The 57,671-nt window shown below is 51.6% G+C and carries 52 protein-coding genes and 3 tRNA genes (1 of these 55 running past the window's edge); 39 read left to right on the top strand and 16 right to left on the bottom strand.

The features are described from left to right. The 3 genes in view from ptrA to recD are tightly spaced (each overlapping or abutting the next) and all read left to right on the top strand, a layout consistent with a single transcriptional unit that may run on beyond the window. Window positions 1-1,223, top strand: partial view of a pitrilysin gene (gene ptrA / locus EAH77_RS13945; RefSeq protein WP_140473414.1) — the final stretch only. 1,663 nt of this gene lie to the left of the window's left edge; 1,223 of the gene's 2,886 nt are visible here — the last part of the coding sequence; its start codon lies off the left edge, out of view; its stop codon occupies window positions 1,221-1,223. Further along, a complete protein-coding gene (gene recB, locus EAH77_RS13940) occupies window positions 1,223-4,804 on the top strand; it encodes an exodeoxyribonuclease V subunit beta (RefSeq protein WP_140473413.1) in 3,582 nt (1,193 codons plus the stop codon). Before ptrA ends, recB begins: the two co-directional genes overlap by 1 nt. Further along, a complete protein-coding gene (gene recD, locus EAH77_RS13935) occupies window positions 4,801-6,696 on the top strand; it encodes an exodeoxyribonuclease V subunit alpha (protein ID WP_140473412.1) in 1,896 nt (631 codons plus the stop codon). The genes recB and recD overlap by 4 nt, the downstream gene beginning before the upstream one ends. An 82-nt stretch (window positions 6,697-6,778) precedes the next feature. On the opposite strand, the gene argA is transcribed toward recD, so the two are convergent. Further along, on the bottom strand, window positions 6,779-8,104 hold the full coding sequence (argA, locus tag EAH77_RS13930; RefSeq protein WP_140473411.1) for an amino-acid N-acetyltransferase: 1,326 nt from the start codon (window positions 8,102-8,104) through the stop codon (window positions 6,779-6,781). Window positions 8,105-8,350: 246 nt separating this feature from the next. On the opposite strand from argA, the gene amiC reads away from it, so the two are divergent. Then, complete coding sequence (amiC, locus tag EAH77_RS13925; protein WP_140473410.1) at window positions 8,351-9,601, top strand: N-acetylmuramoyl-L-alanine amidase AmiC; 1,251 nt, start codon at window positions 8,351-8,353, stop codon at window positions 9,599-9,601. 119 nt (window positions 9,602-9,720) lie between these two features. Here amiC and EAH77_RS13920 read toward each other — a convergent pair. The 3 genes from EAH77_RS13920 to EAH77_RS13910 form a co-directional block, all read right to left on the bottom strand. Next, window positions 9,721-9,797, bottom strand: a tRNA-Met gene (locus EAH77_RS13920). Window positions 9,798-9,846: 49 nt separating this feature from the next. Then, window positions 9,847-9,923 (bottom strand) — tRNA-Met (locus EAH77_RS13915). A 70-nt stretch (window positions 9,924-9,993) separates the two neighbouring features. Continuing rightward, a tRNA-Met gene (locus tag EAH77_RS13910) sits at window positions 9,994-10,070 on the bottom strand. A gap of 222 nt (window positions 10,071-10,292) precedes the next feature. On the opposite strand from EAH77_RS13910, the gene mltA reads away from it, so the two are divergent. Both mltA and tcdA read left to right on the top strand, forming a co-directional pair. Next, window positions 10,293-11,483 carry a murein transglycosylase A gene (gene mltA / locus EAH77_RS13905; protein WP_241673459.1) on the top strand — a complete coding sequence of 397 codons (1,191 nt, stop codon included), beginning with the start codon at window positions 10,293-10,295 and terminating at the stop codon, window positions 11,481-11,483. Window positions 11,484-11,591: 108 nt separating this feature from the next. Continuing rightward, window positions 11,592-12,407, top strand: coding sequence for a tRNA cyclic N6-threonylcarbamoyladenosine(37) synthase TcdA (tcdA, locus tag EAH77_RS13900; RefSeq protein WP_140473409.1), 816 nt, complete (start codon window positions 11,592-11,594; stop codon window positions 12,405-12,407). Between the two features lie 13 nt (window positions 12,408-12,420). Here tcdA and csdE read toward each other — a convergent pair whose 3' ends face one another. Both csdE and csdA read right to left on the bottom strand, forming a co-directional pair. After that, a complete protein-coding gene (gene csdE, locus EAH77_RS13895; protein ID WP_140473408.1) occupies window positions 12,421-12,855 on the bottom strand; it encodes a cysteine desulfurase sulfur acceptor subunit CsdE in 435 nt (144 codons plus the stop codon). 25 nt (window positions 12,856-12,880) lie between these two features. Further along, the gene (gene csdA / locus EAH77_RS13890; protein WP_140473407.1) at window positions 12,881-14,086 is read right to left on the bottom strand and encodes a cysteine desulfurase CsdA; all 1,206 of its coding nucleotides are present in this window, start codon (window positions 14,084-14,086) and stop codon (window positions 12,881-12,883) included. A 192-nt stretch (window positions 14,087-14,278) separates the two neighbouring features. Here csdA and EAH77_RS13885 point away from each other — a divergent pair, with 192 nt between their 5' ends. From EAH77_RS13885 to rlmM, 4 genes are all read left to right on the top strand, one after another. Then, entirely contained in the window at window positions 14,279-14,500 is a 222-nt protein-coding gene (locus EAH77_RS13885; RefSeq protein WP_140473406.1) for a YgdI/YgdR family lipoprotein, read from the top strand. 468 nt (window positions 14,501-14,968) lie between these two features. Continuing rightward, the gene (locus EAH77_RS13880; protein WP_140473405.1) at window positions 14,969-15,889 is read left to right on the top strand and encodes a transcriptional regulator GcvA; all 921 of its coding nucleotides are present in this window, start codon (window positions 14,969-14,971) and stop codon (window positions 15,887-15,889) included. Window positions 15,890-15,975: 86 nt separating this feature from the next. Beyond that, window positions 15,976-16,371 carry a DUF423 domain-containing protein gene (locus EAH77_RS13875; RefSeq protein ID WP_140473404.1) on the top strand — a complete coding sequence of 132 codons (396 nt, stop codon included), beginning with the start codon at window positions 15,976-15,978 and terminating at the stop codon, window positions 16,369-16,371. Continuing rightward, window positions 16,364-17,464 carry a 23S rRNA (cytidine(2498)-2'-O)-methyltransferase RlmM gene (gene rlmM / locus EAH77_RS13870; RefSeq protein WP_140473403.1) on the top strand — a complete coding sequence of 367 codons (1,101 nt, stop codon included), beginning with the start codon at window positions 16,364-16,366 and terminating at the stop codon, window positions 17,462-17,464. The genes EAH77_RS13875 and rlmM overlap by 8 nt, the downstream gene beginning before the upstream one ends. Before the next feature lie 88 nt (window positions 17,465-17,552). Here rlmM and xni read toward each other — a convergent pair whose 3' ends face one another. The 3 genes from xni to queF form a co-directional block, all read right to left on the bottom strand. Next, window positions 17,553-18,305, bottom strand: coding sequence for a flap endonuclease Xni (gene xni / locus EAH77_RS13865; RefSeq protein ID WP_140473402.1), 753 nt, complete (start codon window positions 18,303-18,305; stop codon window positions 17,553-17,555). An 82-nt stretch (window positions 18,306-18,387) separates the two neighbouring features. After that, on the bottom strand, window positions 18,388-19,752 hold the full coding sequence (gene ppnN, locus EAH77_RS13860; RefSeq protein ID WP_140473401.1) for a nucleotide 5'-monophosphate nucleosidase PpnN: 1,365 nt from the start codon (window positions 19,750-19,752) through the stop codon (window positions 18,388-18,390). 243 nt (window positions 19,753-19,995) lie between these two features. Beyond that, window positions 19,996-20,841: an NADPH-dependent 7-cyano-7-deazaguanine reductase QueF gene (gene queF, locus EAH77_RS13855; RefSeq protein WP_140473400.1), complete on the bottom strand. Its 846-nt coding sequence runs from the start codon at window positions 20,839-20,841 to the stop codon at window positions 19,996-19,998. A gap of 90 nt (window positions 20,842-20,931) precedes the next feature. Here queF and syd point away from each other — a divergent pair, with 90 nt between their 5' ends. Then, window positions 20,932-21,483 (top strand): SecY-interacting protein, encoded by a 552-nt coding sequence (gene syd, locus EAH77_RS13850; RefSeq protein WP_140473399.1) that lies wholly within the window; start codon window positions 20,932-20,934, stop codon window positions 21,481-21,483. 678 nt (window positions 21,484-22,161) lie between these two features. On the opposite strand, the gene EAH77_RS13845 is transcribed toward syd, so the two are convergent. After that, complete coding sequence (locus EAH77_RS13845; protein WP_140473398.1) at window positions 22,162-23,400, bottom strand: MFS transporter; 1,239 nt, start codon at window positions 23,398-23,400, stop codon at window positions 22,162-22,164. Window positions 23,401-23,606: 206 nt separating this feature from the next. On the opposite strand from EAH77_RS13845, the gene EAH77_RS13840 reads away from it, so the two are divergent. The 3 genes from EAH77_RS13840 to EAH77_RS13830 are packed head-to-tail and all read left to right on the top strand — an operon-like array spanning window position 23,607 to window position 25,187. Then, window positions 23,607-23,921 (top strand): YqcC family protein, encoded by a 315-nt coding sequence (locus tag EAH77_RS13840; RefSeq protein WP_140473397.1) that lies wholly within the window; start codon window positions 23,607-23,609, stop codon window positions 23,919-23,921. A 1-nt stretch (window position 23,922) separates the two neighbouring features. Beyond that, window positions 23,923-24,699 (top strand): tRNA pseudouridine(65) synthase TruC, encoded by a 777-nt coding sequence (truC, locus tag EAH77_RS13835; protein ID WP_140473396.1) that lies wholly within the window; start codon window positions 23,923-23,925, stop codon window positions 24,697-24,699. 38 nt (window positions 24,700-24,737) lie between these two features. After that, window positions 24,738-25,187, top strand: coding sequence for a flavodoxin (locus EAH77_RS13830; RefSeq protein WP_140473395.1), 450 nt, complete (start codon window positions 24,738-24,740; stop codon window positions 25,185-25,187). A gap of 132 nt (window positions 25,188-25,319) precedes the next feature. Here the strand turns inward: EAH77_RS13830 and EAH77_RS13825 are convergent, their stop codons facing one another. The 4 genes from EAH77_RS13825 to map form a co-directional block, all read right to left on the bottom strand. Next, window positions 25,320-25,709 (bottom strand): DUF3461 family protein, encoded by a 390-nt coding sequence (locus tag EAH77_RS13825; RefSeq protein WP_140473394.1) that lies wholly within the window; start codon window positions 25,707-25,709, stop codon window positions 25,320-25,322. A gap of 131 nt (window positions 25,710-25,840) precedes the next feature. Further along, complete coding sequence (gene dapD, locus EAH77_RS13820) at window positions 25,841-26,665, bottom strand: 2,3,4,5-tetrahydropyridine-2,6-dicarboxylate N-succinyltransferase (protein ID WP_140473393.1); 825 nt, start codon at window positions 26,663-26,665, stop codon at window positions 25,841-25,843. Window positions 26,666-26,714: 49 nt separating this feature from the next. Further along, complete coding sequence (gene glnD, locus EAH77_RS13815; RefSeq protein ID WP_161985803.1) at window positions 26,715-29,405, bottom strand: bifunctional uridylyltransferase/uridylyl-removing protein GlnD; 2,691 nt, start codon at window positions 29,403-29,405, stop codon at window positions 26,715-26,717. A gap of 90 nt (window positions 29,406-29,495) precedes the next feature. Beyond that, window positions 29,496-30,293: a type I methionyl aminopeptidase gene (map, locus tag EAH77_RS13810; RefSeq protein ID WP_140473392.1), complete on the bottom strand. Its 798-nt coding sequence runs from the start codon at window positions 30,291-30,293 to the stop codon at window positions 29,496-29,498. A 369-nt stretch (window positions 30,294-30,662) separates the two neighbouring features. Here map and rpsB point away from each other — a divergent pair, with 369 nt between their 5' ends. The 21 genes from rpsB (at window position 30,663) to EAH77_RS13705 (ending at window position 54,832) form a co-directional block, all read left to right on the top strand. Next, window positions 30,663-31,388 (top strand): 30S ribosomal protein S2, encoded by a 726-nt coding sequence (gene rpsB / locus EAH77_RS13805; RefSeq protein ID WP_140473391.1) that lies wholly within the window; start codon window positions 30,663-30,665, stop codon window positions 31,386-31,388. A 149-nt stretch (window positions 31,389-31,537) separates the two neighbouring features. Beyond that, on the top strand, window positions 31,538-32,389 hold the full coding sequence (gene tsf / locus EAH77_RS13800) for a translation elongation factor Ts (RefSeq protein WP_140473390.1): 852 nt from the start codon (window positions 31,538-31,540) through the stop codon (window positions 32,387-32,389). 159 nt (window positions 32,390-32,548) lie between these two features. After that, entirely contained in the window at window positions 32,549-33,286 is a 738-nt protein-coding gene (gene pyrH, locus EAH77_RS13795; protein WP_140473389.1) for a UMP kinase, read from the top strand. A 115-nt stretch (window positions 33,287-33,401) separates the two neighbouring features. Next, a complete protein-coding gene (gene frr / locus EAH77_RS13790) occupies window positions 33,402-33,959 on the top strand; it encodes a ribosome recycling factor (protein WP_140473388.1) in 558 nt (185 codons plus the stop codon). A gap of 159 nt (window positions 33,960-34,118) precedes the next feature. Then, window positions 34,119-35,315, top strand: a complete 1,197-nt coding sequence (gene ispC, locus EAH77_RS13785) for a 1-deoxy-D-xylulose-5-phosphate reductoisomerase (RefSeq protein WP_140473387.1) — start codon at window positions 34,119-34,121, stop codon at window positions 35,313-35,315. A 229-nt stretch (window positions 35,316-35,544) separates the two neighbouring features. Beyond that, a complete protein-coding gene (gene ispU, locus EAH77_RS13780; RefSeq protein WP_140473386.1) occupies window positions 35,545-36,303 on the top strand; it encodes a (2E,6E)-farnesyl-diphosphate-specific ditrans,polycis-undecaprenyl-diphosphate synthase in 759 nt (252 codons plus the stop codon). A 9-nt stretch (window positions 36,304-36,312) separates the two neighbouring features. Beyond that, window positions 36,313-37,161 (top strand): phosphatidate cytidylyltransferase, encoded by an 849-nt coding sequence (cdsA, locus tag EAH77_RS13775; RefSeq protein WP_140473385.1) that lies wholly within the window; start codon window positions 36,313-36,315, stop codon window positions 37,159-37,161. A gap of 40 nt (window positions 37,162-37,201) precedes the next feature. Next, window positions 37,202-38,557 (top strand): sigma E protease regulator RseP, encoded by a 1,356-nt coding sequence (gene rseP, locus EAH77_RS13770; protein WP_140473384.1) that lies wholly within the window; start codon window positions 37,202-37,204, stop codon window positions 38,555-38,557. Window positions 38,558-38,593: 36 nt separating this feature from the next. Beyond that, a complete protein-coding gene (gene bamA, locus EAH77_RS13765) occupies window positions 38,594-41,020 on the top strand; it encodes an outer membrane protein assembly factor BamA (protein WP_140473383.1) in 2,427 nt (808 codons plus the stop codon). 154 nt (window positions 41,021-41,174) lie between these two features. Then, a complete protein-coding gene (gene skp, locus EAH77_RS13760; protein ID WP_140473382.1) occupies window positions 41,175-41,672 on the top strand; it encodes a molecular chaperone Skp in 498 nt (165 codons plus the stop codon). A 1-nt stretch (window position 41,673) separates the two neighbouring features. Then, the gene (gene lpxD, locus EAH77_RS13755; RefSeq protein ID WP_140473381.1) at window positions 41,674-42,696 is read left to right on the top strand and encodes a UDP-3-O-(3-hydroxymyristoyl)glucosamine N-acyltransferase; all 1,023 of its coding nucleotides are present in this window, start codon (window positions 41,674-41,676) and stop codon (window positions 42,694-42,696) included. 145 nt (window positions 42,697-42,841) lie between these two features. Then, entirely contained in the window at window positions 42,842-43,297 is a 456-nt protein-coding gene (fabZ, locus tag EAH77_RS13750; RefSeq protein ID WP_140473380.1) for a 3-hydroxyacyl-ACP dehydratase FabZ, read from the top strand. 3 nt (window positions 43,298-43,300) lie between these two features. Then, a complete protein-coding gene (lpxA, locus tag EAH77_RS13745; RefSeq protein WP_140473379.1) occupies window positions 43,301-44,089 on the top strand; it encodes an acyl-ACP--UDP-N-acetylglucosamine O-acyltransferase in 789 nt (262 codons plus the stop codon). Window positions 44,090-44,138: 49 nt separating this feature from the next. Next, window positions 44,139-45,287 carry a lipid-A-disaccharide synthase gene (lpxB, locus tag EAH77_RS13740; RefSeq protein WP_140473378.1) on the top strand — a complete coding sequence of 383 codons (1,149 nt, stop codon included), beginning with the start codon at window positions 44,139-44,141 and terminating at the stop codon, window positions 45,285-45,287. Then, the gene (rnhB, locus tag EAH77_RS13735; RefSeq protein WP_140473377.1) at window positions 45,284-45,880 is read left to right on the top strand and encodes a ribonuclease HII; all 597 of its coding nucleotides are present in this window, start codon (window positions 45,284-45,286) and stop codon (window positions 45,878-45,880) included. The genes lpxB and rnhB overlap by 4 nt, the downstream gene beginning before the upstream one ends. A 79-nt stretch (window positions 45,881-45,959) precedes the next feature. Further along, the gene (gene dnaE / locus EAH77_RS13730) at window positions 45,960-49,442 is read left to right on the top strand and encodes a DNA polymerase III subunit alpha (RefSeq protein ID WP_140473376.1); all 3,483 of its coding nucleotides are present in this window, start codon (window positions 45,960-45,962) and stop codon (window positions 49,440-49,442) included. Window positions 49,443-49,454: 12 nt separating this feature from the next. After that, the gene (gene accA / locus EAH77_RS13725; protein WP_140473375.1) at window positions 49,455-50,414 is read left to right on the top strand and encodes an acetyl-CoA carboxylase carboxyl transferase subunit alpha; all 960 of its coding nucleotides are present in this window, start codon (window positions 49,455-49,457) and stop codon (window positions 50,412-50,414) included. Between the two features lie 72 nt (window positions 50,415-50,486). After that, complete coding sequence (locus EAH77_RS13720; RefSeq protein WP_140473374.1) at window positions 50,487-52,631, top strand: lysine decarboxylase LdcC; 2,145 nt, start codon at window positions 50,487-50,489, stop codon at window positions 52,629-52,631. A gap of 84 nt (window positions 52,632-52,715) precedes the next feature. Beyond that, window positions 52,716-53,108, top strand: a complete 393-nt coding sequence (locus EAH77_RS13715; protein WP_140473373.1) for a VOC family protein — start codon at window positions 52,716-52,718, stop codon at window positions 53,106-53,108. Between the two features lie 6 nt (window positions 53,109-53,114). After that, a complete protein-coding gene (gene tilS, locus EAH77_RS13710) occupies window positions 53,115-54,470 on the top strand; it encodes a tRNA lysidine(34) synthetase TilS (RefSeq protein WP_140473372.1) in 1,356 nt (451 codons plus the stop codon). Window positions 54,471-54,511: 41 nt separating this feature from the next. After that, window positions 54,512-54,832, top strand: coding sequence for a c-type cytochrome (locus tag EAH77_RS13705; protein WP_140473371.1), 321 nt, complete (start codon window positions 54,512-54,514; stop codon window positions 54,830-54,832). 85 nt (window positions 54,833-54,917) lie between these two features. Here the strand turns inward: EAH77_RS13705 and rof are convergent, their stop codons facing one another. Together rof and EAH77_RS13695 are read right to left on the bottom strand one after the other, a co-directional pair. After that, entirely contained in the window at window positions 54,918-55,178 is a 261-nt protein-coding gene (gene rof, locus EAH77_RS13700; protein WP_140473370.1) for a Rho-binding antiterminator, read from the bottom strand. Then, on the bottom strand, window positions 55,165-55,365 hold the full coding sequence (locus EAH77_RS13695) for a YaeP family protein (RefSeq protein ID WP_140473369.1): 201 nt from the start codon (window positions 55,363-55,365) through the stop codon (window positions 55,165-55,167). The genes rof and EAH77_RS13695 overlap by 14 nt, the downstream gene beginning before the upstream one ends. A 228-nt stretch (window positions 55,366-55,593) precedes the next feature. On the opposite strand from EAH77_RS13695, the gene EAH77_RS13690 reads away from it, so the two are divergent. The 4 genes from EAH77_RS13690 to EAH77_RS13675 form a co-directional block, all read left to right on the top strand. After that, complete coding sequence (locus EAH77_RS13690) at window positions 55,594-56,157, top strand: YaeQ family protein (RefSeq protein ID WP_140473368.1); 564 nt, start codon at window positions 55,594-55,596, stop codon at window positions 56,155-56,157. After that, entirely contained in the window at window positions 56,121-56,570 is a 450-nt protein-coding gene (arfB, locus tag EAH77_RS13685) for an alternative ribosome rescue aminoacyl-tRNA hydrolase ArfB (RefSeq protein WP_431306772.1), read from the top strand. Before EAH77_RS13690 ends, arfB begins: the two co-directional genes overlap by 37 nt. Before the next feature lie 73 nt (window positions 56,571-56,643). Further along, window positions 56,644-57,321: an envelope stress response activation lipoprotein NlpE gene (gene nlpE / locus EAH77_RS13680; protein ID WP_140473366.1), complete on the top strand. Its 678-nt coding sequence runs from the start codon at window positions 56,644-56,646 to the stop codon at window positions 57,319-57,321. A 136-nt stretch (window positions 57,322-57,457) separates the two neighbouring features. Further along, a partial coding sequence (locus tag EAH77_RS13675; RefSeq protein ID WP_194150507.1) for a transposase domain-containing protein occupies window positions 57,458-57,671 on the top strand: 214 nt, incomplete at its 3' end.

Below are 57,671 nucleotides of genomic sequence, written 5' to 3'. Positions count from 1 at the left end.
TTAGAAATGCTAAAGCGCTCGACAGCGCAAAAAATCAGGTGCTGTACGGGCTGACCGACTATCTGACCGGTGTGGCATTTGACCAACTGAGCTATCAGGCTTCAATTGGTGGGATCAGCTTCTCCACATCTCCTGATAAGGGGTTACAGTTTAGCGCTAGTGGTTTTACTGAGCGCCTGCCGGTATTGCTCAGCAAGCTGGTGGAGAGTTATCCAGACTTCAAACCAACGCAGGAGCAACTGGACCAGGCAAAATCATGGTATCTGGAACGCCTCGCTTCTGCGGATAAAGGCAAAGCCTTCGAACTCGCATTGCAGCCGGTACAGCTGGTGTCACGCTTGCCTTATACCGAAAGGGAAGAACGCGAAAAACTGGTCGCAGACATTACGCTGGATCAGGTGAATGCTTACCGTAAGAGTCTCATTCATAACGGTGCTGTAGAGATCATGGTGATCGGCAATATGTCACCGCCTCAGGTTAAAACAATGTCTGAGGCGATCGTCAATAAAGTCGGTGCGCACGGTTCCACGTGGTGGCGTGGCAGCCAGATTGAAATCAGGCATCCGCAAAAGGTTAATATACAGCGTCAGGGCAGCAGCACGGATTGTGCACTGGCTGCGGTTTACGTGCCGACTGGCTATGATGAAGTCCAAAGCATGGCTTACAGCTCACTGCTCGGTCAGATAATTCAGCCTTGGTTCTACAGCCAGCTGCGTACTCAGGAGCAGTTGGGATATGCGGTGTTTGCTTTCCCTATTCCTGTTGGTAAACAGTGGGGCATCGGTTTCCTGTTGCAAAGCAATAGCAAGCAACCTGACTATCTGTACCAGCGTTATCTGGCGTTTTATCCGCAGGCGGAGAAGCGTCTACGTGAAATGAAAAATGATGAGTTTGCCCAATACAAACAGGGGCTGATGAACGAGATGCAACAACGGCCACAAACGCTGGATGAGGAGTCCGACCGTTTCGCCAATGACTTCAGTCGTGGAGACGACCGCTTTGAAACACGCGATAAAGTCATCGCCGTTATTCAGGGACTGACGCAGGTCCAACTGGCAGATTACTTCCATAAAGGGGTGATCAAAATGCAAGGGTTGGCAATGCTGTCTCAGGTATCCGGTAATGACGGTAAAACCGCAAGCTATGCTGCGCCTGCCGGTTTTAAAACCTATACCGGCACTTCCGCGTTGCAAAAAACCTTCCCCCATCAGGTGAGTCAATAATGGCAGATATTATGCCGCAGAAACTTGAACCTCTCACGCTGCCCTTAACGGGCGCCAGATTGATTGAGGCTTCGGCGGGTACGGGGAAAACATTTACGCTGGCCGTGCTCTATTTACGTCTGTTGCTTGGCCTGGGTAAAGATGCAGCTTTCCCGCGCAGCCTGACCGTTGAAGAGATTCTGGTGGTGACCTTTACCGAGGCGGCGACCGAAGAGCTACGCGGGCGTATACGCAGCAATATTCATGAACTGCGGCTGGCCTGTGTCCGTGGGCAAAGTGATAACCCGATGATGGCTGCGCTGATGGCGCAAATTGACGACTTACCGTTTGCCGCGCAAACCTTGCTGGCTGCTGAAAGGCAGATGGATGAAGCCGCGATTTACACTATTCACGGTTTTTGTCAGCGGATGCTGACGCATAATGCTTTTGAATCTGGGATCTTGTTCGAACAAACGCTGGTTCAGGATGAACTACCGCTGCGTCGTCAGGCCTGTGCTGACTTTTGGCGTCGTCACTGCTACCCGTTGCCCTTGGGTATTGCGCGAGCTGTTTCGCAGGAATGGAGCGGGCCAGAAGCTTTGTTAAGTGACCTATCACCTTACTTGCACGGTGAAATGCCTCAATTGCGCCAACCGCCGGGCGATGATGAAACGATAGAAATCCGCCACCAGCAAATAATTAGTCGCATAGATCATATCAAGGAACAGTGGCGCGCTGCCGCAGCTGACCTTGAGACCATCATGGCTGACTCTGGTGTAGATAAACGCAGTTACAGTTCGCGCTTCTTACCGGCGTGGCTGGAAACTGTGGGCAAATGGGCGGCACAGGAGACGGAAGATTACAGTCTGCCTAAAGAGCTGGAGCGCTTCAAACAGTCTGTTCTGTTTGAGAAAACGAAAAAAGGTAATCCGCCTGAACATCCGGTCTTCGACGCAGTTGATGCGATCTACACCGAGCCGTTGACGCTGCGTGACCTGATTGTCGCTCGTGCTCTGAGTGAAATACGGTTTACTATCCAGAAAGAGAAGCGCCAGCGTGCCGAACTGGGTTTTGACGATCTACTCAGTCGCCTTGACGGCGCATTACAACAGCCAGGCGGTGAGTTGTTGGCGCAAGCTATCCGTGGTCGTTACCCGTTGGCTATGATTGATGAATTTCAGGACACTGACCCTCAGCAATACCGGATATTCCAGCGTCTGTATGTTAACCAGCCACAGTGCGGGCTGCTACTGATTGGCGACCCCAAGCAGGCGATTTATGCATTCCGTGGGGCAGATATTTTCACCTACATGCGTGCAAGGTCAGAAGTTAGCGCTCACTATACGATGGACACCAACTGGCGTTCCTCTTTCAGTATGGTACAGGGCGTTAACCATCTGTTTTCCCAGGTAGATTCACCTTTTCTTTTTTCACAAATCCCGTTTATTCAGGTTGCGCCCGCAGAAAAAAATGCCGCACTGGCCTTCGACATAGCCGGCGTGAAACAACCGGCGTTGCATTTCTGGCTGCAACAGGGTGAAGGTGTCGGAGTCACTGAGCACCAACAACTGATGGCACGGCAGTGTGCTGCGCAGATTCGTGACTGGCTGACAGCCGGCCAGCAGCAACAGGCATGGCTGGTTAATGCCAAAGGGCGTCAGCCGGTGCAGGCCTCAGATATCACGGTTCTGGTTCGTAGCCGTGCTGAAGCTGCTCTAATACGGGATGCACTAAGCGGCCTGAATATTCCTTCGGTTTATCTCTCAAATCGTGACAGCGTATTTGATACCGCAGAAGCGAAAGACATTTTATGGATCCTGCAAGCCGTACTGGCCCCTGAACATGAACGCACGCTGCGCAGTGCTATGGCAACCGGCGTAATAGGGCTGGATGCACTCACACTCGACAGGCTCAGTAAAGACGAGCATGCGTGGGATGCGTTGGTCGATGAGTTTGACGGCTATCGCCAGCGGTGGATGCGGCGCGGCGTTTTACCGATGCTCAAATCGTTAATCAGCCAGCGGCATTTAGCGGAGAATTTACTGGCGGCGAGCGGCGGCGAGCGGCGTCTGACCGATTTACTGCATCTGGGCGAATTATTGCAGGAGGCAGCGGCTCAGCTTGATAGTGAGCACGCACTGGTGCGGTGGATAGCCCAGCAGATCTCCGCCCCTGACCGGCAATCGCAGAGTCAGCAGTTGCGTCTGGAAAGTGATCGGCATCTGGTGCAGATAGTGACGATTCATAAATCGAAAGGGCTGGAATATCCGCTGGTCTGGCTACCATTTATCAGTAATTTCCGCCAACAGCAGCAAGGCTTGTATCACGATCGTGACACATTTTCAGCCATGCTCGACCTTAACAGTGATGAGCTGAGCCAAACGCTGGCAGAAGAGGAGCGCCTGGCGGAAGATTTACGTCTGTTGTACGTCGCGCTAACCCGTTCGGTTTACCACTGTAGCGTGGGGATTGGCCCGCTGATTCAGGGAACGCGGAAAAAACAGGGTAATACGGATTTGCATCTCAGTGCACTGGGTTACCTGGTGCAAAAATCACAGGCGGCTGATGCTCAGGGACTTAGCCAGTATTTATCGGCGTTAAGTAATGATGACGTGGTGTTTTCGGCCATTGACTCTCCTGAACAAACACCATGGTCACCGCCGGAAGATATCAGCAAATTGCTATCTGCGCGGGTGGTTGAGCGAAAAATTCAGGATAATTGGCGGGTTACCAGTTACTCCGGGCTGCAACAGCACGGCACGGCGCTGGCGCAGGATTTATTGCCACGTCTGGACGTAGAGGCTGCGGGTGAGCAGCAACCCGCACAAGAGCAGCAGATGAATGCGCATACTTTCCCGCGAGGCGCTTCGCCCGGCACTTTTTTGCACAGCATCTTTGAAGAGATCGCTTTTGACCAGCCGGTGGATGACGAGTGGTTGCTCATGAAATTGACCACACAAGGGCTTGAGCCGGCCTGGCTGCCAGTGCTGAAAACGTGGATCGATGTCATTTTACATACGCCGCTGGGAGAACCCTCGCTTACCCTGAGTGCCCTTGAAAGTGAGAAATTGCAGTCAGAACTTCAGTTTTACCTGCCTATTGATGGACTGTTACATGCACCTCAACTCGACGCCGTCGTGAAGCGTTACGACAGCTTGTCCGCACTCTGCCCGCCGCTCGATTTTCAGCAGGTAAAGGGCATGCTGAAAGGGTTTATCGATCTGGTCTTTTACTGGGACGGGCGCTATTACCTGCTCGATTATAAATCCAACTGGCTGGGCGAAGACAGCAGTGCCTATACGGAATCTGCTATGCAAAACGCCATGGCCGAACATCGCTATGACCTGCAATACCAGCTCTACACGCTGGCGCTGCACCGCTATTTACGCCATCGCGTGGCGGGCTATGACTACCAGCAGCATTTTGGCGGCATTATTTACCTCTTCCTGCGAGGTGTAGATATCGGGCATCCCGGCAACGGTGTTTTCCGCTGCAGGCCGTCAGAGGCGTTCGTTAGATCTCTTGACCGCTTATTCAAAGGCGAAATGGTTGCGGATGAACCGATGCTGACTGATTCACCGCCTGCGGAAGGCACTCTATGAACCGACTATATGAACAAGCGCAGAACTCAGGTGCGCTGAGATCACTGGATGTTCAATTCGCCCGCATGATTGCCGGGGGGGATGCTGCGTGGAGTGGTTCGAGCAGCGATCAGGCGGCACTGATGCTTGCTGCTGCCTGCCTGAGCGCCGAAGCTGGGAGCGGCCACGTCTGTCTTCACCTTGAGCAACTTCGGCCTGACGCGCTATTTGATGGCCGTTTCCCTGCACTGGCCAGCGCCTTCTGGCAAGCCGCCGGAGAGCCAGATAGGGAGCAGTGGCTGGCTCTTCTGAGCCAACATCCTTCCGTCAGTGATGGCTCACATCCTGCGCCGCTGGTGCTTCAGGATGATCGCCTGTATTTACAGCGCATGTGGCAGAGTGAAGGTGAGGTGGCAGCCTTCTTCAAGGCTGAAGGTGCAGTACGAAACGCACCTCTGGTTGTTGATGAAGTCAGGTTGCAGACCATTCTAAATACGTTGTTTGGCGATGCTGAACCCGACAGTGATATTGACTGGCAGAAAGTGGCGGCAGCCGTGGCCGCGACCCGGCGCATTTCGATTATATCCGGGGGGCCAGGAACCGGGAAAACGACCACTGTCGCCAGGCTGCTTGCGGCGCTGATTCAGCTTTATCCCGAACAAAAACTGCGAATCCAACTGGCGGCACCGACGGGTAAGGCCGCGGCGCGTTTAACGGACTCCCTGGGTCAGGCGATCCTGAAATTACCACTCAATGCAGCACAGCGTGACCTCTTCCCTGATGAAGCTTCGACGCTTCACCGCTTGTTGGGCGCTCAACCCGGCAGTCAGCGTATGCGTTATCACCGTGGTAACCCTTTGCATCTTGATGTGCTGGTGGTCGATGAAGCCTCAATGGTTGATTTACCCATGATGGCCCGGTTGATCGAAGCTCTGCCAGAGCAGGCGCGGGTGATTTTTCTCGGCGATCGCGATCAGCTTGCATCCGTGGAAGCCGGCGCGGTGTTGGGGGATATCTGTCGCTTTGCAGAACAAGGTTACAGCGCTGAACGGGCGAAGCAACTTAGTTATCTGACGGGTTATCTGCTCGAGCCTACGCAAACGGCTCACCCCGCCAGTGTGCGGGATAGCCTGTGTTTGCTACGGCACAGTTATCGTTTTGACTCAGGTTCTGGGATAGGACTGCTGTCCACCGCAGTCAATGCAGGGGACAGCGCCGCAGCGGTGCGCATTCTTGGCGAAGGTTTGCCCGATGTGACAGGCTATCCGCTCAATGAAAGCGAGGATTTTCAGCCCCTACTCGATGCCTGCGTCAGCGGATATAAACTCTATTTACAGGGCGTGGCGAAGGGGGATTCAGCCGACAGTATTCTGCTGGCATTTGGTCGTTTTCAGGTGCTCTGTGCTTTGCGTGAAGGGCCATTTGGCGTGAAGGGGCTCAATGAGCGTATCGAACAATTGCTCAACCGCAGAGGGTTGATTCGTCGACCGGCAGTGCTGGCGGGTAAATGGTACGCCGGACGTCCGGTGATGATCAGCCGCAACGACAGCGCGTTGGGGCTGTTCAATGGCGATATTGGTATTGCTTTGCCAGATGGGCAGGGCGAGCTGAGAGTCTGGTTCCTGCTACCCGGTGGGGAAGTGAAATCGGTACAGCCAAGCCGCTTACCTGCGCATGAAACGGCCTATGCCATGACCGTGCATAAATCTCAGGGTTCCGAGTTCGAGCACACGTTGTTGGTGTTACCTAACCACTTCCTCCCCGTGCTGACCCGCGAACTTGTTTACACCGCCATCACCCGTGCTAAGACCAAGCTCTCGCTGTATGCCAGTGAGAAAGTCTTCAGTATTGCCACCCGCACTCGAACCCAGCGGCGAAGTGGACTGGCGCACAGGCTAAGTGGCCAGCAATAATTATCTGGCATGCTGGCACAATAAAAACGGGACGCCTTGAGTTGAAATGAAGGCATCCCGTAATTGTTTAACGCAACGCGGTTCAGAGGTCGATCAGCAGGATCTTGGAGCGGCGCTGATAGTTATACATTTCCTGTTTCTGAATGGGCAGCACGTCAACGTCAGCAGGTTTAAAACCACGTTCCTGGAACCAGTGAATGCTCCGGGTGGTCAGCACAAACAGGCGATCTAAACCCATCAGTTTGGCTTGGCTGGCGACACGTGTAAGCAGCATTTCACCACGCGATGAACTGCGATAATCAGGGTGAACCGCCACGCAGGCCATTTCGCCAATGCGCTCTTCCGGGAACGGATAAAGCGCGGCGCAGGCGATGGTCAGATTATCGCGTTCAATAATCGTGAATTTATCGATTTCCATTTCCAACTGCTCGCGGGAGCGGCGAACTAAAATACCTTGTTGTTCTAGAGGGCGAATAAGCTCGAGTATGCCGCCGATATCATTGATGGTGGCGCGACGGACTTGTTCAGCGCTCTCCATCACAATTTGTGTGCCGATGCCGTCACGGGAAAACAGTTCCTGGACCAGTGCGCCATCTTCCTGATAACTGATTAAGTGGCTGCGACGCACGCCGCTGCGGCAGGCTTTTACTGCGCCGCGCAGGAAACGTACGGTGCCGGACTGATAGTCACCACGGGCTTCCATCGTGTCGATTCTCGCCTGGGCATCGTTCGGAAACAGTTCGGAGATGATTTTATCTTCTTCATCAATCACTCCCTGAGACGAACAGAAACCGATCATTTTTTCGGCTTTGAGTTTAATCGCCAGTTGCGTGGCCACCTCCTCGGAGGTGAGATTGAAACTCTCGCCGGTGACGGAAACCGCGACCGGGCCTAACAGCACGATAGCGTTGCTGTCGAGCTGACGGTGAATGGCTTCTTCATCAATACGACGGATCCGGCCCGTGTGGCAATAATCAATACCGTCATCCACACCCAGCGGCTGCGCAATGATAAAGTTGCCGCTGACCACGTTGATATGTGCGCCCTGAAGTGGCGTATTATTCAGACTCATCGACAGGCGGGCGGTGATATCGAGCTGTAATAAACCGGCAGCCTGCTTCACCAGTTCAAGGGTGCGTGCATCCGTAACGCGGGTGTTTTTATGATAAATCGGCTCATAATTATGCTCCGCAAGGTTTTCATCGATTTGCGGGCGGGCACCATAAACCACCACCAGACGGATCCCCAGACTGTGCAGCAGGCCGATATCATTGACGATATTCGTGAAGTTCTCGTGTTCAATGGCTTCACCCCCGAGCATCACCACAAAAGTTTTGCCACGGTGCGCATTGATATAGGGAACAGTGTGTCGAAATCCCTGGACCAGCTCAGTACTACGTTCCTTCACGGCAAAACCTCATTTGAATTTTTATTCGTAATTTCTGTATTTTTATTCTTTTATGCCGATGTAGCAAGTAAGAAATCTCTGTTTTTGTTCTCTTCTCCTTCACAAACCTTCAACAACCTAAAAAATCACTGGCTGGTTTAAGAATGACAGGCGGGAATTGATTGGTTAGAATTTTCAGCTTGAGCCCGCTAAGGGCTATTTTTTTATTTTTACGCTCTGGTATGAGCCTTTATTTTTTGAGACTGCATGACTGACGAAAATCACAATTTTGGCCGAAGACGGCTGTTACAAAGCGTAGCCGCTTCCTGGATGTTAAGCGTCAGCCGGGTCGGTTTTGCCGCCAGCGCTCAGGTGGTGGCTGTTCGTGTTTGGCCTGCTTCTACCTATACCCGCCTTACGTTGGAATCCAGCACACCTCTGAAATATAAACAATTCCTGCTGACGAACCCACACCGTGTGGTGATCGACATCGAGGGCGTCCACCTTAATAGTGTGCTCAAAGGGTTGGGTCAGCAGATCCAGCAGAGCGATCCTTTCATTAAACAGGCGCGGGTTGGGCAGTTTGACCAGAAAACCGTTCGTCTGGTGATGGAGCTCAAACAGCCGATTAATCCGCATGTATTCACCCTCAAACCGGTCGCTGGGATCCACAACCGGCTGGTGGTCGATCTCTATCCGGTGGAAGGGGCGGTGAGTACGGATGATGATCCGTTACTGGCATTGCTGGAAGATTACAATAAGGGCGATGTTGCGCGCACGTTGCCGCCGGAGACGGCAAAAGATGGCAAGGCTGGACGCGAAAGGCCGCTGGTGATCATGCTCGATCCTGGACATGGAGGTGAAGACCCGGGAGCTATAGGAAAATATAAAACCCGCGAAAAAGATATCGTGCTGCAAATTGCCCGTAAGTTGCAGAAGCTTATTCAGCGTCAGCCAAATATGAAAGTGTATATGACCCGCAACGAGGACGTATTTATTCCATTGAAAGTGCGGGTGGCGAAAGCGCGTAAACTGCATGCAGACCTGTTCATTTCAATTCATGCCGATGCCTTTACCAGCCGCGCTGCGCGGGGATCGTCCGTGTTTGCATTGTCGACCAAAGGGGCGACCAGCACGGCGGCGCGTTTTCTGGCACAAACTCAAAATGAGTCCGATCAAATTGGCGGCGTCGCTAAAAGTGGTGACCGCTATCTCGACCACACCTTGTTTGATTTGGTACAGACCGCCACCATCAATGACAGCCTGAAATTTGGCAAAGAAGTGCTGTCGCGCATGGGCAAGATAAATCATCTGCATAAGAACAACGTTGATCAGGCGGGGTTTGCAGTATTGAAAGCGCCAGACATTCCATCAATTCTGGTGGAAACGGCGTTTATCAGTAATGTGGAAGAGGAACGCAAATTGAAAACCAGTCACTTTCAACAGAAAGTGGCAGAGTCGATACTGGCAGGGATTAAGGCATATTTCGCCGAAGGCGGGATGTCAGCAAAGGGATGACGTGCATGAAGATCCGCCTCCGTGAGGCACAGGTGGCCGATGTATCAAATTGATCAGATGCCAGAAACAAAAAAACACCCGTTAAGGTGTCTGATGTTCTTTTACTGCTTATGTGTAGTTGGTTGCGGGGGCCGGATTTGAACCGACGACCTTCGGGTTATGAGCCCGACGAGCTACCAGGCTGCTCCACCCCGCGTCCGTCACTACAATGTATTCTAATGCTTTACTACCCATCCATACTGTATTGGTTGCGGGGGCCGGATTTGAACCGACGACCTTCGGGTTATGAGCCCGACGAGCTACCAGGCTGCTCCACCCCGCGTCCGTCACTACAGTACTGCTTTCATCGGTAAGTCTTTCATTCCAATCGCGCTTTTATATCAGCATCGAGTTGGTTGCGGGGGCCGGATTTGAACCGACGACCTTCGGGTTATGAGCCCGACGAGCTACCAGGCTGCTCCACCCCGCGTCCGATGAGGGCGAACTATACGCTGCGTGAGAATTCGTGCAACCCTTTTTTCGAAATTAATGTGATAAACCACCCGGTTACTTGCTTTTCATACAGTATGCTGTTTTTTTCGACGGCTTTGACGGAATCCATTATTTTCTTTGATGCCAATTCCTTTCTGATAGCCCGTTTGTTATCGTTTTGGCGGTAGTCCCCCCCCGAAAGCAAGAGAGCGCGGCAATAATGAAAGGACGTTGGAGTAAGTATCTGCTGAGTGGTCTGGTCATCGCAGTATTGGCGGGTTGTTCGTCAAGACCTACCGATCGCGGTCAGCAGTATAAAGATGGTCGACTGGACAATGCGCTTGAGTACGTCAATGAGCCGAACGCCACCGGCAAACCGGTGAATGCGAAAGATTACGCCAATCAGGTGATGGAGGTGCAATATGCGTCGTCGTCCCTGTATGGCAAAAACAACACCACTTTTCAGGCGGTGGAGCAGTGGATACGCTCCGGCGCTGACACCCGCACTCTGAGCCAGTACGGCATCAGTGCATACCAGATGGAAGGTGCCGACAACTTCGGCAACGTGCAATTTACCGGTTACTACACGCCGGTATTACAGGCACGTTATACCCGTCAGGGCGAATTCCAGTATCCGTTATACCGTATGCCGCCAAAACGCGGGCGTTTGCCGGATCGTGCTTCTATCTATTCCGGTGCGCTGAGCGACAACTATGTGGTGGCCTGGACCAACTCCCTGATGGATAACTTCATGATGGAAGTGCAGGGCAGCGGTTATGTGGATTATGGCGACGGCCGTCCGCTGATGTTCTTCGGCTATGCCGGTAAAAACGGTCACGCTTATCGCAGTATTGGTAAAGTGCTGATCGACCGGGGTGAAGTGGCGCGTGAAAATATGTCCATGCAGGCGATTCGCCAGTGGGCTGATACGCACAGCGCCGCCGAAGTACAGGAGTTGCTGGAACAAAATCCTTCATTTGTTTTCTTCAAACCTGTGCCTTTTGCGCCAGTTCGTGGCGCGAGTGGCGTACCGCTGATTGCTAAAGCCTCAGTGGCGTCTGACCGTTCACTTATTCCGGCGGGAACCACGCTGCTGGCGGAAGTGCCGGAACTGGATAATAAAGGTAAGTTCACCGGAAAATACCATATGCGTCTGATGGTTGCGCTGGATGTTGGTGGTGCGATTAAAGGCCAACATTTTGATATGTATCAGGGGATTGGCCCTGACGCCGGGCATGCGGCCGGTTATTACAATCACTATGGACGCGTTTGGGTGTTAAAATCAGCGCAAAATGGTAAACCGCTGTTCACTGCTTACAATGCAGCGGCCGGTACGTCTTCTGGCGCGACACCCTCTGCGCTGGCGCCCGCACCAGTAACCAGCAACAACGGATCTTTCCTGTTGAAATAGCCCGGTTGCGGTAAAATGCTTTACTCAAGGCAGCCTGTGGGCTGCTTTGTTTTTGCAAAAAGTCAGTATCACGTTGAATTTCATAGCAAGTACAGAGGTTAATCCGTCATGACAGCAGTTTACTCCGATGCCTATCAACAGCGTTTTGGCGGCACCGCGCGCCTTTATGGTCAGCAGGCGCTGACGCTGTTCTCGCAGGCACATGTCTGTGTTATCGGCATCGGTGGCGTGGGATCGTGGGCAGCCGAGGCACTGGCGCGCACCGGTATTGGCGCTATCACGCTGATAGATATGGATGATGTCTGCGTAACGAACACCAACCGTCAAATCCATGCGCTGCGTGAAAACGTCGGGCAGGCAAAAACAGAGGTCATGGCGCAGCGCATTCTGGCGATTAACCCGGAGTGCAAAGTCACTTGTATCGACGATTTTATTACCCCGGATAACGTGGCCGAAATGCTTAATCACAATTTTAGCTATGTGATTGATGCCATCGACAGCGTGCGGCCAAAAGCGGCGTTGCTGGCGTATTGCCGTCGCTACAAGATCCCGGTTGTCACTACGGGCGGTGCCGGTGGGCAGATCGACCCGACACAAATAGCGGTGGTGGATTTGGCGAAGACCATTCAGGATCCGCTGGCGGCAAAATTACGTGAGCGCCTGAAAAATGATTTCGGCGTGGTGAGGAACAGCAAAGGGAAGTTGGGGATTGATTGCGTTTTTTCCAGCGAACCGCTGATGTATCCGCAGGCCGACGGCTCAGTGTGTGCGTCACGTGCCACGGCTGAAGGGCCAAAACGCATGGACTGCGCAACGGGGTTTGGTGCGGCGACCATGGTGACTGCCACTTTCGGTTTTGTCGCGGTATCGCACGTGTTGAAAAAGATGATGGCCAAGGCACAGCGCCAGCAAGCCGCTGCCTGACATTCACACTGTACTATAGTGCACGGCGTGCCAGTTGCAGCACGCCTTCTGCCAGGGCTGTCAATCCGCTGGCACGGCTGGTACTCAGCTGTTCACGCAGGCCCAACGTATCAAACAGCGCCAGAGGGTCCTCTTCGAGTATCGCCTGCGGCGTTTTGCCTTCCACTTTCGTCAGCACTACCGCCAGCAGACCTTTTACAATACGGCCTTCGCTGTCGCCATAGAAATGCATGGCGCCATTATCTAACCGTTCGGCCCCGAGCCACACCCGATTCTCGCAGCCTGACAGCTCGGTTTGCGGTGTTTTTAAACTGTCATCCAGCGCGGGTACGTTCTTTGCCAGCAGGATCAACTGACGGTAGCGGTCTTCCCATTGGCGTAAGCCGGAAAAGCGTTCAACCAGCGACTGTTCGGTAATGTCATGTCCAAAAGGGTGGGGCGCTAACATACAATTTCTCTGTTTTTAAAGGACGTTAATCGGCCAGCAGTTCCAGTGCATACTTCACTGCTTTTACCAGACGATCGACATCATCTGTCGTGTTATAGGGGGCGAAGGAAGCACGAAGTGTACCGCTGACCCCCATGGCTTCCATCAGGGGTTGTGCGCAATGCTGACCGGCACGTAAGGCGATGCCCTGCTCGGCGAGTAACGTCACGATATCATTGTGGTGCACGCCTGCGATATCAAACGCCAGTATTGAGGCGCTCTGCCAGCGGAAACTGCGAAAACCTGGCAGTTGTGCCAGTTGCTGTTCAGCCAGCGTCGCCAGATGCTGAGCGTATCTTTCGCCTGCCGCCGTATCAATACTTTCCAGCCAGCCAAGAGCGGCATCAAACCCAAGTACCCCGGCGATATTCGGCGTCCCCGCTTCAAAACGATGCGGCACTGTCTGCGGGGTGAAACCGTGCATTGAGGCGTGTGTCAGCATTTTCCCGCCGCCGTGCCAGGCTGGCATAGCGTCAAGCAATGTCGTTTTGCCATACAGCACGCCGATACCGGTCGGGCCATAAAGTTTATGGGCGGAAAAGGCGTAAAAATCGATATCCAGTGCCTGAACATCAGCCGGGCAGTGGACCACGCCCTGTGCGCCATCCACCAATACGGGCGTGCCGTTGGCATGTGCCAGCGCAATAGCACGCGATAAGTCTGGCATACCACCGGTCACGTTGGACATCTGCCCGAGTGCCAGCATTCGCGTGCTCTTATTCAGTAACGCGGGTAACCGGCTGAGGTCTGGTAAGAATTTTTCGTCGAGTGGCAGGGTGATGACTTTCGCCTGACAGCGTTGCGCCAACATCAGCCAGGGGATCAGGTTGGCATGATGCTCAGCCTGGCTGACGATGATTTCATCGCCCGGTTGCAGGCGTGGTGCCAGGTAATTTTGCGCGACAAGATTAATCGACTCGGTGGTGCCACGGGTCCAGATAATATTCTCCGCTATCGGGGCGTTGATCCATCTGGCTGCACGCAAACGCGCCTGTTCGTATTTTTGGGTCAAAGATTGCGCTGCGCGATGCTGGCTGCGATGAACGGTGGCACCTTCCTGCGAATAAAACTCCAGGGTTGCATCAATCACTTTTTTCGGCTTAAGGGCCGTTGCCGCGCTGTCCAGGTAACATTGCCCGTGAGTAAGTGCCGGAAATTGCAAACGAAATTTGGCAAAATCAAAGTCAGTCATACGCGTTCAATTCTCGTGAGTAAGCCGCCTGGCATGAAGTTTTTCCCTATCTGCAGCCCAGATATATTCATTTTAGGAATGGTTACCATGGAAATATATCAGAAGCTTGTTATGCTGAATTACGAAGGGCAGAAGAATTAGGCAGATGTATTCACTGCCATTAAAAGCATATTAATCTACAAGGAGTCTATAATGAAGAAGATCGCCGCCGTAGTTTCAGTTGTACTACTGACCTGTACTCTCGCTGCGTGTTCAAGCAACTACGTAATGCATACCAATGATGGTCGCACGATCGTTGCCGAAGGGAAGCCAAGTACAGACAGTGATACCGGTATGATCAGTTATACCGATGCGTATGGCAACAAACAGCAGATCAATAAGTCTGAAGTGAAAGAGATGGCTAAAGGTAACTAATCCTTAAGCGGTGACTTTCCCAGGCGGAAAGCGCTCTTTACTTGTTGCCACAAAACCGGCCCTCTCGCGATGGGCCGGTTTTGTCACAATTTGGCCGCTGGTGAGTTGTTTGTCTTCGCGATCTCAGGCAAAAATGTGACAGGCAAAAAAAAGCACCGCAAATTGCGGTGCTAAAAAATCACTTTGGACAGACAGGGTAATGTACAGGAAGTGAAAAATTTGCAGCATTCAAGCTACGTGTCCAGATTGCCAGACAATTTGCAAACACAACATCACAACCACAAGCCAAAAGCATTTCAGCATCCTCATACCAAACTACTTTTCGTTCCGGCCCAGGAAGTGGCGCCACTATAGGTTTTTGCCTGTACATCCTCAACGGACAATTTATAATGTCTCGGATTAAAAAAACTAATAGTAAAACCCACGGCTAAGCACTTTGCTCGCCGGCGAATGAGAAGTATCCATTCCATGTCAAAACGTTTACCGCCTCTTAATTCCCTGCGCGTTTTCGACGCCGCAGCGCGCCACCTTAGTTTTACTAAAGCGGCAGAGGAACTTTTTGTCACGCAAGCCGCAGTAAGCCACCAGATTAAGTCACTTGAGGACTTTTTAGGGCTGAAGTTATTCCGTCGGCGTAACCGATCTTTGTTACTGACTGAAGAGGGTCAGAGTTATTATCTGGATATCAAAGAGATATTTTCTTCGCTAAATGAAGCAACGCGTAAGCTTCAGGCGCGAAGTGCGAAAGGCGCGCTGACCGTCAGTTTACCCCCAAGCTTTGCTATTCAGTGGCTGGTACCGAGACTCTCTGGCTTTAACTCAGCTTATCCGGGGATCGATGTGCGAATTCAGGCGGTAGACCGCGAAGAAGATAAGCTGGCAGATGACGTTGATGTCGCGATTTTCCATGGCCGTGGCAACTGGCCCGGTCTGCGCGCGGAGCGTTTATATGCCGAATATCTATTACCGGTTTGTTCCCCCTCGTTGCTGATGGGTGATAAGCCGCTAAAAATTCCCGATGATTTAGCTAACCATACGTTATTGCATGATGCGTCCCGCCGCGACTGGCTGGCTTACACCAAGCAATTGGGTTTGCAACATATCAACGTGCAACAAGGGCCGATTTTTAGCCACAGTGCGATGGTGGTTCAGGCTGCCGTTCATGGTCAGGGTGTTGCGTTGGCCAATAATGTGATGGCGCAAACTGAAATTGAAGCGGGGCGGTTAGTCTGCCCGTTCAACGAAGTATTAATCAGTAAAAATGCTTTTTATCTGGTTTGTCATGACAGTCAGGCAGAACTGGGTAAAATAGCCGCCTTTCGTCAGTGGATCCTCGCTCGTGCAGCCAGCGAGCAGGATAAATTACGCTTTCGTTATGATCAGGCTTGAGCCTGATAGAGCCTCCCGTAGATGATATTGTTGAGCTGCTGTTTGCGGGTGGTTCATCAATCAACAACGATAATAGGTAGTGCACCATGACCAGTCGTTCAATGTTGATCTTCGCCGCCATTAGCGGCTTTATCTATGTTGCATTTGGCGCATTCGGCGCTCATGTACTGAAGAATTCACTGGGTGAGGCTGAAATGGCCTGGATCCAAACCGGTTTAACTTACCAGAGTGTCCATACACTGGCTATTCTGGCGCTCGGCGTAGCAATGCAACGTCAGCGCAATGTGTGGTTTTACTGGAGCAGTGCTTGTCTGGCACTGGGTATCGTGTTGTTTAGCGGCAGTCTTTACTGTCTGGCGCTGTCGCACCTTAGATTATTTGTATTTGTCACCCCGATGGGGGGAACCCTCTTCCTGATCGGTTGGATATTGATGTTGACTGGCGCTTTGCGTCTGAACAAAAAGGCAGAACGCCATGAATAAAGTTGCTCTCTATTGCCGCTCAGGTTTTGAAAAAGAGTGCGCCGCAGAAATTACGGCCAAAGCCGCCAAGATGGAAATCTTCGGTTTTGCCCGCGTTAAAGAAGACAGTGGCTATGTACTGTTTGAATGCTACCAGCCGGAAGACGCTGACCGTTTGGCGAAAGAGATACCTTTCCGCGAACTGATTTTTGCCCGTCAGCTGATCGTGGTCGGCGAATTACTGAAAGATTTGCCCCCCGAAGACCGCGTTTCACCCATTGTTGGCATGCTGCATGGCGTGATCACCAACGGCGGCGAGCTGCGTGTCGAAATGCCTGACACCAACGAAAGCAAAGAGCTGACCAAGTTCTGTCGTAAGCTGACGGTTCCCTTGCGTTCCGCCATGCGCGAACAGCGAATTCTCGGCAAGCGTGAAAACCCGCTGCGCCCGGTGGTGCATGTGTTCTTTATCGCGTCGGGTTGCTGCTATGTGGGCTATTCATACAGTAATAATAATTCGAAGTTCTATATGGGCATCCCGCGTCTTAAGTTCCCGTCGGAGGCGCCAAGCCGTTCGACGCTGAAACTGGAAGAAGCGTTCCACGTGTTTATTCCTGCCGATGAGTGGGAAGAGCGTCTGGCAAGTGGTATGTATGCGGTAGATCTCGGCGCTTGCCCGGGCGGTTGGACCTATCAGTTGGTGCAGCGCAGCATGATGGTCACCGCGATTGATAACGGCCCGATGGCGCCCAGCCTGATGAACACCGGGCAGGTGATCCATTTGCGCGAAGATGCTTTTAGATACAAATCAACCAGCACCAAAAACTATTGGTTGGTGTGTGACATCGTGGAGAAACCGGCGAAAGTGGCCGCATTGATGTGTGACTGGCTGGTTAATGGTTGGTGCCGCGAAACTATTTTCAACCTGAAACTGCCAATGAAGAAGCGTTATGAGGAAGTCACCAATATTCTCGAACGCCTCAAAGAGCGACTGGATGAAAACAACATTCACGCTGAGATCTTTGCCAAGCAGCTCTATCACGACCGTGAAGAAGTGACCGTTCACATTCGCCGCTTCTGGGCCACCGTGGGTGGGCGTCGCGACGAGCGTTAATAGCGCCGTTACCTGACTGTTCCCTTCAGGTAAAAATAAAAACGCCGGTGCTGTAAAAGCCCGGCGTTTTTTATTGCTCACTTTCTGGCTATGGCAGGCGCAACTGCTGCAGATTTCCGCTGAGAGGGAGATCAGTTTGTAGCGTTGAAACCCGTTTACAGGCGTAGGCCAGATCCCGGTGCTCGGCTAATTTGGTCCGCCATTTATCTGGAACAGCCTCGAGATTTTCATACAGCGCATCCAGCGTTCCGGCCTGAGTCAACAGTGTGACGGCAGTTTTCGGGCCAATGCCCGGCACGCCGGGAATTTTACTGCTGCTGATCCCCGCCAGCCCCCAGTAATCGGTTAACTGCTGCGGCAGCACGCCAAAAGCTTCGCGCACAAAAGGCATGTCCAGCCAGCGTTTTTGGAAATAATCACGAATTTGCACGTTAGGTGCCAGTAGCTGACAGTAGCCTTTGTCGGTAGAGACGATGGTGACCTGATGCCCTCCGCCCGCTACTTTGGCTGTCAGCGTGGCGGCTAAGTCGTCCGCTTCGTTGCCGGGAGAGTGCCAGCAGGCGACGCCGCGAGCGATAAACCCCGCCTTCAGGCTCGCCATTTCGGCAAACAAGTTGTCAGGCATCGGTGAGCGGCCTGCTTTATAGTCGGGCAGACACTGATGACGCCAGCTGTCGTCACGATCATCTTCATCAAACACGGCGACGGCATGAGTGGGTTGGGTATGTTGAATTAACTGCCCAACGGCATTCTGGCAGGCAATCAGACAGGGAGAACCCTGAACCGCGTGAATACGTCGTATCAGGTTCAGAGCATCAATAATCAGCAGATGTATTGGCATAGTGAAATGGCTTCCATTAATAAACAGGGCGGCTGATAAGCCACCCTGTATCAAGCCTTTTGGAAATTACGTGACCTAACTATCAGGCACAAATTTCATAACAAGGAATGTACGCGCTGCCCGGCAATTTCATGCGGTGCTGAGCGACAAATCCCTGCAACAGGCTGTCCATTTTCTTCATTAACGCTGGATCGCCGTGCAGCTTAAAGCGTCCGTGTTTTTCAATTTCCTGAATACCGAACTCTTTTACGTTACCGGCCACAATCCCCGAGAAGGCGCGGCGCAGTGCGGCGGCCAGCTCTTCCGGTGGCTGATCGGGATAGAGATTCAGTGCCGCCATGTTGTCATGGTTTGGCTCAAACGGCATTTGAAGATCAGGCGCAATACGGATAGACCAATTGAAACTGTAGGCATCACCGCTGTTACGGCGGTTCTCTTTCACCAGAGGCATCGCACGTTTCATTTGACGGGCCACTTCAGTCGGGTCGTCAATGATGATGGTGTAATGCTTACGGGCTTCTTCACCCAACGTGTCTTTGATGAAAGCATCGAGTACGGTGAAGTAATCGGCACTCTCTTTCGGCCCGGTGAGGATCAGCGGCAGAACCTGATCGCTATTTTCCGGGTTCATCAAAATACCCAAGAGATACAGCAACTCTTCCGCCGTACCCACGCCACCTGGGAAAATAATGATCCCATGGGCGATTCGCACAAAGGCCTCAAGCCGTTTTTCAATATCTGGCATGATGATCAGTTCGTTCACCAGCGGGTTAGGCGGTTCAGCGGCGATGATGGAAGGTTCGGTCATCCCGATAAAACGACCGAGTTTATAACGTTGTTGTGCGTGGCCTACTGCGGCACCTTTCATTGGCGCTTCCATCGCACCTGGGCCGCAGCCGGTACAAATGTTCAGCTCACGCAGGCCGAGCTGGCTGCCGACGTTGCGGGCGTACTGATACTCGACTTCGTTTATTGAATGCCCACCCCAGCAAACCACCATGTTTGGATCTTCATCGAGATGCAGCGCGCGGGCGTTGCGCAGAATGGAGAACACCATGTTAGTCAGATGTGCCGAGTTTTCATGGTTGAAATTTTCGAAGCGAGGGTTATTGGAGATTTGCGCATTCACGAACAAGATGTCGCGCAGCACGGCAAACAGGTTAGCTTGCAGGGAACGGATAATGCGACCATCCACAAAGGCATCTTCTGGTGGATTAACCAGTTCAAGCTTAACGCCGCGTTCACGGCGTAATACGTTGATATCAAAGCTTTCGTAGCGTTCAAGTAGTTCTTTGCTGCTGTCGGTCTGGCTGCCACTGTTGAGTACGGCTAATGAGCAATTACGGAACAAGCGGTATAAGTCGCTGCTCGCAGTGCGCTTGAGCATGTCAACTTCCAACTGCGACAACAGATCCATTGAGCCCAGAGGGCTGATATGTGTAATCAAAGTTGCTCCTTTACACCCATTGGGCGATGTCATTTCTGCCGGCGAAAGCTCGCACATGATTTTTTGGATCTCGCTTTTTGCGGCGTGCCGGATCCTGTTGGCAGAAATAATTGACTGATTTTGAAGGTGTCTCTGTCGGGTCTGATGCCCGGCAGTACCGCTTCTGAATTAACAGTAACCTTGTCCTCAGGCTTTTACCAACCGTTGCTGACTGTTAGCTTAGTTCTTGAGCAACGTCTCGCATTATTGCCTGACAAGTCTTGTTGTTGCAGGTGTAAACGGGAAGTTGGATCGCCATGGATTGATGTCCAGGCCACCACGGCGGGTATAACGGGCATACACGGCCAGAGCCTCAGGCGCACAGAATTGAAGGAGGTCATTGAAGATGCGTTCAACGCACTGCTCGTGGAATTCATTGTGATTGCGGAAAGAGATCAGGTAACGCAGCAGCGCTTCCCGGTCAATTTTTGGCCCACGATACTGGATTTGCACCGAGCCCCAGTCTGGCTGATGGGTGATCAGACAGTTGGATTTCAGCAGGTGGCTCACCAGTGACTCTTCTACGATATCATCACCCGCCGCACCAGCCAGATAATCGGTGCTGAATTCGTAGTTGTTGATTTCGATGTCCTGATCGTCAATGCATTGGCCGTCAAAATGGCCAATGGTGCTGCCTTCCACGTCGCCAAGGTGGCTCAGACTGACGGTCACATCACCTTCGGCACATTTGCTGAGATCGCGCGTCAGCGTGGCCAGAACACTATCCCAGCTGTCAAATTTGGTCTGATTAAAGCTGTTGAGGTAGAGCTTGAAGCTTTTGGATTCGATCAGGTTGATGCTGTCCGCATTCAGACTGATTTCACCGACGGCGACCTGCGGCAACCCTTTAGCATTGAGCCAGGACAGTTCATAGAGCGTCCAGATATCGGCACCGTGAAAGGGCAGCGCATCTGGATAAAGGCCCAATGGTTCGCGGTTCATACTGCGCGGAACGGCCTGGAGTAAGGAGGCGTCATAGTGATCGCGGTACGGCGTTGCTTTGCCCAATGTCAGTTGAGAGAGGGCGGGGTTATCCTGATAAGAGGACATGCTGTCACCTTGGTCTAAGTTCTGGGTACAATAGCGTTTGACGTCATTTCCCCTAGTTTAACTTAGCCTGGTCTGAAGATGAGAGAATTTATGGAGTCGGATGTTTCTGTCGCGTTGCGCGAATTTACCCAACGGTATGTGGATTTATGGCAGCGGGAGACCGGCCTCCCTCCTTCAAGCGAGGAGTTGCTGGGTGTTGATTCACCTTGCGTAGTAAAAAGCAGCGAAACAGCTGTTTACTGGCTGACCCAGATTTTCAGCCCGGCTGATACCTTGGCCAATGTCGAACGTGCACTGGAACTGGAACTGCGCCCTGAAGCCCACGCGTTTTATACTACCCAGTTCGCCGGAGATATGACCGCTAAGTGGGAGGGTAATGCCCTGACGCTGTTGCAGGTCTGGAGCCCGGAAGATTTCACCCGCTTACAGGAAAATCTGATAGGCCATCTGGTTACGCAAAAGCGCCTCAAGCTGACGCCGACGGTTTTTCTGGCTACCACGGATTCAGAAATGAGCATGGTGTCACTGTGTAATGTAACCGGGGAAGTGATACTGGAACAATTCGGCAGCAAGAAGAGAACTCTTCTCTCGTCATCGTTGTCTGAATTCCTTACAATGCTTTCCCCAGATTTCCCAGGCTAATTTTCAGTGCCCCTTCCTTGAGCATTGGCTTACAGGCCGTGTGAGAGATCTCTCACACGGCCTGTAAGAGATCTCGTTTAATCCTTGTGGTGATTTCTCTCTCTAAGTTTAATAACTCTTTAAAATCAAAACCATAAGAAATTTCGCTTATTCGTGAGGCTTACAAACACGCTATTCGGCTTACAGGCTATATTGTTTGAAGAGGGAAAATCAGCGATTCTAAGTGGGTCGAAGGATGACATGAAACGGAACATTAGGATGATGGCTGTTTCATAAAGTAGGGGAAAGGCTCAGGAAGAGTCAGGACGGCATCGGAACTTGCCAGGACGTTTCAGGATGAAACAAGGGACACCTCCAGGACGGAGATTGAGAGCTCGTAAAGGATAACGGGTGGGTCAGGAAGACTGAAGGAAACATGTCTGGAAGACATTAGGAAGACGCGTCAGGATGAAAGTTGGACGATGCAAAGGATGGCCGGTTAGGATAACCGCTGGAAAAGTTTTCAGGGATTGAGCAGGGAGCACTTAGGTAGCTGGATTGCTATAAAACGAACCGGGGGCACTGTGCAAACAGTGCCCCCAACTTTTTGTGCCCGCTGATGACTTGTCATCACATCAGGCTCAGCCTGAGCATCATTTCTCTCTCAGACAGTTTCAGAAATTAGCCTGCAAGAACGTCTTAGCCAATCGCTCCAAGCACATCTTCCTTGCCCTGACTTTTCGGCAGCAGGAAGAGCGTCGCGTAGATATCCAACAGATAAATAACGGCCAGCAGAGTGAGTGCGGCGGTGAAAGAGACCTGCGCGACCAGAACCCCAATCACCAGTGGCCCAAAACCGCCTACGCCCCGACCGGCGTTGAACAGAATATTCTGCGCCGTGGCCCTGACGTTGACCGGGTAGGTGTCTGAAATCAACCCGCCGTAACCTCCAATCATCCCATTGACGAACATCCCCATCAACGCGCCGGCAAATAACATGGTAGTAGGGTCTTTCAACTGGGCGTAACAGACCACCATCACTACTGCGCCTACCTGATAAATCAGGAAAATCTTCCAGCGCGGGAAGCGGTCAGCCAACACCCCGAACAGCCAAATACCGAACGTCATACCAATAACGGTTACGGCGGTCCACAGTCCCGATTTGGTCAGCGAGAAGCCAAAGTTCTTCGAGAGATAACTTGGCATCCAGATCATCAACCCGTAATAGCCAAAGTTTTGGACCGAACAAAGGATCAGGATCCCGATGCTTGCCTTGGTGGTTGGCACATCCTTAAAAAGAAGTTTTATGCGGCTAAACAGGGATTCATTTGGCGTCTGACTGACTTGTTTCACAAATTCCTCTGGCTCCCCCATGGTGCGGCGGATCAGGAAAGAGGCCAGCGCTGGTAGCAGGCCAACCAGGAACATCCCGCGCCAGCCAATCACATCCAGTAGCAAAGGCGTCAGAAACGCCGCAAGCAACACGCCGAGTTGCCAGCCCATGCCGACATAAGCCGAGGCACGGTTGCGTTTTTCTGCGGGCCAGGCTTCAGCAATCAGCGCCATGCCGATACCAAACTCGCCGCCCAAACCAACGCCTGCCAGAGTGCGGTAGGCCAGTAAATCCCAGTACCCCTGCGCTACCGCGCATAAGCCGGTGAACAGGGAGAACATCAGAATGGTGAAAGTCAGTACGCGTATGCGGCCATAGCGGTCACTGATGGGGCCAAAAATTACGCCACCCAGCACGGCACCAATCAGCGTCCAGGTGACCAGTGAACCGCTTTGGGATGAGGTCAGGCCGAGTTCGCTGGCGATGGCAGGTAGCATAAAGCCGAGGATCAGTAAGTCAAAGCCGTCCATGGCATAGCCGGTGACGGAAGCGATCATGGCTTTTGCCGGTGTCACAGGGGCTTTTTTAGAATGTTGAGCAGGCATAGGTCGCGTCAAGTTATGTAAAGTTGAATTATTTTGCCCGCTCAGGCGCCGGAGTACCAGTATGAAAAACCAATGGCTGGGATTTAGCGATTATGCTTAGCAGCAGCAGGCAGGAGAAAGTTGGGGACAAACGCCTTCAATGCTATCCTTTGCCACTTTGTTCCAGCCCGGCAACGGCTGCGAGTGACGAATCCAGAGAGAAATTGATGAGTACTGAAAATCAGGTTCGCCAGATATTACAGGATATCGAGCAGGTCATGCGTGATCTGAAACTGTGGCATGCTATGCCTCCGGAACCCGAGGCTTTTGACAGTGTTGAGCCTTTCTCTGTCGATACCATGTCCTCAGAGCAATGGCTGCAATGGGTGCTAATCCCACGAATATACGCCCTGCTGGATGCTGAAGCTGCATTGCCGACCCGCTTTGCTATCACCCCCTATTTTGAAATGGCGCAGCCCGACGCAACCCGTTTATTGGCAGAGCTGCAACGCCTTGATGATTTACTGAATATAGAAGACTGACATGCTGGAAATTTTGTATCAGGACGAACATCTGGTGGCGGTGAATAAACCGGCCGGGATGTTGGTCCATCGCAGTTGGCTGGACAGTCACGAAACGGTCTTTGTCATGCAAACGCTGCGTGACCAGATTGGTCAGCACGTGTTTACCGTTCATCGTCTGGATAAACCGACCTCCGGCGTCTTGCTTATGGCGTTGTCGAGCGATGTGGCGCGTCTGATGTCGCAGCAGCTTGAAAATCACCAGATGACCAAGGTCTATCACGCAGTGGTGCGTGGATATGTTCCTGAAGACGGCACTGTCGATTACGCGTTGACGGAAGAACAAGATAAGATTGCTGATAAATTCGCCAGCGCGGACAAAGCACCGCAACCTGCTGTAAGCCATTATCGTGTGCTGGCCCAGGTTGAGATGCCCGTTTCGGTTGGCCCTTATGATACGGCGCGCTATAGCCTGGTGGAGTTGAAACCTGAAACTGGCCGCAAGCATCAGCTGCGCCGCCATATGTCTCATCTTCGCCACCCGATTTTGGGTGACAGCCGCCACGGCGATCTCAAACAGAATCGCGGTATGGTCGAGCATTTTTCCTGCCCTGGCCTGATGTTGCACGCCAGCCATATGCAGTTGCCTCATCCAGTGACGGGCGAGATGCTGGACCTCACTGCGAAATGGGACGATCGCTGGCAACATTTGGTACAACAGTTTGGCTGGCTGGGGCGTATCCCCGAATTAGAAAGCGTTGGGTTTGCTGCTGGCTGCGGCCAGGATCAGGATAGCTAAGATTTCGATAATTTTTCAGGACAACAAGGAGTAAAAGCATGGCTGAGATTGGTATTTTTGTCGGCACCGTTTACGGTAACGCGTTGCTGGTGGCAGAAGAAGCTGAAACTGTCCTGAAGAAACAAGGGCATCAGGTCAAACTGTTTGAAGAAGGCACGCTGGAAGCCTGGCAGTACTATCGCCATCATTTTGCTCTGATTGTCACTTCCACCACGGGTCAGGGTGATTTGCCTGACAGCATTGCTCCACTGTTCGCGGCAATTCGCGATACCGTGGGCTATCAGCCTGAGTTGCGTTACGGCATCATCACCCTCGGTGACAGCAGTTATGATCACTTCTGCGGTGGTGGACATAAGTTGGATGATTTGTTGCAGGAGCAGGGCGCATCGCGCATCGGCGACTTGCTGGAAATTGATGCAATGGAAACGACGGAGCCGGAAACTGTCGCCATTCCGTGGGTTGAAAAATGGGCGCAGTTGCTTAAATAGTCATTGAACAAATAACGAAGCAACTCATTTCTGCAGTATATGCATGAAATAGAGAAGTGCAGAAAATAAAAAAGGTCAGGCTAATCCCCTGACCTTTTTATTTCTGCGAAAGCAGAAACATCATGTGAACCATTAACGACCGTTGGTTAATTTTTCCAGATCGGATTCGATCTCGGTAATTTTATTCGCCACAACGGATTCCAGATGCCGAAGGTCATCAAGGATTTTGCGTTTCAGATCCACTTCAACTTGATCGCGCTGGCATATTTTGTCAAGTTCATCAATAACATAGCGAAGATTTGGGCTGATTTCGTGAATCTCTTTATAACCCTGACCGGCATTATCGGCCACGATAGTTTTGCGCTGGCGCGGATATTTAAATTTCACGCTTTTGGCAAAAAACTCGCCTTTATCTTTGCGGAAGTAAATTTTGAGAATGTCGTTATTGGCCTCCTGACGCAGGCTATAACGATCGATATCGTCGGGATTGTTAATACCCAAGCTTTTCAGGTTGTCATACATAGCGGCACCTTTTAGTTTTTACGGAGTGTTATCATGATGAACCGAACGGCGGTCAGGATCGTTGATTAATGACACAGTTTACCGCTCTACAGTTATAAAAATGGCGGATTAATTAACCCGCCAGATTCATTTTAGTCGATGGAGCGTAATAACTCATTAAGGCCGGTTTTGCCCAAGGTTTTGGCATCCACTTTCTTAACGATAACTGCACAGTACAGGCTGTATTTGCCATCTTTGGAAGGCAGGTTGCCGGAAACAACCACAGAACCCGCAGGTACGCGGCCGTAATGCACTTCGCCAGTTTCGCGGTCATAAATTTTGGTGCTCTGGCCGATGTAAACGCCCATCGAGATCACCGAGCCTTCTTCAACAATCACGCCTTCAACAATTTCAGAGCGTGCGCCGATAAAGCAGTTGTCTTCGATAATGGTCGGGTTGGCCTGCAATGGCTCCAGAACGCCACCGATGCCAACGCCGCCGGACAGGTGGACGTTTTTACCGATTTGCGCGCAAGACCCTACGGTAGCCCAGGTATCAACCATGGTGCCTTCATCAACGTAAGCGCCGATGTTGACATAAGAGGGCATCAGCACGGTATTGCGGGCGATGAACGCCCCTTTACGCACAGCCGCTGGCGGCACTACGCGGAAACCTTCGCGCTGGAAACGGGCTTCGTCATAGTCGGCGAATTTCATCGGTACTTTGTCGTAAAAGCGGTTTTCAGCGCCATCCATCACCTGGTTGTCGTTGATTCTGAAAGAGAGCAGTACCGCCATCTTCAGCCACTGATGCGTTACCCACTGACCATCAATTTTTTCGGCAACGCGCAGTTCGCCGCTGTCGATCATATTGATAACCTGGTTAACCGCGTCGCGCGTTACGCTGTCTGCGTTTGCCGGAGTGATATCTGCACGGCGTTCGAAGGCTTGTTCAATAACGGTTTGTAGTTGCTGCATCCTGTTCTCTTTCCTGATAGTGATGTTTAAAAAGTCAGCCCTCTTTGTATCACATTTTTTCGTTAGGGTTGAGCGCCTCGGTTAAGCGGCGCCGTATTTCATGGCGGGTTTTTTTATCCAGCGCACGGCGTTCACCATTGGCCAGGATGAATAAATCCTCTACGCGCTCGCCAATGGTCGAGATGCGCGCACCGTGTAGCGATAATCCTAAATCGGAAAATACTTCTCCCACGCGCGCCAGTAAACCGGGCTGATCCAGCGCGACCAGCTCCATATAACTGCGCCGGTCGGTATGAGTTGGCAGGAAACTCACTTCCGTTGGTACGCTGAAATGGCGAAGTTTTGGCGAAGGGCGGCGGGCTCGCGGTGGCTGATAGGCCTGAGTCATCGACTGTTCGAGTGCAAAACGGATAGCTTCGTGACGGTCCTGTGCCAGTGGGCTGCCATCGGGTTCGAGTACGATGAAAGTGTCCATCGCCAGGCCATCTCGGTTGGTGAAGATTTGCGCGTCATGGATACTCAGGTTGCGACGGTCCAGCTCCCCGGCCACGGTGGCAAACAGGTAAGGGCGGTCCGGGCTCCAGATAAAGATCTCAGTGCCGCCGCGCGTCGCCTGACGGCTGACCAGCACCAAGGGTTTGGTCGAGTCATGTTCGAGCAGGTGGCGGGCATGCCAGGCGAGTTGATTCGGCGAATGGCGCAGGAAGTAATCTGCACGGCAACGGCTCCAGATGTGGTGCAATGCCTCTTCGTCGATATTGTCCATGCGCAGCAAGGCCAGCGCCTGGAGGCGATGATGGCGAACGCGCTCGCGTAAATCCGGCGTATTTTGCATACCCCGACGCAGCTGTTTTTCGGTGGCGAAATAGAGCTCGCGTATCAGGCTTTGCTTCCAGCTGTTCCACAGGGTTTCATTGGTGGCGCAAATGTCCGCAACGGTCAGGCTGACCAGATAACGCAGGCGGTTTTCGCTTTGCACTTCGGCAGCAAACTGTTGAATTTCCGCCGGGTCTTGAATATCACGACGCTGTGCGGTCACTGACATCAGCAGGTGGCAGCGCACCAGCCAGGAAACCAGCTGCGTTTCGCGGGAATTCAGGCCATGCAGTTCGGCAAACTCCATGACATCCTGTGCGCCAAGGATCGAGTGGTCGCCGCCGCGTCCTTTCGCGATATCATGGAACAGTGCAGCCATCAGCAGCAGTTCAGGCTGCGGCAGGCGCGGATATAATTCCACACAGAGCGGATGCTTTGGGCGGGTCTTTTCGTCGGCAAAACTTTCCAGCTTTTGCAGCACGCGAATGGTGTGTTCATCGACGGTATAGGCGTGGAACAGGTCAAACTGCATCTGGCCGACAATCAGCCCCCACTGCGGCATGTAAGCCCATAGCACGCTATGGCGGTGCATGGGGACCAGTGCGCGGGAGACGGCGCCTGGGTGGCGTAAAATCGCCATAAAAATCTCTCGAGCTTCAGGGAGCATACAGAGCGGCGTCTTCAAATGGCGACGCGCGTGGCGCAGCAGCCGGACCGTGGTTGAGTAAATGCCCTTGATTTCGCGGTGACGCACCATCAGATAGAACATGCTAATGATGGTCTCCGGGCGGCGGCTGAAAAGCGTCTCATCGCGCAGGTCAATCAGGTCACCACGTAATTGGAAGTCTTCGTCCAGCGGGCGCGGTTTTTCATTCGGGCCTATCGCCAGAATGGCTTCATCAAACAGCTGCAACAGCATCTGATTCAGTTCGCCAACCCGGCGGGTCATGCGATAGAAGTCTTTCATCATCCGTTCGACCGGTTCATTGCCTTCGCCCTGGTATTGCAGGATCTGGGCGACATTAAGCTGTCGGTCAAACAGCAGACGGTTATCATAACGTGGCAGAACCAGATGCAGGGCGAAGCGGATGCGCCAAAGGAAACTCTGGCACTCAATCAGTTCGTTACGTTCGGCTTTAGTCAGAAAACCAAACGCGACCATTTCATCGAGCGAAGTGGCACCGAAGTGACGACGTGCTACCCATAAAATAGTGTGAATATCGCGCAGGCCGCCGGGGCTGCTTTTGATATCTGGCTCGAGATTGTAACTGGTGCCGTGGTAGCGCAAATGGCGTTCGTTCTGCTCGTCAATCTTGGCACGAAAGAAGGTCGGTGACGGCCAGAAACCTTCGCTGAATACATGCTTTTGCATATTAAGGAACAGGGCCACATCGCCGCAAATCAGGCGCGATTCAATCAGGTTAGTCGCGACAGTCAGATCGGCCAGGCCTTCGAGCAAGCACTCTTCGAGCGTGCGCACGCTGTGTCCGACTTCGAGCTTCAAATCCCACAGTAATGTGATCAATTCACCGATGCGCTGCGCCTGCTCATCATTTAGATGCTGCTGGCTAAGCACCAGCACGTCGATATCGGAAAGTGGGTGCAATTCACCACGCCCATAGCCACCAACGGCAACCATGGCGGTTTCAGCTATCTCGTCAAAGCCGTAGAAGGTCCATAAGCGTTGCAACAGGCGGTCAATAAACAGCGAACGGGCGTCTACCAGCGCTTCGGCACGCTGACCCGCGTTGAAGGCGTCAGCCAGCCACAGCTGAAATTGCTCCATATGCTGCTTGAGGCTCTGACGGTTGAGGTGGTCGTCAGTGTAGGTCAAGGGGGAGGCGGGCTGCGGGGGGAATTCAAGGGTCAGTTCCGGCGTCAGCTGAGGTTGAAGACTCTTTTCAGAGGGGAGATGATCAATCATATGTGCGCAGCCCATTCTTAACAGTAAGAGACAAAAAAACCGGCTTTCGCCGGTTTGATTTCCAGATATAACCCCGTGAGTAAGAGCGGGTTACTGCTGGTCGTGCGTAATAATATTCGGGATGGTGTCATCCTTACGCAGCGTCATAATTTCACAACCGTTGTCGGTTACCACAATAGTATGCTCGTACTGAGCCGACAAGCTGCGATCTTTCGTTTTTACCGTCCAACCATCTTTCATCGTGCGAATGCGGTAATCGCCTGCATTCACCATAGGTTCGATGGTGAATGCCATCCCGGCTTGCAGAACTACCCCGCCGTCATCCGCGTCATAGTGCAATACCTGAGGCTCTTCGTGGAACACTTCGCCAATACCATGGCCGCAATATTCGCGAACCACGGAGAAGTTCTCCGCTTCGACGAATTTCTGAATCTCTTTCCCCAGTGCGCGCAGGCGAATGCCAGGTCTGACCATCTTCAGCGCCAGATAAAGGCTTTCCTGCGTAACGCGGCACAGGCGCTCACCCAGAATCGTCGGCTTGCCCGCGATAAACATTTTTGAGGTATCGCCGTGAAAGCCATCTTTTATGACAGTCACATCAATATTCACAATGTCACCGTCTTTTAAAATTTTGTCGTCACTCGGGATGCCGTGACACACCACTTCGTTAATAGAGATACAGACTGATTTCGGAAAACCGTGATAATCCAGACATGCTGATATCGCCTGCTGTTTGTTATTGATGTGATCAGCGCAGATGCGGTCCAACTCACCGGTGCTTACGCCAGGTTTGACGTGAGGCTCAATGATTTCCAGAACTTCGGCGGCCAGTCGGCCAGCTACGCGCATTTTTTCGATGTCTTGAGGTGTTTTGATTGAAATTGCCATGAGTGATCCTGCAGATATCCTGTTTTGACGCCTTTCTTTCTACTACAACGTCGTCAATAATTAGCTAAGACTTATGGTATCAGCCCTGATATTAGCTGCCAAATTATCATTTCCCACTCAGCAAACTTCCTAACTAAAGTTGCTCAATGGCCGCGAATTATGGTATAAAGCGCGCCGGCAATCCGCTATGCCCGTAAGGAATTGGCGAGATTAAAGCCGAACACTCATATGTGTACTTATTGTTTATCGTAAGTAATAACACACACGTATCGACACATACACCGGGGTGCTCTGGGATTCGTTCTGCAGGGTCGGTGTTATGGGATACGTGGAGGCATAACCCCAACATCTACTATTAGAGGTTTTATCATGGCAACTGTTTCCATGCGCGACATGCTCAAGGCCGGTGTACACTTCGGTCACCAGACTCGTTACTGGAACCCGAAAATGAAGCCATTCATCTTCGGTTCACGCAACAAGGTTCACATCATCAACCTTGAGAAGACTGTTCCAATGTTCAACGAAGCTCTGGCTGAGTTGCAAAAGATCTCTTCCCGTAAAGGAAAGATCCTGTTCGTTGGTACTAAACGCGCTGCAAGCGAAGCGGTAAAAGAAGCTGCACACAACTGCGACCAGTTCTTCGTGAACCATCGCTGGTTGGGCGGCATGCTGACTAACTGGAAAACCGTTCGTCAGTCCATCAAACGTTTGAAAGATCTGGAAATCCAGTCTCAAGACGGCACTTTCGAAAAGCTGACCAAGAAAGAAGCGCTGATGCGCACTCGTGAGCTTGCGAAGCTGGAAAATAGCCTGGGTGGTATCAAGGATATGGGTGGTCTTCCTGATGCTCTGTTCGTTGTCGACGCTGATCACGAACACATCGCAATCAAAGAAGCTAACAACCTGGGTATCCCGGTATTCTCCATTGTTGATACCAACTCCGATCCGGATGGCGTTGACTTTGTTATCCCTGGTAACGATGACGCAATCCGTGCAGTTAATCTGTACCTGAGCGCTGTTGCTGCCGCTGTCCGTGAAGGCCGTTCGCAAGATCTGGCTGTTCAGGCAGAAGAAACCTTCGTAGAAGCTGAATAATAAGGCAAGCTCTACGCAAGAGCCCTTATTAACCAGGTATTGAATATGTTGGTTAGGGGGCCTTAATTGGCCCCCTTTGCTTATCTTAAATGCGAGAAATATCTCACCGCGAAATCCCTTTTTGCACCGAGATAATCGAGGAAAATACAATGGCTGATATTACCGCTGCCCTGGTAAAAGAACTGCGCGAACGTACTGGCGCTGGCATGATGGATTGTAAGAAAGCGCTGGTTGAATCTGATGGCGACATCGAGCTGGCGATTGAAAATATGCGTAAATCTGGCGCGATCAAAGCGGCGAAAAAAGCAGGCAACGTAGCGGCTGACGGCGTGATCAAAACTAAGATCGATGGCAACTACGGTTTGATTCTGGAAGTTAACTGCCAGACTGACTTCGTTGCTAAAGATGCTGGTTTCCAGGCTTTTGCTGACAAAGTGTTGGATGCTGCTGCTGCGGGCAAAATCACTGATGTTGAAGTGCTGAAAGCACAGTTCGAAGAAGAGCGTGTTGCACTGGTTGCTAAAATCGGTGAGAACATCAACATTCGCCGTATCGCTTCCCTGGAAGGCGATGTGCTGGGTAGCTATCTGCACGGTGCACGCATCGGTGTTCTGATTGCTGCTAAAGGTGCTGACGAAGAGCTGGTTAAGCAGATTGCTATGCACGTTGCAGCGAGCAAGCCTGAATTCGTTAAGCCTGAAGATGTGTCTGCTGAAGTGGTAGAAAAAGAGTACCAGGTTCAGTTGGACATCGCCATGCAGTCTGGCAAGCCGAAAGAAATTGCAGAGAAAATGGTTGAAGGCCGTATGAAGAAATTCACCGGTGAAGTTTCTCTGACGGGTCAGCCTTTCGTTATTGAACCAAGCAAGACGGTTGGCCAGGTGTTGAAAGAACACAATGCTGACGTCATCAACTTTATCCGCTTCGAAGTGGGTGAAGGCATCGCGAAAGTTGAGACTGACTTTGCTGCTGAAGTTGCAGCAATGACCAAACAGTCTTAATCAGTCATTGATGCATAATAAAATGGAACCGCTGTATGTCTGGCGGTTCCGTTTTATCCAGTCCAAATTCCTATTACATTGTGCACTGTTGTTTACTAACAACGTTATGATGTAAAGATTGACTCCCATTACGACACATTGCTTCTTAGGACATAGACCATGGCTACCAATGCGAAACCCGTTTATCAGCGTATCCTGCTAAAACTCAGTGGCGAAGCCCTGCAGGGCAGTGAAGGTTTTGGTATCGACGCGAGCGTTTTGGATCGCATGGCTCAGGAAGTTAAAGAGCTGGTCGAGCTGGGTATCCAGGTCGGCGTTGTCATTGGCGGCGGTAACTTGTTCCGCGGTGCGGGTCTGGCTCAAGCCGGGATGAACCGTGTTGTGGGCGACCACATGGGTATGCTGGCCACAGTAATGAACGGTCTGGCAATGCGGGATGCATTACACCGTGCCTATGTGAACGCTCGCCTGATGTCTGCAATCCCGCTTAACGGTGTGTGTGACAACTACAGCTGGGCTGAGGCAATCAGCCTGCTGCGCCACAACCGTGTGGTGATTTTCTCTGCCGGTACAGGTAATCCGTTCTTTACCACGGATTCTGCAGCCTGCCTGCGTGGTATCGAGATTGAAGCTGATGTCGTGTTGAAAGCGACTAAAGTGGATGGCGTCTATTCTGCCGATCCGGTGAAAAACCCGGAAGCGACACTGTACGAACAACTGACTTATCAGGAAGTGCTGGAGCAGGAATTGAAGGTGATGGATCTGGCGGCCTTTACACTGGCACGCGACCATAACCTGCCAATCCGCGTCTTCAACATGAATAAACCAGGCGCGCTGCGTCGCGTGGTAATGGGCGAAAATGAAGGTACGTTGATCACTAACGGTACCGTCTTATAATTCGCACACCCTATAAGTTCAGACAGCAGTTTCGCCAGCCTCCGCTGGCATGAGTGTTCACGGACTATACTGATGTTATGGTCTGCCAAGTAACCAGTTTTAAAGGGTTCCCAACGTGATTAACGACATTAAAAAAGATGCTGAAATCCGTATGGAAAAATGCGTCGAAGCATTCAAAAACCATATCAGCAAAATCCGTACTGGCCGCGCCTCTCCTGGCATTCTTGATGGCATCATGGTTGATTACTACGGTTCTTCAACACCGCTGCGCCAGTTGGCTCAGGTAACGGTGGAAGATTCTCGTACTCTGGCAATTTCCGTGTTTGACCGCTCGATCAGCGCAGCCGTTGAGAAAGCGATCATGACTTCTGATTTAGGGCTAAATCCCTCGTCTGCTGGCGCCACTATCCGTGTGCCACTGCCAGCATTGACCGAAGAACGTCGTAAAGATCTGATCAAAGTCGTTCGCGCTGAAGCTGAGCAGGGCCGCGTATCTGTTCGTAACGTACGTCGTGATGCTAATGACAAGACGAAAGCGCTGCTGAAAGACAAAGAAATCAGTGAAGATGAAGATCGCCGTTCTCAGGACGATGTTCAGAAAATGACAGATGTCTTTATTAAGAAGATTGACGTCGCTCTGAGCGAAAAAGAAACTGAGTTGATGGATTTCTAAATCCGGCTTTGATCCTTTCCAGGCGCCGCAATTGCGGCGCTTTATTTTTTATTAAGGTCCCATTTCTGACATCTGCTGCTAAATCTCATAGACAAGCTGTTAAAGAGGTTTCAGACTGATGCACTTTCCGAATTTACACTCGCTTTACCGGGTATTTTCATGAAACAACTGACCATCCTTGGTTCGACAGGATCTGTCGGCACCAGCACCCTCGCGGTTGTTCGCGCTAATCCTCATGCCTTCAACGTCACCGCACTGGTTGCGGGCAGTAACGTTGAGGTTATGGCGCAACAATGTATTGAATTCCGTCCACGCTTTGCCTCTATGGCCAATGAAGATTGTGCAAAAGCCTTGCGCATCATTCTTGCAGAGCAGGGCGTGAATACGGAGGTATTGTCAGGTGCTGAGTCAGCTTGCGATCTGGCGGCACTGGATGAGGTGGATCAGGTGTTGTCGGCGATTGTCGGTGTGGCGGGTCTGTTGCCTACCCTCGCCGCCGTTCGTGCCGGGAAACAGATTCTGCTTGCCAATAAAGAGTCGTTAATCACCTGCGGCCGCATCTTTATGGAAGCTGTGCGTCATAGCCACAGCCAGCTCCTGCCCATTGACAGCGAACATAACGCCATCTTCCAGAGTTTACCTGAGCGAATTCAGCAGCAGTTAGGTTATGCCTCACTGGAAGACAATGGAGTTTCTCGCATTATTCTGACTGGTTCCGGTGGTCCGTTCCGTGAATTGCCACTGAAAGACTTTGCCCTTGTCACCCCCGATCAGGCTTGTGCTCATCCCAACTGGTCTATGGGGCGTAAGATTTCTGTCGACTCCGCCACTATGATGAACAAAGGCCTAGAGTATATTGAAGCCCGTTGGTTGTTTAATGCGTCTGCTGAACAGATGGAAGTGATCATTCATCCGCAGTCCGTCATTCATTCGATGGTGCGTTACCGTGACGGTAGCGTACTGGCGCAGCTAGGCTCACCGGATATGCGGACTCCTATTGCTCATGCGATGGCTTATCCGCAGCGCGTAGAAGCGGGCGTGGAAGCGCTGGACTTCTGTCGCATCGGCGCACTGACCTTCAGCGAACCCGATCACAATCGTTACCCATGCCTGCATTTGGCCATTGAAGCCAGCCGGACCGGGCAAGCGGCGACCACGGCACTGAATGCGGCAAATGAAGTGTCCGTTGCCGCATTCCTGGCCGGGCATATTAGATTTACTGACATTGCCGGCATCAACCGTGAAGTCATGGAGCAGTCGGTGGCGAAAGAGCCTCACTCGGTTGATGAGGTACTGGAGATTGACCGCTCAGCCAGAGCGGCCGCACGTCAGAAGTTACAGACCTTTGCACTGTGATATATCGCACTTATCTGTGCGGCAATTTGTTCGCATCACATTGAAATGATATAGTCTGCGCCACCTGACGACCTCTTCAGGACTTATACCTGAATGTGTTTATCTCCATGAGTGATAAACGGTCAGGAAGAGCCGTGCCTGATCAGGAGCCACGGCTTTTTTGCGCGTTTATAACGCCAGCCGCTCAGTCAATGCCGTTGTGTTCTGATAAAGGAAATGAGTACGCGTTATGTCCCTCGAAAAGCAACAGATGTCTGACTTGTTTTGCGCGATGCCGCGCCATGTCGCTATTATTATGGACGGCAACGGCCGATGGGCGAAACTTCAGGGGAAAATGAGGGTGTTTGGTCATAAAGCGGGAGTGAAATCGGTGCGCAAAGCCGTCAGCTTCGCCGCCAACCATCAGCTTGATGCACTCACGCTTTATGCCTTTAGTAGCGAAAACTGGAACCGTCCGGCCCAGGAAGTCTCGGCATTAATGGAGCTGTTCGTGCGCGCACTGGACAGTGAAGTGAAAAGCCTGCACAAACATAACGTCAGGTTACGGATAATAGGTGATGTCAGTCGTTTCAGTTCACGTCTGCAGGAAAGGATCCGTCGTTCAGAAACACTTACAGAAAATAACGATGGCCTTACGCTTAACATTGCTGCCAATTATGGCGGGCGGTGGGATATTATTCAGGGTGTGAAAAAGCTGGCATGTCAGGTCGAAGCCGGCACTTTGCAGCCTGATCAAATCACAGAAGAGGCATTAAGTGCCGCTGTCTGTATGAGCGAACTGGCACCCGTCGATTTGGTGATCAGAACCGGTGGGGAACATCGCATCAGTAACTTTCTTTTGTGGCAAATCGCCTACGCTGAACTTTACTTTACCGATGTCCTCTGGCCTGATTTTGATGAAAATATCTTTGAAGGTGCGCTAAATGCTTTTGCACAACGCGAGCGTCGCTTCGGGGGGACTACACCTATTGGCGCCAATGCGTCCTAGGGAGAACTTTTGCTGAAGTATCGCATTATCACAGCTTTGATTTTAATCCCGATCGTCATTGCGGCGCTGTTCTTGTTACCGCCGCTCGGTTTTGCCATTTTGACCTTGGCTGTTTGTATGTTGGCGGCATGGGAATGGGGCCAGTTGTCCGGTTTCTCATCACGGTCACAGCGCATTTGGTTAGCTATTCTTTGCGGTTTTTTACTGGTCGCAATGATGCTGAGCTTACCGGCTTATCGCCAGTCGGTTCACCTGCCTCAGGTGAGCGCCTCGCTCTGGGCCTCGCTGGTGTGGTGGGGTGCAGCATTCCTGTTGGTGATTTTTTATCCCGCATCGGCCTCGCTGTGGCGAAATTCGCGCGTTTTGAGGTTAGTTTTCGGTTTATTAACCATCGTCCCTTTCTTTTGGGGTATGGTGGCGTTGCGTCAGTATGGCTATGCTGAAAATCACCACACGGGTGCGTGGTGGCTACTGTATGTGATGCTTCTGGTCTGGGGGGCGGATTCCGGTGCTTATTTGTTCGGCAAGCTTTTCGGCAAGCATAAACTGGCCCCTAAAGTGTCCCCGGGAAAAACATGGGAAGGATTAATCGGCGGTCTTCTGACTTCAGCCCTGATATCATGGTTGTTTGGTCGATATGTTCCGCTGAACGTCGTGCCGGCCACGTTACTGATGTGTTCAGTGATCGCGGCGTTGGCCTCGGTACTGGGTGATCTGACCGAAAGTATGTTCAAGCGTGAAGCCGGCATAAAAGACAGCGGGAGTTTGATCCCAGGTCATGGCGGGATACTGGATCGTATCGATAGCCTGACTGCTGCAGTCCCTGTATTCGCGTGTTTGATGCTGCTGGTGTATTAACCGTCTGAGACGGGATGTCTTCTAAGGAATAGTTGCGAATATGATGAACATGCTCTGGAATCTGGCCGCCTTTATCGTTGCATTGGGGGTGCTAATCACCGTGCACGAGTTTGGCCATTTCTGGGTTGCTCGTCGTTGCGGCGTGCGGGTAGAACGTTTTGCAGTGGGTTTTGGACGCGCGATATGGAAACGAACTGACCGTCACGGCACTGAATTTGTGCTCGCAGTTATTCCCCTCGGCGGTTATGTCAAAATGCTCGACGAGCGGGTTGAAACTGTTCCTGTAGAACTTCGTCATCTGACCTTCAACAGTAAGTCGGTTTGGCAGCGGGCTGCGATCATCAGCGCCGGGCCGATCGCGAACTTCATTTTTGCCGTATTCGCCTATTGGCTGGTCTTTATTATTGGCGTGCCTTCCATACGCCCTGTTGTGGGTGAAATCACCCCACAATCCATTGCTGCGCAATCCAAAATTTCTCCAGGCATGGAACTTAAGTCAATCGGCGGTATCGAAACGCCTGATTGGGAATCAGTTCGTCTATCTTTAATGGGGGCGATTGGAAACAATCAAACCACTTTAGGTGTCTCACAGTTTGGATCATCTGAGGTGGTTGAAAAAACGCTGGATTTACATCAGTGGCAATTTGACCCTGAAAAGCAGGACCCGGTGGTCGCCTTGGGTATTATTCCTCGCGGCCCGCAGATAGAATCAGTGCTTGCTGAAGTGCAAAAGGATTCCGCCGCCCAGAAAGCAGGTTTGCAAGCTGGGGACAGGATCGTTAAAGTCGATGGTCAAGTTTTGGCAAATTGGCGCACGTTCGCCTTGCTGGTACGCGACAACCCAGGTAAACCCATCGCGCTGGATATAGAGCGCGCTGGCTCACCTCTTAGCATGACGCTGGTGCCGGACAGTAAGTCGGTAGGGAAGGGTATAGAGCAGGGATTTGCCGGGGTAGTGCCGAAAGTAATACCTCTGCCTGATGAGTACAAAATTATTCGTCAGTATGGGCCGTTTGTGGCGTTTTATGAGGCTGGGGATAAAACCTGGCAACTGATGAAACTCACGGTCAACATGCTGGGCAAATTAATAACTGGTGATGTAAAGCTGAACAATCTGAGTGGCCCAATCTCTATCGCACAGGGCGCAGGAATGTCAGCGGAATATGGTTTAGTGTACTACCTGATGTTTTTGGCACTTATCAGTGTCAATCTTGGGATAGTGAACCTTTTTCCATTACCAGTGTTAGATGGTGGACACCTGGTGTTTTTGGCTATAGAAAAGCTAAAGGGTGGGCCAGTTTCCGAGCGAGTTCAAAACTTCAGTTACCGTATTGGCGCAGTCGTGCTGGTGTTGGTAATGGGGCTTGCACTTTTCAATGATTTCTCCCGTCTTTAAGGCTGGAGATTAGGTTAGGAAGAACGCATAACAACGATGGCGATCAAAAAGTTGCTCATAGCGTCGCTGCTGTTTGGCAGCGCCACCGTATACGGTGCAGACGGTTTCGTAGTGAAAGATATTCATTTCGAAGGCCTGCAGCGAGTTGCCGTCGGTGCGGCGTTACTCAATATGCCGGTTCGCGTAGGTGATACCATCACCGACGACGACATCAGTAATACTATTCGTGCATTGTTTGCCACTGGCAACTTTGAGGACGTTCGCGTCCTACGCGATGGTAATACTTTGATTGTTCAGGTCAAAGAGCGCCCTACAATCGCCAGCATCACTTTCTCCGGCAATAAGTCGGTGAAAGATGACATGCTCAAAGAAAACCTGGAAGCCTCTGGCGTCCGGGTTGGCGAAGCGCTGGACCGGACCACACTCACCAGCATTGAAAAAGGTCTTGAAGATTTCTACTACAGCGTCGGTAAATACAGCGCGTCTGTAAAAGCCGTGGTTACGCCTTTACCGCGTAACCGTGTCGATCTGAAGCTGGTCTTCACCGAAGGTGTGTCTGCGAAAATACAGCAAATCAACATCGTCGGTAACCATGCTTTCAGTACCGACGAACTGATTTCACGCTTCCAGTTACGTGATGAAGTGCCTTGGTGGAACGTGGTTGGCGATCGTAAATACCAGAAACAGAAACTGGCAGGTGACCTTGAAACCTTGCGCAGCTTCTATTTGGATCGCGGTTATGCCCGTTTCAACATTGATTCGACACAGGTCAGCCTGACGCCGGACAAAAAAGGCATTTACATTACCCTCAACATTACTGAAGGCGATCAGTACAAGCTTTCCGGTGTTGAAGTCAATGGCAGCATGGCCGGGCACTCCGCAGAAGTGGAAAGCCTGACTAAGATTGACAAAGGCGAGCTGTATAACGGCGCTAAAGTGACCAAGATGGAAAACGACATCAAGCAAATGCTGGGTCGTTATGGTTATGCTTATCCGCGCGTGCAAACTCAGCCTGAAATTAATGATGCTGATAAAACCGTTAAACTGCATGTCAGTGTTGATGCCGGTAACCGGTTCTACGTTCGTCATGTGCGTTTTGAAGGTAATGACACAAGTAAAGACAGTGTTCTGCGCCGCGAAATGCGCCAGATGGAAGGTGCCTGGTTGGGCAACGATCTGGTCGACAAAGGGAAAGAGCGTCTTAACCGTTTAGGGTATTTCGATACCGTTGACGTTGATACACAACGTGTACCAGGTACTCCTGATCAGGTAGACGTAGTCTATAAAGTGAAAGAACGTAACACCGGTACTTTCAACTTTGGTGTGGGCTACGGTACTGAAAGTGGCGTCAGTTTCCAGGCGGGTGTCCAACAGGACAACTGGTTGGGTACCGGTAACTCTGTGGGTATCAGCGGAACCAAAAACGATTATCAGACCTATGCAGAATTTACGATCACTGACCCTTACTTCACCGTCGATGGTGTGAGTCTGGGCGGCCGTATCTTCTATAATGACTTTAAAGCTGATAATGCGGATCTGTCTGACTATACCAATAAAAGTTACGGTATAGGCAGTACGTTGGGCTTCCCAATCAATGAAAATAACTCATTGCGACTGGGTTTGGATTATGTACATAACGATCTGTCCAATATGGAACCTCAGGTCAGTATGTTCAGATATTTGAACTCTGTAGGGATCAACCCGCCTATCACGGTGGGTACCGATACAACGTCCGATTCCAACTTCAGCGCGAACGACTTCTTTGCCAACCTGGGTTGGGGTTACAACAATCTGGATCGCGGTTACTTCCCGACGTCTGGTACTAAAGCCAGCTTGAATGGTAAAGTGACAGTTCCAGGTTCTGATAACGAGTATTACAAAATCACGTTCGACTCAACCAGCTATATGCCGTTGAGCGAAAGCCGCAACTGGGTACTGATGGGCCGCGCGCGCGCAGGTTACGCAGATGGCTTAGGCGGTAAAGAAGTGCCGTTCTACGACAACTTCTATGCCGGTGGTTCAAGCAGCGTTCGTGGTTTCCAGTCGAATACCATTGGTCCTAAGGCGGCATATTATAACTGCGCTGCGGGAAGTACTTCTTACAGCAACTGTGCGGTGAATAACTCGGACGATGCTGTCGGTGGTAATGCGATGGCTATTTTGAGTGCTGAACTGATCGTTCCTACACCGTTCATAAGCGATAAATATGCTAACTCGGTACGTACCTCACTGTTTGTTGACGGAGGTACCGTATGGGATACATCGTGGAAGAATACAGCAGAAACTGAAGCTGCTGGTGTACCTGATTACAGTAAGCCAGACAACTTCCGTGTTTCTTCAGGTGTTGCGCTGCAGTGGATGTCTCCACTGGGACCTTTGGTCTTCTCTTACGCACAACCAGTTAAGAAATACGACGGTGATAAAGCGGAACAGTTCCAATTTAACATCGGTAAAACGTGGTAACACGTTGAATGATATAAGCCTTTACGCAGGAATCGCAAAGGTTTGAGCTTGCCTCATTTCACGGGTATATCGCCCGTGAATTGTTTTTCAACTCATGCTTATTGTGTACTTATCGTGCCAAGATGGCACAAACGGGTGATGAAAGGAGTTTATAGTGAAAAAGTGGTTATATGCCGCCGGCCTCGGTTTAGTTATGGCTTCATCAGCAAGCGTTCAAGCTGCTGACAAAATTGCTGTTGTTAACGTACAAAGCATTTTCCAGCAAATGCCAGCACGTGATGCTGTAGCAAAACAGTTGGAAACTGAGTTCAAAGGCCGTGCAACTCAGTTGCAGACCCAAGAACGTGATCTGCAAACTAAAATGCAGAAATTGCAGCGTGATGGTTCTACCATGAAAGCCAGCGATCGCAGCAAACTTGAAAAAGACGTTATGGCTCAACGCGAAGATTTCTCTACAAAAGCTCAGGCTTTTGAACAGGATAACCGTCGCCGCCAGGCTGAAGAACGTAATAAAATCCTGAGCCGTATCCAGGATGCTGTTAAAGCTGTTGCGAGCAAACAAGGTTACGATGTTGTAATCGATGCTAACGCTGTAGCTTATGCTGGCAGTGACAAAGACATCACTGCTGATGTGCTGAAACAGGTTAAATAACATGTCTTCAATTCGACTGGCTGATCTCGCACAGCAGTTGGATGCACAATTGCACGGTGATGGCGATCTCGCCATCACCGGCATTGCCTCAATGCATTCCGCACACTCTGAGCAAATCACGTTTTTATCAAACAGCCGTTACCGTGAACAGTTAGCGACCTGCGCCGCAGGGGCTGTAGTGTTGACGGAAGCGGATCTGCCATTTTGCCAAACAGCGGCATTAGTGGTTAAAAACCCTTACCTGACTTACGCCCGCATGGCGCAGCTGCTCGACACTACGCCCGCTCCTGCGCAGGATATCGCCGCGAGTGCGGTCATTTCTGACAGCGCAACCTTAGGTAAGAATGTCTCGGTAGGCGCGAATGCGGTGATTGAGTCTGGCGTTTTTCTTGGCGATAACGTGGTTATCGGCGCTGGCTGTTTCATCGGTAAGAATGCAAAATTAGGGGCAGGAACCCGCATCTGGGCAAATGTTTCTATTTATCATCGTGTTGAAATTGGTGAAGATTGCCTTGTTCAATCCGGTACTGTCATCGGTGCCGACGGTTTTGGTTATGCCAATGATCGTGGTAATTGGATTAAAATTCCACAGCTCGGCACGGTTTTAATTGGTGATCGTGTTGAAATTGGTGCCTGTACCACCATCGATCGCGGTGCACTCGACGACACCCTCATCGGCAACGGCGTCATCATCGATAACCAATGTCAGATTGCGCACAACGTCGTGATTGGCGACAATACGGCGGTTGCAGGCGGTGTCATTATGGCTGGTAGTCTGAAAATTGGACGCTACTGCCAGATAGGCGGAGCCAGTGTTATCAACGGTCACATGGAGATTTGTGATAAGGCCGTGGTGACAGGAATGGGAATGGTGATGCGACCAATCACTGAACCTGGGGTATACTCCTCCGGTATTCCGTTACAGCCGAATAAAGTGTGGCGTAAAACCGCTGCGTTGGTAATGAATATCGATGAGATGAATAAGCGCTTGAAAGCTGTCGAGCGTAAAATCGAAGAAGACTAAGTTACCGACTATCGTGTGCTGGAGCCCTGGCTGTACGCCAACTCTGGCTGCACATGTTTCTATTTGCGGCCTGCCTAATGACCCTCTTTGGGGATCAAGCAGGCCGTGTTATTGATGCCATCAGTTTTTAGACAGGAAGAGTATTTTGACAACTGACACTCATACTCTGCGTATTGAAGAGATATTGGATCTGCTGCCACACCGTTACCCGTTCTTATTGGTTGACCGGGTGCTGGATTTTGAAAAAGGGAAGTTTTTACGCGCAGTGAAAAACGTTTCTTTTAACGAACCGTTCTTCCAGGGCCATTTTCCGGGTAAACCTATTTTCCCCGGCGTATTGATTCTTGAAGCGATGGCGCAGGCCACCGGTATCTTAGCGTTCAAAAGCGTAGGAAAATTAGAGCCGGGCGAGCTGTACTATTTTGCAGCCATTGATGATGCTCGATTTAAACGTCCGGTACTGCCGGGTGACCAGATGATTCTTGAAGTTGAATTTATTAAAGAGCGTCGTGGTGTTGCTCGTTTTAAAGGTGTCGCTAAAGTAGATGGTGAGATTGCTTGCGAGGCATCAATGATGTGCGCCCGCCGCCGGGAGGCTTAATAAGTGATAGACAAAACCGCCTTTATTCATCCAAGCGCTATTGTTGAGGACGGTGCCGTTATCGGTGCCGGTGTTCATATCGGTCCTTTCTGTTATGTCGGTTCCCAGGTGGAAATCGGAGAAGGCACTGAGCTTAAATCACACGTTGTTATTAATGGCGTGACCAAAGTTGGTCGCGACAACCGCATTTTCCAGTTCGTCTCCATTGGTGAAATTAACCAGGATCTGAAATATGCGGGCGAACCAACACGCGTTGAAGTCGGCGATCGCAACAATATTCGTGAGAGCGTCACCATTCATCGTGGTACCGTTCAGGGCGGTGGCTTGACCAAAGTGGGTAACGATAACCTGTTAATGGTTAACGCACATATTGCCCACGATTGCGCCATAGGGAATCGTTGTATTCTGGCCAATAACGCGACATTAGGGGGTCATGTCGAGATTGACGACCACGCTATCATTGGTGGTATGACCGCGGTGCATCAGTTCTGTATCATCGGTGCACACGTAATGGTCGGCGGCTGTTCTGGCGTGGCTCAGGACGTACCGCCGTTTGTTATTGCTCAAGGTAACCACGCTACACCATTCGGTATTAATATCGAAGGGTTGAAGCGTCGCGGTTTCGATAAGCCTTCACTGCACGCCATCCGTAACGCTTACAAAATATTGTACCGTAGCGGGAAAACGCTGGAAGAAGCCCAACCTGAAATTGCCGACATCGCCGCAGAATTCCCGGCAGTCAAACCCTTCAGTGATTTCTTTGCCCGTTCTACACGTGGCATTATCCGCTGACAGGTTGATCATTCGGTAAACTCTTTATTGAGTAAATAAGCGGTAAATAATGCAAAAGCCTTTTCTGACGATCGGCCTGGTGGCCGGTGAAACATCGGGTGACATTCTTGGCGCAGGTTTGATTCGCGCGCTGAAGAAACACCATCCAGACGCCCGTTTTGTCGGTGTCGCTGGCCCGCTGATGCAGGCCGAAGGGTGTGAAGCCTGGTACGAAATGGAAGAATTGGCTGTCATGGGCGTGGTGGAGGTTCTGGAACGTTTGCCGCGCCTGTTGAAAATCCGCAAAGACCTGACTCAGCGCTTTTCTGCATTAAAGCCAGATGTGTTTGTGGGCATTGATGCGCCTGACTTCAACATCACTCTGGAAGGGCGCCTTAAGCAGCGTGGTATTCGCACTATCCATTATGTCAGCCCTTCCGTCTGGGCCTGGCGACAAAAGCGTGTTTTCAAAATTGGGAAAGCCACCCACATGGTGCTGGCGTTTTTGCCTTTTGAAAAAGCGTTTTACGATAAATTCAACGTACCTTGCCGTTTTATCGGCCACACAATGGCTGATTCTATGCCATTGCAGCCTGATAAACAGGCGGCGCGAACAGCACTAGATATTCCTGCAGACGTGCATTGCCTGGCGTTGTTGCCGGGCAGTCGTCACGCTGAAGTGGAGATGCTCAGCGCCGATTTCCTCAAAACAGCATTACAGCTGCGCCAGACCTATCCTGACTTGCATATCGTGGTGCCACTGGTCAACGCCAGGCGGCGTGAGCAGTTTGAACGCATCAAGGCTGACATCGCCCCTGACTTACCTGCTCATCTGCTGGACGGGCAGGCGAGGGATGCGATGATCGCCAGCGATGCCGCACTGTTAGCCTCTGGCACTGCCGCTCTGGAATGTATGCTGGCGAAATGCCCAATGGTGGTGGGTTATCGCATGAAACCCTTCACTTACTGGATTGCCGAGCGGCTGGTGAAAACGCCTTACGTCTCGTTACCAAACTTGCTGGCCGGGCGTGAAATTGTCACTGAACTTCTGCAAACCGACTGTGTGCCGGATAAACTGTCAGCGGCCTTGTTACCGTTGCTCGCTGGTGGTGAAGAGAGTCATGCGTTGCAGGAAACTTTTTTGGCATTGCATGAAAGTATTCGCTGTGACGCCGATGAGCAGGCCGCTCAGGCCGTGATGGAACTGGCAAGACGATGAGTGAAATTTTTATCTATCCGCAGGCGTTATGCATCGCGGGTGTAGATGAGGTCGGTCGCGGCCCGTTAGTCGGTGCGGTGGTCACTGCGGCGGTTATTCTGGATCCCGCAAGACCGATTGTCGGGTTGGCAGACTCCAAAAAACTCAGTGAAAAACGCCGCGAAGCCCTGTATGTCGAAATTAAAGAAAAAGCTCTGGCCTGGAGTTTAGGTCGCGCTGAACCTCATGAAATTGACCAGTTGAATATTTTGCATGCCACGATGTTGGCCATGCAGAGGGCGGTGGCGGGTCTTGGTATCACGCCTGATATGGTGTTAATTGACGGCAACCGTTGCCCGGTATTGCCAATGGCCTCTCAGGCCGTGGTCAGGGGTGACAGCAAAGTCGCGGAAATCAGCGCGGCCTCTATTTTAGCTAAAGTGACACGCGATCGTGAGATGGTCGAGCTGGATCGTCAGTTCCCTGAATATGGTTTTGCCAAGCATAAAGGCTATCCAACCCCAGTCCATCTCGAGAGTCTGTCGAGGCTGGGGGCCATATCGCACCACAGACGCAGTTTCGCACCGGTCAAACGTGCGCTGGGTCTGGCTTAGCTAGCGCGTTTTCGCGTCAGCCACAGTAGTTTGTCATTCCGACAATCGTTCATTCATTACTCATTTCTGGACTCTGGATATGGCCGAACCTCGTTTTATTCATCTTCGTGTACACAGTGACTACTCCATGGTGGATGGATTAGCCAAAGTTGGGCCGTTGGTGAAATGCGCGGCGTCACTGGGCATGCCTGCGTTAGCCATTACCGACTTTACTAACCTTTGCGGACTGGTGAAATTCTACGGTGCTGCCCACGGTGCGGGGGTCAAGCCGATCATCGGCGCAGATTTTAACGTACAAAGTGAGATCCTCGGTGATGAACTGGCTCAACTGACCGTGCTGGCGATGAATAATCAGGGCTATCAGAATTTGACCCTGCTTATCTCACGCGCTTATCAGCGTGGTTATGGTGCCGCGGGGCCGATCATTGACCGTGACTGGCTGGCTGAGCTCAACGAAGGCCTGATCCTGCTTTCTGGTGCCAAAATGGGGGATGTCGGTAAGTTCCTCACGCGCGGTAATCAGCCGCAGGTTGAACAATGTCTGGATTTTTATCAGCAATACTTTGCTGACCGCTATTATCTTGAACTGATCCGCACTGGCCGCCCTGAAGAAGAAAACTACCTTCACGCCGCTGTGGCTTTGGCCGCTGAGCGTGACCTGCCGGTGGTCGCCACCAATGACGTGCGTTTTCTGGTGCAGGGCGATTTTGATGCCCATGAGATCCGCGTCGCTATCCACGATGGTTTCACGCTCGACGATCCTAAGCGCCCGCGTAATTACACTCCGCAGCAATACATGCGCAGTGAAGATGAGATGTGTGAGTTGTTCGAGGATATTCCCGAAGCGCTACTCAACAGCGTAGAGATCGCCAAGCGTTGTAACGTCACTATCCGCCTCGGTGAATACTTCCTGCCTCAGTTCCCGACCGGGGATATGAGTACCGAAGACTTCCTGGTTACCAAATCGAAGGAAGGGCTGGAAGATCGTCTGGAGTTCCTGTTCCCGGACCCTGAACAGCGTGCAGAGAAACGTCCTGAATACGACGACCGTCTTAAGTTAGAGCTGGGTGTTATCAACCAGATGGGGTTCCCGGGTTACTTCCTTATTGTGATGGAATTCATTCAGTGGTCTAAAGACAACGACGTACCTGTTGGGCCGGGACGTGGCTCCGGTGCCGGTTCTCTGGTGGCTTATGCGCTGAAAATCACCGACCTCGATCCGCTGGAGTTTGACCTGCTTTTCGAACGTTTCCTTAACCCGGAACGTGTCTCCATGCCTGACTTTGACGTCGACTTCTGCATGGAAAAACGCGATCTGGTCATTGATCACGTGGCGGAAATGTACGGCCGCGAAGCCGTTTCTCAGATCATCACTTTCGGTACTATGGCAGCCAAAGCCGTTATCCGCGATGTCGGTCGAGTACTCGGCCATCCCTACGGTTTTGTCGATCGCATTTCAAAACTGGTGCCGCCAGATCCTGGGATGACACTGGAGAAAGCCTTCGCCGCCGAGCCGCAGTTGCCTGAAATTTATGAGGCAGATGAAGAAGTCCGCGCGCTGATCGACATGGCACGTAAGCTCGAAGGTGTCACCCGTAACGCCGGTAAACATGCCGGTGGGGTGGTGATCGCACCGACCAAAATTACTGACTTTGCGCCGCTTTACTGCGATGCCGAAGGTAACCACCCGGTTACCCAGTTTGATAAGAACGATGTTGAATATGCCGGGCTGGTGAAGTTTGACTTCCTTGGCCTGCGCACGCTGACCATCATCGACTGGGCGTTGGGCATGATTAATGCCCGTCGCGCTAAAACCGGCCTCGAACCTATCGATATCGCAGCGATCCCACTCGAAGATAAGAAAAGCTTCGATATGCTGCAGCGTTCGGAAACCACTGCGGTTTTCCAGCTTGAATCCCGCGGTATGAAAGATCTGATTAAGCGCCTGAAACCTGACTGCTTCGAGGACATGATCGCATTGGTGGCGCTGTTCCGCCCCGGCCCTTTGCAGTCAGGCATGGTGGATAACTTCATTGACCGTAAGCATGGCCGTGAAGAGCTTTCATACCCTGATATCCAGTGGCAGCATGAATCCCTGAAACCTGTGCTAGAGCCGACCTACGGCATCATCTTGTACCAGGAACAAGTTATGCAGATTGCTCAGGTGCTGGCCGGATATTCGCTGGGCGGCGCGGATATGCTGCGACGTGCGATGGGGAAAAAGAACCCGGTCGAAATGGCCAAGCAGCGGGGCGGTTTTGAGGACGGTGCGAAATCACGCGGTATCGACGGCGAACTGGCGGTTAAAATCTTCGATCTGGTGGAGAAATTCGCAGGTTACGGTTTTAACAAGTCTCACTCAGCGGCTTATGCATTGGTGTCTTATCAGACCTTATGGCTGAAAGCGCATTACCCGGCAGAGTTTATGGCAGCGGTGATGACTGCTGATATGGACAACACCGAGAAGGTGGTCGGTCTGGTAGATGAATGCTGGCGCATGGGGCTTAAGATCTTGCCGCCGGACATCAACAGTGGTTTGTACCATTTCCACGTTAATGACGAAGGTGAAATCGTTTACGGCATCGGCGCGATTAAAGGCGTAGGTGAAGGTCCGATTGAAGCGATCATCGAAGCGCGTAACGAAGGCGGCTATTTCAAAGAGCTGTTTGATTTATGCGCCCGTGCGGATGTGAAAAAACTCAATAAACGCATTCTCGAAAAACTGATCATGTCCGGCGCATTCGACCGTTTGGGGCCACACCGTGCCGCCTTGATGAGTTCGTTACCCGATGCCCTAAAAGCCGCTGACCAGCACGCAAAAGCGGAAGCTATTGGTCAGGTGGATATGTTCGGTGTCTTGGCTGAAGCGCCGGAGCAGGTTGAGAAATCCTATGCCAATGTCACGCGCTGGCCAGAACAAACGGTTCTGGACGGTGAGCGGGAAACGCTAGGACTGTATTTGACCGGCCACCCGATCACGCAGTATCTGAAAGAGATTGAGCGCTATGGCGGCGGTCAACGCCTGAAAGATATGCACCCGACTGACCGGGGGAAAATGACCATCGCCGTCGGCTTAGTGATCGCAGCGCGAGTCATGATCACCAAACGCGGAAACCGTATTGGTATCTGTACGCTGGATGACCGCTCGGGGCGTCTTGAAGTGATGTTGTTCACCGAAGCGCTGGAAAAATTCCAGCATTTATTGGAAAAAGACCGTATCCTTATCGCGACAGGACAGGTCAGCTTTGATGACTTCAGTGGTGGGCTTAAAATGATGGCCCGCGATGTCATGGACATCAGTGAAGCACGGGAAAAATATGCTCGCGGTCTTGCTATCTCGCTGACTGACAGGCAAATTGATGACCAGCTTTTGAACCGTCTCCGCCAATCGTTGGAACCACATCGATCGGGGACGATACCAGTCCATCTGTACTACCAACGAGAAAATGCGCGTGCCCGGCTACGATTCGGTGCGTCATGGCGTGTAACGCCAACCGATAAACTGTTGCTGGATCTGCGCACGCTTGTAGGTACCGAGCAGGTGGAACTGGAATTTGACTAAAATAGGAATGCTATGAGTCTGAATTTTCTTGATTTTGAACAGCCGATTGCGGAGCTGGAAGCGAAAATTGACTCGCTGACTGCAGTCAGCCGTCAAGACGAAAAATTGGATATTAATCTTGACGAAGAAGTTGAACGCCTGCGTGAGAAAAGCGTAGAACTGACCCGTAAGATTTTCTCTGATCTGGGTGCCTGGCAGATTGCCCAACTGGCACGCCATCCGCGTCGCCCTTACACCCTGGATTACATCAAACATATCTTCACCGATTTTGATGAACTGGCTGGTGATCGTGCATACGCGGATGATAAAGCCATTGTTGGTGGTATCGCGCGGTTAGGTGAACGTGCCGTGATGATCATTGGTCATCAGAAAGGCCGTGAAACCAAAGAAAAAATCCGCCGCAACTTCGGTATGCCAGCGCCTGAAGGCTATCGTAAAGCGCTGCGTCTGATGGAAATGGCTGAGCGCTTCAAACTGCCGATCCTCACCTTTATCGACACACCGGGTGCTTATCCGGGTGTTGGTGCGGAAGAACGCGGTCAGTCTGAGGCCATTGCGCGCAACCTGCGTGAAATGTCCCGCCTGAACGTACCGGTTATCTGTACCGTTATCGGTGAGGGTGGGTCCGGTGGTGCGTTGGCAATCGGTGTTGGCGACAAGGTTAATATGCTGCAGTACAGCACCTATTCGGTGATTTCACCGGAAGGCTGTGCATCGATTTTGTGGAAAAGTGCGGATAAAGCCCCACTGGCTGCCGAAGCGATGGGTATCGTTGCTCCGCGTCTGAAAGAGCTGAAGCTGATTGATTCGGTGATCCCTGAACCACTGGGTGGCGCGCATCGTGACGTTCCAGCGATGGCCGCTTCATTGCGTGCACAGCTGGAAGCCGATCTCAGCGATCTGGATCTTCTGAACAATGAAGAACTGCGCAACCGTCGTTATCAGCGTCTGATGACTTACGGCTATTGCTAAGTTTCATCCAGGCTTCCAGAGACTCCGAAAGGCCGTGCTTGCACGGCCTTTTTTATTAAAAGGATTTGTCAGATGAACATTCTCGCCATCATGCGCCCGGAAGGGGCCTACTATAAAGATGAGCCAATCCGCGAACTGGATCTGGCGCTGACTAACCTTGGCTTTCAAATCGTCTATCCACGGGACAATGCCGACCTGCTCAAGCTTATCGAGAATAACGCCCGTATCTGTGGTGCCATTTTCGACTGGGATCAGCACAGCACCGAGCTGTGTACTGAAATTAACGAGCTGAATGAATACCTGCCGCTGTACGGTTTCATCAACACCCATTCGTCACTCGATGTCAGCGTGAATGACATGCGTATGGTGCTCTATTTCTTCGAATATGCCCTGAATGCGGCCGAGGATATTGCCAAACGCATCCGGCAATATACCGATGAGTATATCGACACCATCACGCCACCGCTGACCAAAGCGCTGTTCCGCTATGTTGAAGAGGGCAAATATACCTTCTGTACGCCAGGTCATATGGCGGGAACAGCTTTCTTAAAAAGTCCGGTTGGTACGCTTTTTCATGATTTCTTCGGCGCGAAAACGCTGAAAGCGGATGTGTCTATTTCGGTTACTGAACTTGGCTCGCTACTTGACCACACGGGCCCGCATCTTGAAGCGGAAGAGTATATCGCCCGCACATTTGGCGCCGAGCAGAGCTATATCGTGACTAACGGCACTTCCACAGCCAACAAAATTGTGGGTATGTATGCAGCCCCTGCCGGCAGTACCGTACTGATTGATCGCAACTGCCACAAATCGCTGGCGCATCTTATGATGATGACCAACGTGGTGCCGATTTACCTGCGCCCGAATCGCAATGCTTATGGCATTTTAGGCGGCATTCCACAGCGTGAATTTACCCGCGAGAGCATTGCGGAGAAAGTTGCCCAAACGCAAAATGCCACCTGGCCGGTGCATGCGGTGATCACCAATTCGACTTACGACGGCTTGCTCTACAACACGGATTTCATCAAGAAAACCCTGGATGTGCCATCCATTCACTTTGATTCTGCCTGGGTGCCGTATACCAATTTCCACCCCATCTATGCAGGTAAAAGCGGCATGAGTGGTGAACGGGTGGCCGGAAAAGTGATTTATGAAACGCAGTCTACCCACAAATTGCTGGCGGCGTTTTCACAAGCCTCGATGATCCACATTAAAGGGGACTACGATGAAAGTACCTTTAATGAAGCCTACATGATGCATACCACCACATCGCCCAACTACGCCATTGTGGCCTCGGCAGAGACTGCAGCGGCCATGCTGCGCGGGAATCCTGGCCGTCGGTTAATCAACCGCTCGGTTGAACGCGCGCTGCATTTTCGTAAAGAGATCCAGCGATTACGGGAAGAAACGGAAGGCTGGTTCTACGACATCTGGCAGCCTGAAGAGATCGACGAAGCCGAATGTTGGCCGCTTAACCCGGATCAAAACTGGCATGGTTTTGCTAATGCCGATACCGATCATATGTATTTGGATCCGATCAAAGTCACTATTCTTACGCCGGGAATGGACGAACAGGGACGGCTCTCGCCAGAAGGGATCCCGGCGGCGCTGGTGGCGAAATACCTTGATGAACGTGGCGTGGTGGTGGAGAAAACCGGGCCTTACAATCTGCTGTTCCTGTTCAGCATCGGTATCGACAAAACCAAATCCATGAGTTTAATGCGCGGTCTGACTGACTTTAAACGTGCCTATGACCTGAATTTGCGCGTTAAGAATATGCTGCCGGATCTTTACGCCGAGGACCCGGACTTTTACCGGCACATGCGCATTCAGGATCTGGCCCAGGGCATTCATAAGCTGATCCATAAACATGATCTGCCAAGCCTGATGATCAGGGCATTTGATGTGCTGCCGGAAATGATCATGACGCCTTACGAGATGTTCCAGCACCAGGTGCGCGGGCACATCGAAGAGTGCGAAATTGACGATCTGGTCGGCAAAGTGGCTGCGAATATGATCCTGCCTTATCCGCCGGGTGTGCCGGTGGTAATGCCTGGCGAGATGATCACGCAGGAAAGCCGCGCCGTACTGGATTTCCTGATAATGCTTTGTTCGATTGGGGAGCATTATCCAGGCTTTGAAACCGACATTCACGGTGCCAAACTGACGGAAGATGGCCGGTATTTGGTGAAAGTGCTCAAACTACCCGCCGCATAACTTCCCTGCCTTCTCAGGAGGATGTCGTTGATCTTATCGCGCAGTCTGAGTACCGTTATTGCGAAGGAATAACAGGATATTGTCATGCTTAATTTACGTCAGATTCACCATATTGCGATCATTGCATCGGACTATGGCCGCAGCAAAGCTTTCTACTGTGACGTGCTGGGGTTTACCTTACGGGATGAGTTTTACCGTGAAGAGCGTGATTCGTGGAAAGCTGATCTGGCCCTGAACGGACAATACACCCTTGAGCTGTTCAGTTTCCCGCATCCTCCCGAACGCGTCAGTTGCCCGGAAGCCTGCGGCTTGCGTCATCTGGCCTTCAGCGTTGACGACATTGAAGTCGCGATTGCCTTGCTGCTCAGCGCGGGTGTGTCATGTGAACCCGTGCGGATTGACCCATATACCTCTAGGCGTTTTACCTTCTTCAGCGACCCCGATGGCTTGCCATTAGAACTTTACGAAATCAGCTGAGTCATCATGAAAAGAGATCTTTCTGCCAGCAGCATGCTAACTCACCTCACCGGGCAAATTGGTGATGAGCGAAAATTCTGTGTGGCCTTCAGCGGCGGTCTGGACTCCACCGTACTGCTGGCGGCACTCGTACAGCTACGCGCAGAAGCCTGTCCCGATCTTTCTCTGCGCGCTATCCACGTTCATCATGGCCTGAGCCAGTTTGCTGATCACTGGGTGGCGCATGCGCAGACATTTTGCCAACAGCTACAGGTCCAGCTGGAGGTTGTGCATGTCAGCGTGGATGCCAAAAAGGAGGGGATTGAAGCGGCGGCCAGAGCGGCACGCTATCAGGCATTTGCCGACCATCTTACGGCGGGTGAAACACTGCTTACTGCTCAGCATCTGAATGATCAGTGTGAAACCTTTTTGCTGGCATTAAAACGAGGAAGCGGTCCGGCGGGACTTTCTGCCATGGCGGCGCACTCAGAACGCAATGGTTATATGCTGTTACGGCCTTTTCTGCACCTTTCCCGCCAGCAACTCGAACAGTTCGCCACTGATGCAGGGCTGCAATGGATTGAAGATGACAGTAATCAGGACCCGCGCTTTGACCGTAATTTCCTGCGGCTAAAAGTGTTACCGTCACTCTATGAACGCTGGCCGCATTTCCCGCAGGCTGTTTCCCGCAGCGCAGCTCTGTGCGCCGAGCAGGAGGCGCTACTGGATGAACTGCTGAGCGAATCTCTTCTGGCATTCACTGACCACAACAGAAGTCTCGATATTTCCGCCATGGCCTCGCTGTCCGCACTGCGGCGCCAGGCCCTGCTGCGCCGGTGGCTGGCGGAGCAGGGGGCGCGGATGCCTTCACGCGATCAGTTGCAACGTATCTGGGATGAAGTCGCTCTTAGCCGTGATGATGCTGCACCCCAATTTCAGCTTCATCACCTGAGCGTGCGACGTTTTCGCCAGCGTCTGTATGTACTGCCGCCGATGGCATCTCTAAAGCAGGTTGTTCTCCCCTGGGATACTGCTTTGCCGCTGCGGCTTCCCGATGGCCTCGGTCAGTTACAGGCCTGCGAGGGGGCGGCGCAAGGTGCTGAAAGTATCCGTCTTCCGCGGGATGATGAGCAGGTTAGCGTGCGTTTCCAGGCGCCCGGTATGATTGAAAAAGTGGGACGCGAGCATGCCCGGCAAAGTAAAAAATTGTGGCAGGAACTCAATGTCCCACCGTGGCAGCGTGAACGCATGCCGCTGGTTTATTATAATGAACAATTGATGGCCGCGCCGGGGCTGTTTATCACCCGTCAGGCGTTGGCGCAGGCCAATGAACCACAATGGCAGGTAATGTGGCGACCTTCGGCGGATAAAAAAGAGAGTTAATGGTGGATGTTAAGGTGGGATATTCTGTTTCAGGAGCGGCAATGCGTGTTGTAGCAAGTGTGGCTTTATTGTTGAGTATGGTTTGTGCGCCGGTTCTGGCAGAAGGCAATATCACTCAGGGCCAGTCAAAAGCTGCCAGTTGTGTGGCGTGTCATGGGGCAAATGGCAAGGCGGTTAACCCCATTTATCCGAACCTTGCCGGGCAAAATGAAGCGTATCTGGAGCTGGCGATGCATGCCTACAAAAAAGGAGAACGTAGCGCAGGGCAGGCGGGGGTGATGCAGGCATTTACGTCATCACTGTCCGATGAAGACATCAGTGATTTGGCTGCTTATTACGCCAGCCTGACACCGCTGAAATAACCTGTCCCGATGCCGACCTCTTTTAGAAATACAAACGGGCAATCCTAAGATTGCCCGTTAAGTGGCTACTGTTTGTCGGGCAGCATTATTCGATGCTGACAACCACAGTACCAATTTCAGGATGGATATAACTTTCAATATGATCAAGGCGCAAGTCGCGTTTTTCGCCATTGATATTGATGACCAAATATTCGACCTTTTTACGCATTAACAGCTCGCAGGCTTTCCCTTCAACAGTTTCTCCGCTACGTAACGTCAGTGTCAAAACCACATCATTCTGGCAGGCGAGCTCAAGATTATCGTAGTCATCACAATTGATGGGTTGGTACTCATCATTCATCGACATAATCGCTCACCAATAAGTTAGCAGCGGCATAGGCCGCTTGTTCCCGGATAGACGACGGAAGTTCGGCATTCGCCGCCACATCGTCCAATGCTTTCAACACACAGCCCAGCGCATCGGGCACATAGCCGAGATCACCGCTGGCAATCTCCGCATATTTACGGCGTACAGAATCACAGTACTGTTGCATAGGTCCTCCTTAAAAGCATATCCCGCTGGGGTAATGGTCGTATTGAAAGCCCAGAAAGATAAACTCTCAGTATTTAACGACTATAGCACAGGCAAGGTCCAGTTATTAGCGAGCAAATGCAGCTTTCTCGTTAGTGGAGAGTCAGTTAATCCACTGTTGGGCGGCGTTAAACTGGCTGCCTGGCCCTGCTTTCAAGTACACTATGTGTCTATTATCAAGAGGTCTCCAATGGCGTTAAAAGCGACGATCTACAAAGCGGCAATCAATATTGCAGATATGGACCGCAATTTTTTCTACGATGCCAACCTGACACTGGCTCAGCATCCCTCCGAAACCGAACAGCGCATGATGTTGCGTCTGCTGGCCTGGATTTGCCATGCTGATGAACGCCTGAGTTTTACCCGTGGGCTGAGTGCAGAAGACGAACCAGAAATCTGGCGCAAGAACGATCACAACGGTATCGAGCTATGGGTCGAGCTGGGTTTACCAGATGAAAAACGCCTGAAGAAAGCCTGTAACCAATCTCGCCATGTGGTGCTGTATGTCTACAGCGAGCGTGCGGCCAAAGTCTGGTGGCCATCAGTACAAAGTAAAGCCAACGGATTCGGTAATCTGACGGTGCGTTTCATCGATGACGAGTTACTGGCCCAGCTTACAGCTTTCGCTAATCGCAGCATGACCTTGCAGGCCACACTGCAGGATGGAACTATTTGGCTTTCTGATGCTCAGAATAATTTGGAAATTCAATTTTCTGAATGGAAAGAGTCAGATGGGAAAGAAGTGGGACATTAAGTGTGTTAATCCTTTCCGGTAAACTCGAACTTCCTGACAATGAAATCGAATTAACGGCTATCCGCGCCCAGGGGGCAGGTGGTCAGAACGTCAATAAAACCTCGACGGCGATCCATTTACGGTTTGATATCAAAGCCTCAAGCCTGCCTGATTATTATAAAGAACGTTTGCTGGCGTTTAATCACCATTCAATAACGGCAGACGGGCTGGTGGTGATTAAGGCGCAGGAGTACCGCAGTCAGGAACAAAATCGCGAAGCGGCTCTCATGCGTTTAAGCAACTTGATATCTCAGGCTATGGTGGTTGAAAAGCCGCGTCGTGCAACGAAACCGACCAAAGGGTCGAAAATTCGGCGCGTGGAAGGGAAAGTGCGTAAGGGTGCGACAAAGGCATTGCGCGGTAAGATTCGCTAGTCTTAATACGCTGAACTGTGGCAGCGGGAACAGTCTTTTGCCACAAAGAGACAAAATGCAGAGGGAGAGGACTGTGAAAAAAATCATCATAACCGCAGTGCTGGCGCTTGGCGCGCTGTCACTGTTTGGTTGCCATACGTCTGCAATGAATCGTGAGGCGCCGCTGCAGGCCATGCAGCAAAGTTTTAGCGGTGTTGTTCCCTGTGCGGATTGTAGCGGAATAGAAATGTCGCTGTTCCTGCAACAAGATGGTACTTACGTCCTGCAGGAAAGTTATCTGGGAGCCAAAGACGGCGACCTGATGTTTGCCAGTTATGGTAGCTGGGCCCGTACGGCGGATAAATTAGTACTCACTGACAGCAAAGGCGAGAAACGTTATTTCCATCCTGAAGGTGATAATTTAGCGATGCTCGATTCCACTGGCTCGCCGATTGTTTCGCAATTTAATTATGTGCTGAAACCAACGGCGCAGAATATGCCTAAAACGCCAATGACACTCTCCGGCATGCTGCAATACAGCGCTGATGTGGCCTCTTTCACGGATTGTGCTACCGGGAAAGTGTTCCCCCTTTCGGACAATAAAACGCTGAAAACAGGCTATCTCGCCGCGCGTAAAAAACCGCAGGAGCTGGTGTTTGTCTCTATGGATGGCCACTTTACGGTTAATTCATCAGCCGAACAGGGGCAGACCCAAAAGTCCCTGGTGGCCGACAGCAATGTGAAGTTTGACCCAGCCAAAGCTTGTCCATAAGGGGGCGATACCGCTTCAGGACCCGCAGCCATAAAAAACGCCCGCTTAAAAGTGTAATGCCGATCGTTTAAGAGTACTTGAACGATCCTGCCAGTAAGAGACAATCCGGGAACAGCCTTCTGTTCCCGGATTTTTTATGTCTGAAGATGACATGGATTTTGTTGTTGATGCTTTCTCCTCTGAGATCGATGCCTTTTCACGTTCACTTGACCCTCTCTGGATCCACCAGGCCCTGACTGCCTGCCAGAAGGCCAGTATTCGCAGGCGTCGTCTGCCTGCTGAGCAGGCTGTATGGCTCATCCTGATGATGGGGTTGTTGCGTGATTTATCCATCAAAGATGTCTGCCATC

Origin of the sequence: Ewingella americana, assembly GCF_006438725.1 — a bacterium.
In the GTDB taxonomy this organism is placed as follows: Bacteria; Pseudomonadota; Gammaproteobacteria; order Enterobacterales; family Enterobacteriaceae; genus Ewingella; species Ewingella americana_A.
The sequence above is the reverse complement of the archived record's forward strand: the minus strand, read 5'-3'. Positions and strand labels throughout refer to the sequence as shown.

Coding starts and splice junctions, on each gene's coding strand:
- recB (WP_140473413.1), top strand. CDS start 1,223: ATGGCAGATATTATGCCGCAGAAACTTGAACCTCTCACGCTGCCCTTA.
- recD (WP_140473412.1), top strand. CDS start 4,801: ATGAACCGACTATATGAACAAGCGCAGAACTCAGGTGCGCTGAGATCA.
- amiC (WP_140473410.1), top strand. CDS start 8,351: ATGACTGACGAAAATCACAATTTTGGCCGAAGACGGCTGTTACAAAGC.
- mltA (WP_241673459.1), top strand. CDS start 10,293: ATGAAAGGACGTTGGAGTAAGTATCTGCTGAGTGGTCTGGTCATCGCA.
- tcdA (WP_140473409.1), top strand. CDS start 11,592: ATGACAGCAGTTTACTCCGATGCCTATCAACAGCGTTTTGGCGGCACC.
- csdE (WP_140473408.1), bottom strand. CDS start 12,855: ATGTTAGCGCCCCACCCTTTTGGACATGACATTACCGAACAGTCGCTG.
- csdA (WP_140473407.1), bottom strand. CDS start 14,086: ATGACTGACTTTGATTTTGCCAAATTTCGTTTGCAATTTCCGGCACTT.
- EAH77_RS13885 (WP_140473406.1), top strand. CDS start 14,279: ATGAAGAAGATCGCCGCCGTAGTTTCAGTTGTACTACTGACCTGTACT.
- EAH77_RS13880 (WP_140473405.1), top strand. CDS start 14,969: ATGTCAAAACGTTTACCGCCTCTTAATTCCCTGCGCGTTTTCGACGCC.
- EAH77_RS13875 (WP_140473404.1), top strand. CDS start 15,976: ATGACCAGTCGTTCAATGTTGATCTTCGCCGCCATTAGCGGCTTTATC.
- rlmM (WP_140473403.1), top strand. CDS start 16,364: ATGAATAAAGTTGCTCTCTATTGCCGCTCAGGTTTTGAAAAAGAGTGC.
- xni (WP_140473402.1), bottom strand. CDS start 18,305: ATGCCAATACATCTGCTGATTATTGATGCTCTGAACCTGATACGACGT.
- queF (WP_140473400.1), bottom strand. CDS start 20,841: ATGTCCTCTTATCAGGATAACCCCGCCCTCTCTCAACTGACATTGGGC.
- syd (WP_140473399.1), top strand. CDS start 20,932: ATGGAGTCGGATGTTTCTGTCGCGTTGCGCGAATTTACCCAACGGTAT.
- EAH77_RS13845 (WP_140473398.1), bottom strand. CDS start 23,400: ATGCCTGCTCAACATTCTAAAAAAGCCCCTGTGACACCGGCAAAAGCC.
- EAH77_RS13840 (WP_140473397.1), top strand. CDS start 23,607: ATGAGTACTGAAAATCAGGTTCGCCAGATATTACAGGATATCGAGCAG.
- truC (WP_140473396.1), top strand. CDS start 23,923: ATGCTGGAAATTTTGTATCAGGACGAACATCTGGTGGCGGTGAATAAA.
- EAH77_RS13830 (WP_140473395.1), top strand. CDS start 24,738: ATGGCTGAGATTGGTATTTTTGTCGGCACCGTTTACGGTAACGCGTTG.
- EAH77_RS13825 (WP_140473394.1), bottom strand. CDS start 25,709: ATGTATGACAACCTGAAAAGCTTGGGTATTAACAATCCCGACGATATC.
- dapD (WP_140473393.1), bottom strand. CDS start 26,665: ATGCAGCAACTACAAACCGTTATTGAACAAGCCTTCGAACGCCGTGCA.
- glnD (WP_161985803.1), bottom strand. CDS start 29,405: ATGATTGATCATCTCCCCTCTGAAAAGAGTCTTCAACCTCAGCTGACG.
- map (WP_140473392.1), bottom strand. CDS start 30,293: ATGGCAATTTCAATCAAAACACCTCAAGACATCGAAAAAATGCGCGTA.
- rpsB (WP_140473391.1), top strand. CDS start 30,663: ATGGCAACTGTTTCCATGCGCGACATGCTCAAGGCCGGTGTACACTTC.
- tsf (WP_140473390.1), top strand. CDS start 31,538: ATGGCTGATATTACCGCTGCCCTGGTAAAAGAACTGCGCGAACGTACT.
- pyrH (WP_140473389.1), top strand. CDS start 32,549: ATGGCTACCAATGCGAAACCCGTTTATCAGCGTATCCTGCTAAAACTC.
- ispC (WP_140473387.1), top strand. CDS start 34,119: ATGAAACAACTGACCATCCTTGGTTCGACAGGATCTGTCGGCACCAGC.
- ispU (WP_140473386.1), top strand. CDS start 35,545: ATGTCCCTCGAAAAGCAACAGATGTCTGACTTGTTTTGCGCGATGCCG.
- rseP (WP_140473384.1), top strand. CDS start 37,202: ATGATGAACATGCTCTGGAATCTGGCCGCCTTTATCGTTGCATTGGGG.
- bamA (WP_140473383.1), top strand. CDS start 38,594: ATGGCGATCAAAAAGTTGCTCATAGCGTCGCTGCTGTTTGGCAGCGCC.
- lpxD (WP_140473381.1), top strand. CDS start 41,674: ATGTCTTCAATTCGACTGGCTGATCTCGCACAGCAGTTGGATGCACAA.
- lpxB (WP_140473378.1), top strand. CDS start 44,139: ATGCAAAAGCCTTTTCTGACGATCGGCCTGGTGGCCGGTGAAACATCG.
- rnhB (WP_140473377.1), top strand. CDS start 45,284: ATGAGTGAAATTTTTATCTATCCGCAGGCGTTATGCATCGCGGGTGTA.
- dnaE (WP_140473376.1), top strand. CDS start 45,960: ATGGCCGAACCTCGTTTTATTCATCTTCGTGTACACAGTGACTACTCC.
- accA (WP_140473375.1), top strand. CDS start 49,455: ATGAGTCTGAATTTTCTTGATTTTGAACAGCCGATTGCGGAGCTGGAA.
- EAH77_RS13720 (WP_140473374.1), top strand. CDS start 50,487: ATGAACATTCTCGCCATCATGCGCCCGGAAGGGGCCTACTATAAAGAT.
- EAH77_RS13715 (WP_140473373.1), top strand. CDS start 52,716: ATGCTTAATTTACGTCAGATTCACCATATTGCGATCATTGCATCGGAC.
- tilS (WP_140473372.1), top strand. CDS start 53,115: ATGAAAAGAGATCTTTCTGCCAGCAGCATGCTAACTCACCTCACCGGG.
- EAH77_RS13705 (WP_140473371.1), top strand. CDS start 54,512: ATGCGTGTTGTAGCAAGTGTGGCTTTATTGTTGAGTATGGTTTGTGCG.
- rof (WP_140473370.1), bottom strand. CDS start 55,178: ATGTCGATGAATGATGAGTACCAACCCATCAATTGTGATGACTACGAT.
- EAH77_RS13695 (WP_140473369.1), bottom strand. CDS start 55,365: ATGCAACAGTACTGTGATTCTGTACGCCGTAAATATGCGGAGATTGCC.
- EAH77_RS13690 (WP_140473368.1), top strand. CDS start 55,594: ATGGCGTTAAAAGCGACGATCTACAAAGCGGCAATCAATATTGCAGAT.
- arfB (WP_431306772.1), top strand. CDS start 56,121: ATGGAAAGAGTCAGATGGGAAAGAAGTGGGACATTAAGTGTGTTAATC.